Here is a 57,132-nt window from a genome sequence, read left to right on the forward strand (position 1 = left end):
AGAGCGTCTCGGCGGCGATGTCCTCCTCGACCTCCCAGACATCGCCGCCATACCTTCGTGGAGCGGCCGCATCCAGTTTCTCGTCAACAGGCTGCTTGCAGAAGAGCCCATAGCGCACCGCCAAGCCCATTTTGCAGAACGCCAGCAAATTCTCGATCGCCAAGCCTGGGACATCGGACAGATGCTCTTGCGCGGCAAGGAGCCGATTGACCCTCGAATGGGCCGGCGACAGATCGACGACAGCGGCGACAATGTCTTCCTCTGGTACGACGGCAAATTCCATGTGGTCCCCAAAGCGGCAGACCATGCGATGGGCAAGAATTGCAGTCCTCGCGCCGAGACGATCGACGCAACTGCGAAAAGCGAGATGGAGGTGATGTGATGGCCCATCATCGGTCCAAACAGCTGCAAGCGGTTGCCACGGCGCGCGTCGATTTCCCCAACCTCTTCGCCCACAGTGTTGGGCGGGGCGGCAGAGGGGCTCTGTTTCCCGGCATTAGTGCTGATGCTGCCGAGCAACAGGGCCCCAATGTCATCAAGCCTGCATTTGCCGTCTCGCCGAACCCTTCCGACATGAGGGCGCAGGATGAACATGTCCTGGCCACAGACAATCGTCTTGGCTCCCTCCCGGCGCCTCGCTGCCTCCAGCAGATTTGCGACATCGACTTCGTCATCGTCGGATGCGGCGGCCTAGGCTCGCAGATTGCTATCGAGCTTGCGACCCTTGGCGCGCATCGTTTCCTTCTCATGGATGCCGATCGTGTCGATGAGATCAACGTGGGCCATCTCCCGTGGGCGAGCCGGGATGATCTCGGCTGGTTGAAGACGGAAAAGTTGTCGAGCTATCTGGCTGCACGCTTTTCGGCCAATGTCTTGGCGCTGCCGGAATTTGCGCAAGGGACCGCGGCACTCCGGTTGATCGCGGACTACGCGCAGAATCCGTTCATCGTTCTCGCGGGCGACGATCCGCGTCAGGCCGAAGTCCTGACGGCCGCCCTCGCATCAACAGCCGGGCTGCCACCCCATTTGCATGTCGACTGCCCCGACACCCGTTGCAAACCAGGCCCCTCGATCGCTCTGCCAGCGGATGCAGGCCCGGTCTGCGATTGCGACGCCCGTGTCGCAATCGGGCACCGCTCTTTTGCCATGCGGGCAGCGGCCAGTAACACATCCTTCGCTCGCCTTGTCGTCTCGGCGATTGTTCAGGAATGTCTTCCGAAACACGCCCCGCCGCGTGGACGCAGTTGGATATTGGACTTCAAAGGCTCGCAGTGCGAGCTCCGTTCGCTTTCCAGGCGCCTCGCATCCACAAGTCCTTCTTCCACCACGAGAGACACTGATATGGATTATGCCGAACGCTCGAAAGCCGCCCTTCCGGCTGCGACAGGTTCGCAAGCAGCATCGCTCGCGCAGCACTCGGTCATAGGCTACGCCAGCGAGACTGCCGGAAAGGACGAGGAGCTGACAATATCAGAAGTTCTTCGTGATCCGTTGATCGCTGCCGTAATGCGCGCCGATGGCGTGACGTCAGAAGAATTCAGGCGGCTCCTCGAGACGGTGGCTCGCCGGCTGGAAATCAATCTGGCCAACTCTTTCGACACCGATGGGAAGAAACAGGCCGTCAGGACGCCTGCGCCGCCCAATCGAGGGGATCATATGTGACATGTTTGCCGAAACGCCGCCGAAGTTGGTTGACGAGCCTGTGTCGTCAATCCGGTCCCAAACCATGGGCTTGGCAATGGCGTTGGCTTTCCAACGGAGTTCAGGGCAATGAGATGCGATATATCAAGAAGGTTTCCGACGATTGTTCTTGTTTCCGCACAAGGCGAAGATCGTAAAGTGATCCGTACCGCACACGAGGCTGCACAATTGTTGCTGAAGGATTGGCCCATCGACGATGGTGAGGAATTCTTTGCGGCGGTGAGAATTTGTCTGAAGGTGCTGACCGGACACGCCGAACCCGATGCCGTGCATGAGGCGATCATTCGCGCCGCACATGAAGCGGGTATTACAGCGGTCACGACCGATCCACACCTGGGTATCTTCAGGATCTATCCTGGCAGCGAGGCCTGCAGCGCAAGCGCCTATCCCAATCCCGCTGCCATTGATCCGCTTCGCCTATCGCCATCAGCGCGCCGGAGGCGGCAACGAAAATGGTCGGGGCGATCCAGAAAGGCATCAAGCGCGGATGTCGAGAAGGCGTCGGGGTGCTTCAAGTGAGGGCACGCCGTTTGCGCTGAAGGCGAACCAACCTCGACCTGCGTAAGGCCGATCAACCCAATCAGAGGCTGGCGTGTCCATGTAACCGTCAGCGATAGAATAGCTAAGGGACCGTCATGTCGAACAAGGAAGCAGATCGAAGACTGTTCGATCGGATCTGGGCTCTTGGGGCCGAAGCAGTGAGAGACAAGCGCGTTACCGCGCTGACCTATGTCACACTCAGTACGCCTAGCCTGGAAGAGTACCAGAATAGCCGAGGCGCGCGGATGTCGGACTTGATCAAGGTTGTCCAGCTCGGGATACTTCACCTTCGCGAAAAAGGCGAATTTAATCAATCTTGAGCAATGACGATGCCTGCTTTGACAGAGGTCGCGCCTGCGGCCCTCATTCAAGCTGCCTAAATCCCTGACCAGCAGACAGGCAGTGAGTAGCGCGTTTTATAGCGGGCGGCTCTTAGCTTGACACAAATCATAGTGGTGGCTCGGTAGGACGCCGGGAGCATGACACCCGGGCGCTGAATGCGCCACCCTCTCGTGAATTACGTCGACATCTGCCGCACCTGTCTTACAACGGTTGACGTAAGCCTTCACAGAACCCGCCGCTCTTATCCGAGTTGCGCAATCAAGTTCCCCCTCAAAAAGCACAGGCTGGCACGTACGACGGACGTTCGGCACCGATAGTTTCGCTCAATTGTTTCCGAATTGCTCTTGCAAAATTATCGATAAAAATATTTTCTATCCATAATTTGAATCGGAGGGACGGAAAAAGTGGAAAAAAGCGATCAAACTTCTGAATTTTTGATGATTTCTGCATCGCGCCCATCAGGCATCTCGCTGGACGACGCCAAAATAATCTATAATTTGCCGTTTAGCGATCTGCTCTTCCGTGCCCAAACCATTCACCGCGCACATTTCGACCCCAACGCCGTGCAGATGAGCCGTCTTTTGTCGATCAAGACGGGTGGATGCGCTGAGGATTGCGGGTATTGCAGTCAGTCCGCCCACTACCCGACCGGCCTGAAGGCCTCGAAGCTGATGGAAGTCGAGCGCGTTCTCACCGAGGCGCGTAAAGCCAAGGATGCGGGGGCGACCCGCTACTGTATGGGGGCGGCCTGGCGCAGCCCGAAGGACCGCGACATGGACACGCTGGTCGCCATGGTCGAGGGTGTGAAAGCGCTCGGTATGGAAAGCTGCATGACGCTCGGCATGTTGACTGAGCGTCAGGCAGGCGAACTCGCGGAAGCTGGCCTCGACTACTACAACCATAACATCGACACGTCCGAGCGCTTCTATTCGGAGATCATCACCACCCGAAGCTTTGAAGATCGGCTCGATACGCTGGAAACGGTGCGCATGGCCGGCATCAAGGTGTGTGCCGGGGGGATCCTGGGCATGGGCGAGACGGTCGATGACCGGATCTCCATGCTGCTGACGCTGGCAAACCTGCCCGTGCCGCCGGAAAGCGTGCCGATCAACCAGCTCATCCCCATTCCCGGTTCGAAGCTGGCAGACGCGGAACCTGTCGATCCGATCGATTTCGTGCGAACGATCGCACTCGCGCGCATCCTGATGCCAGCCTCGCATCTACGCCTTTCGGCCGGACGCACCGAGATGAGCGACGAGATGCAGGCGCTCTGTTTCTTCGCGGGCGCCAACTCCATCTTTGTTGGCGACACGCTGCTGACCGCAGACAATCCCGGCGACGATCACGACACGGCGCTCTTCCGCCGTCTCGGCCTTTCTCCGATGCCGCTGGAGCCGGCGGTGTGACGGCGATACTTTCGGACTATACCGCCACGCTGGAGGGCCTGCGGCGCAAGGCGCGGCTGCGCAGCCTGGCGCCGCAGCGTGGCATGGACTTTACCTCGAACGATTTTCTTGCACTTGCGGGCGCCCCGCGCCTCAAGGCGGCGATCATGGCGGCGATGGAAAGGGGCGTTCCGCCGGGCGCAGGCGGATCGCGTCTGCTGCGTGGCAACCATTCCGAACACGAGGCGCTGGAAGTGGAAGCCGCCGAGTTTTTCAGCACGGAACGCGTGCTTTATTTCGGCAGCGGCTACGCCGCCAATTCCGCACTTTTCTCGACCTTGCCCCGGCGCGAAGATCTGATTGTGCACGATGCCCTCATTCATGCGAGCGCCCATGAGGGCCTTGCAGCGAGCAAGGCAGCGTCCGTCAGCGCCGAACACAACGATGCAAACACCTTCGATGAGGCGATCCGAAACTGGCGCCGGAAGGGCGGCAGGGGGCGTCCCTGGATTGCGGTCGAGAGCCTCTATTCCATGGACGGCGACAGAGCGCCGCTCGCCGCCCTCGCCGATATTGCCGAACGCCACGAGGGCTTCCTGGTAATCGACGAGGCCCATGCCACCGGCGTTTTCGGCAGAAACGGCAGAGGATTGGCGACGGGGTTGGAAGGCCGAGACAACGTGCTTGCCCTGCATACTTGCGGCAAGGCGCTGGGCGTTTCCGGAGCCCTGCTTGCGGTCCCCCGCGTGCTTGCCGACTATCTCGTCAATCGTGCCCGCGCCTTCATCTATTCCACCGCCCCCTCACCTCTCATGGCGGCGGGCGTGCGCGAGGCCTTGCGCATGCTCGATGACGAACCCGGGCGTCGCGAGGCCCTCGAACGCTTGGTCGCTTTTGTCGGCCATGGATTGAGAAGCCGATTCGGCATGGAACCGAGCGGCTCGCAGATCCAGCCGGTCGTTATCGGCGACAACGCGCGTGCGCTACGAATTGCCGACACTCTTCAGGCTCAGGGGTTCGACATCCGCGCGATCCGTCCGCCAACCGTCCCGGAAGGTACGGCGCGCCTGCGCCTCTCGATTACGCTCAATGTCGGTCAGGAGCAGATTGAGAGCATGCTGGATTGCCTTGCCGACGCCATGGAGAAACACAGGAAATGACCGCCCGTTTCGTGATAACCGGCACGGATACCGGGATCGGCAAAACCGTGTTCGCCGCGGCGCTAGCGGGTGCACTCAACGCCCGATACTGGAAGCCCGTGCAATCCGGACTGGAGGACGAGACGGACAGCGACACCGTCGTCCGGCTGAGCGGCCTGCCGTCCGACCATATCCTGCCGGAGACCTATCGGCTTTCCACCCCGGTCTCGCCGCATCTTTCGGCGCGCCTCGATGGTGTCGAGATAGACGCTGCCAGGCTTGAGCCTCCGGAATGCGACGGTCCGTTGATTATCGAGGGGGCTGGTGGCCTGCTGGTCCCACTCACGAAAGAAACGGTCTTTGCCGATGTCTTCGCCCGCTGGCGCATTCCCGTCATTCTCTGTGCGCGAACGTCGCTCGGCACCATCAATCATACGCTCCTGTCCATCGAGGCGCTGCGCAGCCGTGACATTCCCATTTTTGGTGTCGCTTTCATCGGACCGGAAAATGCCGACAGCCAGGCGACCATCGCCACTATCGGGCAAGTTAAGGCGCTGGGGCGATTGCCGCTGCTGGAAAACTTGACTGCTGAAACACTGCGCCGCGCCTTTCACGAGCACTTCGACATTGCCTCCCTGATGGAGGCACGCGCGTGACCCCCTCGCCCGTCTGGCATCCCTTCACACAGCATGCCCTGGAACCGCCGATGAAGCGCATCGTCGCGACCGAAGGCGCATATCTGTTCGACGAGGACGGCAACCGCATACTCGACGCGATCTCGTCATGGTGGGTGATAACTCATGGCCATCGCCATCCCGCCATCATGGCAGGAATCCGCGAGGCGACAGAAGCCTACGACCAGATCATCTTCGCCGAATTTACCCATGAACCCGCAGAACTTCTCGCTGAACGCCTGCTCGCCTTCGCACCCTCTGGATTGAAACACGTCTTCTATTCGGACAGCGGGTCGACGGCCGTCGAGGTGGCGATCAAGATGGCGCTCGGCACGTTCCACAATCGCGGCATTGCGCGTGATCGCATCGTCGTGATGGAACATGGCTACCATGGCGACACGATCGGCGCGATGTCCGCCGGAGAGCGCGGCGTGTTCAACGCCCCCTTCGAGCCGCTGCTCTTCGGCGTCGACCGCCTCCCCTTTCCCGAACCCGGTCGGGAGCAGAAAACGCTCGATGCGTTCGAAACCATCTGCCGTTCGGGAAAAGTCGCCGCTATCCTGATCGAACCGTTGGTGCTCGGCGCCGGCGGGATGAAATTCTACGGGAGCGCGGTCCTCTCCGCCTTGAAGGAAATCGCCGGCCGGCACGGCTGCCTGTTCATTGCCGATGAGGTCATGACCGGCTGGGGTCGCACCGGAACGCGTTTTGCCTGCGAACAGGCGGGCGTGGCGCCCGATATCCTCTGCACATCGAAGGGTCTGACCGGAGGCACCCTGCCGCTGGCAGCCACCCTTTGCACCGCCGAGATTTTCGAGGCTCATCTGTCTCGCGATCGGCGCAAGACCTTTTTCCATTCGAGCTCCTATACCGCTAACGCAATCGCCTGTGCGGCGGCTGTCGCCAATCTGCAGGTCTGGCACGATGAACCGGTGGAAACCCGGATTACCGAACTTGCTGTGCTGCACGCCAAGCATCTGCAGCGCTTCCAGACCGACGCGAGATTTGTAAACGTCAGGCAATGCGGGACGATCGCCGCCCTTGATCTTGCTGTGCCGTCCGGCGGCTATCTCGCCGAAGTGGGGCCGCGCCTGCGCAGGCTGTTTCGCGAACGAGGGCTGCTTCTGCGCCCGCTCGGAAACGTCATCTATCTGATGCCACCCTATTGCACGAGCGCCGAGGATATCGCTGTCGCCTATGACGCGATCGATGAAGTCGCCTCGCTCGTTCTCGAGGAAACTGTGTCGTGACGCCCCTCTCCTCCCGGCTCGCCGGATTCGGTCACGCAGTTCCATCCCGCATTGTCCACAATGCGGAAATCGAAAGCCGGCTCGGCCTTGAGGAGGGCTGGATCGAAAGGCGCACCGGCATCCGATCCCGCCATTGGGCAACCGATGGGGATACATTGAGCGGCCTTGCCGCCGAAGCCGGGAAAATGGCCCTTGAGGATGCTGCGATTGCGCCGGGCGAGATCGCCATGATCCTGCTCGCCACCTCGACGCCGGACCATCTCTTGCCGCCCTCGGCGCCGCTGCTGGCACACAAGCTCGGTTTAAAAAATTCCGGAGCCATCGATCTTGCCGGAGCCTGCTCCGGCTTTCTCTACGCGCTGACACTGGCAGACGGCTTCGTGCGAGCACATGGCCGAGCAGTGCTGGTCGTGGCCGCCAATATTCTCAGCCGCCGCATCAACCCGGCGGAACGCGCCAGCGCCGTTCTGTTTGCCGATGGCGCCGGCGCGGTCGTGCTTGTCCCATGCAGCAACGGTCAAAGCGGCCTCAAGGCAGCCGTCCTGGCTTCGGATGGGAGTGGCTATGATCTCATCACCATACCGTCCGGCGGCAGTAACAGGCCCTTCTCTTCCGAAACCGCAGCAGACCAGGTGCTGATGACGATGCGCGATGGGCGCGAGGTCTTCTCGCGTGCTGTCGAATTGATGACACGCACCTCGCGCCAGGCGATCAACGAGGCCACCGCAACGATCTCCACCATCGATCGCTTCATTCCGCACCAGGCCAATGCCCGCCTCTGCGACGCGGTTCGCCACAATCTCGAATTGGAAGAAAGCAAGCTTGTGAGCACGATTGCGGAATTCGGCAACTCTTCGGCTGCGACCATTCCGCTCTCCCTTTCAGTTGAGAATCGCCGCAAACCATTCAAACCCGGAGAGCGCCTTCTCATGGCCGCCGCCGGTGCGGGCCTGGCGGGTGGGGCTGTCGTCCTTGCGGTCTGAACCGCGCGGTGAAGATGCACACCTGTATTGAAGCCGATGATCGTTCGAGGAGCGACAGGGCTAGCAGAGGCCCGTCTCACGGGTTGCCCGCTCGAGCCCTTCACGAAAATCGGGGTGGGCCAGGCCAATCAGTGCGCTCGCCCGCTCGGCGACGGACTTACCCTTCAGGTTCGCCCATCCATATTCCGTAACGACGATATGGGTGTCGTTGCGCGATGTCGTCACCGGTCCGGTCAGCGTCGGAACGATACGCGAAAGCGTGCCATTCGCCGCAGTTGAATGACAGGCGATGATCGATCGTCCCCCGCGAGAGGCATAAGCACCGCGCACGAAATCAACCTGGCCGCCGGACGCACTGAATTGCCGTCCGTTCACGAACTCGGAATTGCACGCGCCGTTCAAATCGATCTGTAGCGTCGCGTTGACCGATACGACCCGATCATTCCGTGCGATGACGAAGGGATTGTTCACGTAATCGACCGGATAGGCCTCGACTGACGGATTGTTGTCCAGGAAGTCGTAAAGCGCCTGATCTCCCAGTGCGAAGGTGAATATGGACCGCCCGGCATGTGTCTGCTTGCGACTGTTGTCGACCACGCCCACTTTGACCAGGCTGGCAAGACCCGGCGTCATCATTTCCGTATGGATGCCAAGGTGGCGATGTCGAGAAAGTCCCGAGCATACGGCATCGGGAAGAGCTCCAATGCCCATCTGCAGGCAATCGCCATCGTCCACCAGACCAGCAATGATCGCTCCGATGGCGTCGTCGACCTCGTTGCGAGGGGCGGCGGGCAATATCGGCAGGCTGATGTTGTTTTCAACAAGTGCCGTCGCGCTTGATACGGGGATCATGCAATCGCCGCGCACGTAAGGCATATTGCTATTGACTTCGAGGATCAGGCGAAGTCCGGGTTTTCGCGATATTGTCAGGGCATAATCGGTGCTGGCGCCAAGGCTGAAATTGCCATCTTCATCCATCCGAGAAACGGTTGCAATCAACGTATCCACGCCGACATGCTCGATCATGGAGCGTGGCACCTGACTGAAATGACACGGCACCAGATCGACGGCGGGCAACGCCTCCGCCAATCTCCTCTTGTCGAGCGCACGCTCGACGCCCGAATGAAAGTAACTCATCGGGACGATCAGGTCACGCAATTCGAAATCGAATACGCTTTTGCCGGCGACGCCGGCGCAAAGCAGATAGTAGAGGCGCACATCCTCGACTGCTCGTGCACGAGCGCGCTCGGCAAGTGCTGCCAGGAGTGCGGGTGGCTGACCGGCGGCGAGCGGCATCGCGACCTTCGCCCCGGACGGGATCATCGTGACCGCCGTCTCCGCAGATGTCAGCAGCGTGCGATATTGCCTCTCATGGATCGTGGTCATTGGGCCCTCCTCCCAGTCCACGCAGCGCGCACGGTTTGAACGCGCACCTCCGCCAAGCCACTATGCGCATTCTACGTCACCAAGGCGAGAGCCTTCATCGCATGGTAATGCCGATTTACATGGTCCAAGCTGTGCGAAGCACCACATGAAACTGACACAAGCCAAAGCCGAACGATAGTGGCGACGTGCGGCTCCTCATTGTTTTAGGCCTACCAATTTCGGGAGCGGCGCGTTCGCACGACAGTCTTGACTAGGACTCCAGCGCCACCGCTTCGGAGAGCTTTTCAGATCCTTTTGATCTTGCGCTGCAATTGGCCTCGCTCGACGATGTCGCGCTCGGCCTGTGGGGCAATTCTGAAGATGACACCTTCATAAACTGCCCCATTGGGAACGACCGAACGCGTCAGGATGCCATCGCATAATGCCGATTTTCTGAGGCGCGAGCGCTGCTTGTCCGGAACCGGTACAGCAATTCCGCGAGGTTCTCCGTTTCCTGTGTCAGGCTCTGAGCTGCGGCCGTGGTTTGTTCCACCATCGCCGCATTTTGCTGTGTCACCTTATCCATCTGGTCGCCGGCGGCCGAGACCTCGCGCAGGCTTGTGGCCTGCTCGCGGGCAGCCGCCGCGATCTCCGCAACCGTCGCATTCATCGCAGTCACCTGCTCGACGATCTGTTCGAGCGAGACACCGGATTCGCCGACCAGTTCGACGCCGGTCTTGACCTGCGTCGAGGAGGTGGAGATCAGTTCCTTGATCTCCCTTGCCGCGTTGGCCGAGCGCTGGGCGAGCTCGCGCACTTCCTGGGCGACGACAGCAAAGCCCTTGCCGGCTTCACCGGCGCGCGCGGCTTCAACGCCAGCATTCAGCGCCAGGAGGTTGGTCTGGAAGGCGATCTCGTCGATGACGCCAATAATGTTGCCGATCTTCGACGAGGAGTTCTGGATTTCCGTCATTGCCGCGATGGCGCGAGAGACGATCTGACCACCCTTTTCCGCGTTGGTGCGGGCGGTTGCCACGACAGACTGGGCGCGGCTGGCGCCTTCCGCCGTTCCGTTGAGGCCGCGGGTGACGTCGCCGAGCGCCGCAACCGTCTCCTCCAGCGAAGCGGCCTGCTGCTCGGTGCGGCGGGCGAGGTCGTTGGAGGCGGTGGAGATTTCCGCAAGGCCCGACCGGATGGTCGTGACCGCGCGAATAACGGCGTCGATTGCTTCTTCCAGGCTTGCGACCGAGTTGTTGAAGTGATCGCGGATCCCGACATAGCGGTGGTCGACTTCGCCAACACGGACGGAGAGATCGCCCTTCGAGAGCGCATCCAGGCCGACCGAAATCTGACGGAAGGCATGCTCCATCACATGGGCATCGCTGAGGCGCTCCGCTTCCTGGCGTAGCCTCTCTTCTTCGGCTGCTAGGCGCGCGCGCTCGGCATTGGCTTCGGCGATCAGCTTGGCGCGACCGGTCTCCTGGAAGACCTTCAGCGAGCGCGCCATGGCACCGAGCTCGTGACGATGCTCGACGCCCTTGATCACGATGGTCTCGTCGCCGCGGGCAAGCCGCTCCATGGACTGCGCCATGCCGCGAACGGCAGAGGAAACCAGGCGGCCGACGAAATAGGAGAGCAGGAGGCCGATGACGATCAACAACCCGCTGATGACCAGCGTCGTGCTGGTCGCGGCAGCGACCGTTGCTTCGACCGAACCGTCCAGGTTCTTCTGCGCGCCGGTCACGGTTACCTGCAGATCCTTGAACGCGCTCGAAATCTTCGGTGCGAGTACGCTGAGCTGCGTCTGACGGATATTGCCGGATGCCTGCAATACTTCCTTCATATCGCCGAGACGGGCTGTGTAATTCTGCATGAGCTGGCCGGCGCCCATCAGGCGTTTCTTCTGCAGCTCGTTCTTGGCAGCCTTGGCTGCGGCATCATTGAGCGCCACCGCTTCGGCGAGCGCTGCCTGCGCCGCATCATAGGCGGCAAAGTCGTTCGAATGCACGAAGCGTTCAGAGAAATAGAGGCTGCGGTTCAAGGCTTCCAGCGTCGCCGCCGTCATGTGCAGCAGAGCCACGTCGTTCTGGCGCCAGGCGCTGCGCATCACATCGTTGAGCGCGATGCTGGTCCAGGGACCGAACTCGGTGACCTTGGAGATCAGCAAATCGCGGCGCGCCTGAAGGGACACGATCTGTTCGAACGCCTTGCCGTAGGCCGTAATGTCCTGACGGATTGCCGCAAGGCCGGATTGCAGGTCCTTGTTGCCGGCAAACCGTGGGTCGTCCGCCTCGAACGCTTTGACGCCGGCGCGGAAGCTGTCGACGACGGCCTGCGTCGGCGTGGAGCGGAAGGCCTCGGCCGACATCTGGATCTCGTGCAGTTGGTCGCTGTAGTCCGAGATCGCCAGGCTCTGACCAGCTGTGGCGCGATAGGAAGCGAAGATGCCGGCAAGACCGCTCATGCCGGAGATGGCGCTGACGGTGAGAAGGCTCATCAGCAGGATCAGCGGCACGAAGCCCGAGGTGATCTGCGCGCGAATGCCGAATTTATTCCAGAAATGCAACATGATAGGCCTCTTATGCTCACTGGCTCTTCGGCAGATATTTGGCGATGTTTTCAGGTGTCACGAGCTCGAAGGGAACGTTGTTTTCCCGGGGCACCTTCTCCTTGTTGGCGAGCTTGACCGCAGCGTCGACCGCAGTAGCCCCCTGCCCGATGGCGCTCTGGAGAATGGTGACGTCAAGATCGCCGGCCTCCATCGCCGCGAGCGCATCGTCCGTCGCGTCGACGCCGGCGACGACGACGTCCTTCATCGGCATGCCAGCCTTCTTCATCGCGTGGATCGCGCCAAGCGCCATCTCGTCGTTGTTGGCGATAACGGCGTCGAACTTGACGCCGGCGGCCAGCCATTCCTGCATCTGCTGGTCCGCATAATCGTGCGACCAATAGGCCGCCTGCCGCTCGACGATTTCGAGGCCCTTGCATTCCGGCGTGGCGATGACGTCAGATATGTCCTGGGTGCGGGCGCGAGCCGCCGCATGGAAGGGTTCGCCCATCAGCACGACGACGCGGCCCTTGCCCTCGAGGAGGGCGCAAACCTGCTTCGTCTCCAGCGTTCCCGACTCCTTCTCGTTGGAAGCGACCACTACCTGATTTTCCGGCAGATCGAGCAGGTTGGAGGGAACATTGTTGATGTAAACAAGCGGAATGCCGGCATCCGCCGCCATCTTCGTCATCTGCGGACCGAGGTCGCCATCGGAGACCGCAAGGATGATCGCGTCGACTTTGTCGGCAATGAGCTTCTGGACCTGCTTCTTCTGCAGCTCATTGTCGCCCTTGGCGTTTTCGGTAACGAGCTTCAGTCCTGATATCGTCTGCCCGTGGCTAACGACGCCGTTCAGCAGCAGCGTTCTGAATTTGTCGAGGTCAGACATCGAGATGCCGATTGTCTGGGCGCTGGCGGCGGAGATCGACATCGCCAAGGTTATGGATGCGAGCGTGGCAGTCTTCACTAAATTCCCTCCGCGATTTGAATTGAGCCGGATCGTTACAAATCTTGGTAAATTTTACCTTTCATTCGCAGAGGGTTGGCCAAGGAATTTAACGGTTAAGATGATTGGCTTCAGGTTCGCAAACAGGGCCATATACGCAAACAGGACAGACCGAGCCGCGTTTGCCGGAAGCTCCGCCTCTGAGAAGCAGGCCGGCCGTCATGTCACGACACAGATCGCCGAAAACCTGAACGATGCGGCTTCTACGCTTTCGCGTTCGCGGGGAACTTCGCATCCAGCCGCCGTGTACTGGGGACAGCGTGGCTCAATACTGCGTGAAATCACCTGATTCTGACTGAAGCAGCGTCAGAGGATAGCGCGCAGGATGATGGACCAGCGCTGTCAGGTTGACCGGGCGGTTGCGATCGTCGAAAGCGATCTGGTCCACGGTGAGAACCGCGGCTGGCGGCGGCAGCTCGAGCATCACAGCCTCCTGATCCGTTGCAAGGCGCGCGCTCAGCGTTGTCTGCCCGCGCTTCGGATGAATCCCATAGCGCTCGCGAAGCTCGGCATAGAGCGACCGGTTGGCAACGGCCCAGTCGAGATCGAGCAGGCCCGGAACGCGTGAAGCCGGTATCCAATCGGTCTGGACGACGGCAGGTATGTTGTCGAGAAGACGAAGCCTCGACAAGAGAACCACTTCGGCGCCAGGCGCCAGGAACAGCGGACGGCTTACCTCAAGCGGCGCATGCACGATGCTCGCCTCGATCAGCTGATGGCCAGGACTTCGCCCGTTCGCTATCGCGATGCTGGTGAAGCTTTTCAGAACCTGCAGTTCGAAGCCGCCGCCACGCTCGGCGACGTAGAGTCCTTTTCCAGGCTGGCTGTGTATCACGCCCTGCTGAATCAATTCGCGGACGGCATGGCGCACCGTGATCCGGCTGACATTGTAGAGATCGACAAGTTCCCGTTCTGACGGCAGCTTGCCGCGCAGCGGCAGTTTGCCATCGCGGATGGACGCCAGAAGTGCTTCGTAGACCTGCCTGTGCAAGGGGCGAGGATCGTTGCGGTCGATGCCGCCCTGTGGCGCGATGAATGATGCCGGCGCTTGCTGCATCTTTGAATCCGATCCTGTGCTGTGTGGAGCACTCTTGCCGTTTTGTATCTTCGACGCAACCGCCGGCAGAGTCCATGTTGACATGACTGGTCATAACCAGTCCTATTGGAAGCAAGGAGACAAAGAGCTCCGCATAATGCCGAAGCGTTATCAACGAAGGGAACAATCGATGCTGAAGAAAAGCCTTGCCGCATTCGCGATATCTGCAGCCCTCTGGGGTAGCAGCGCACATGCCGAAACCATTTCCGTGTTTTGCTCGCCGACGGAATTCGAGCTCTGCACGAACGTTGCCAATGCCTGGAAGGAAAAGACGGGCAATGAGGCCAAGATCAACAAGATGCCCGCGCTTCTCGACGACGCGATCCCAATCTATCAGCAGCTGCTCGCCGCCAAATCCAAGGACGTCGACGTTCTTTTCCTCGATGTGATCTGGCTCGGCATGTTCAAGAGCAACCTGCTCGACCTCAAGACAATGATCCCGCAGGCAGACCAGGATAAGCATTTCGCCTCGACACTCAACGCGGCCAAACTCGACGGCAATCTCATTGCTATGCCGGCCTATATGGACGTCGGGCTCATGTTCTACCGCAAAGACCTGCTCGAAAAATACGGCAAGGCGGCGCCGAAGACCTGGGACGAGCTGGCTGCCACCGCCAAGGAAATTCAGGACAAGGAGAGGGCTGCGGGTTCGGCCGACATGTGGGGCTATGCCTGGCAGGCCAAGAGCTATGAGGGCCTGACCTGCGACGCAATCGAACTTGTTGCTTCCAACGGCGGCGGCACTATCATTTCCGACGATGGAAAGGTGACCATCGACAACCCGCAGGCTGCCGCAGCGCTCGAAAAGGCGAAGGGCTGGATCGGCTCGATCAGCCCCGAGGGTGTCCTCAACTATGATGAGGAGCAGTCGCGCGCCGTCTTCGAATCCGGCAACGCGGTCTTCCACCGCAATTGGCCTTATGTCTGGGGCACCTCACATGAAAAGGGGAGCAATGTTGTCGACAAGGTCGGCGTGATGCCCCTCCCGGTCGGCAAGGAAGGCGAAAAGTCGAGCGGATGCCTTGGCCCGATGTACTACGGCGTCAACAAATACAGCGCCAAGCCCGAGGTCGCGGCCGACTTTGTGAACTTCATCACCGGCCCGGACATGCAGAAGATGCGTGCGCTGAAGGCGGCGCTCAATCCGTCGATCCAGGCGCTTTATAGCGATCCGGAAGTCCTCGAGAAGATACCCTTCCTCAAGGATAACCAGCAGGCTTTTGCCGATAGCGCCGTGCGCCCGTCCGGCTACACCGGTACCAGCTACAACCGCGTGTCGCAGGCTTTCTACCGCTCGGTTCACGACATGCTTTCCGGCGGTGCCGAGGTCAAGTCCAGCCTGACGTCGCTGGCCGGTCGACTTGAGAAACTCAAGGAAAGCCGCTGACGCTCTTCGGATCTCCGGCGGCGGGAATGACCCGCTGCCGGAACGCGTCGCTGCCTCGCCATCGAATAGGGTGGCGAGCCCTCTGCCGTCTCATACCCCCAGGTGAACAATGGCATCGGTTTCGCTCGAATCCGTTTCGAAGAATTTTGGTACGCATACTGTTATCCAGAATGTCGACCTGCAGATCATCGACGGCGAGTTTGTCGTTTTCGTCGGTCCCTCCGGTTGCGGCAAGTCAACGCTTCTTCGCATCGTCGCCGGCCTGATTTCCGCGTCGAATGGCGTGGTGAGGATCGGTGGCGACGACGTGACTGATGTGCCCGCCTCCCAGAGAGGCGTAGCGTTCGTCTTCCAGTCTTACGCGCTCTATCCGCATATGAATGTTGCGCGGAATATCGGCTTCGCGCTTGAGACCCTCGGCATGAACAGGGCCGCGATCAGCGAGAAAGTGCGGTCGGTCGCACGGATGCTGAAGGTCGATCATCTGCTCGAACGCCGGCCCCGCGAGTTGTCTGGCGGGCAGCGCCAGCGCGTTGCGATCGGCCGAGCCTTGGTGCGCCAGCCCGAAATCTTCCTCTTCGATGAGCCGCTGTCCAATCTCGATTCGGATCTGCGTATGGAGATGCGCATGGAGATCGCCAAGCTCCACGACGATCTGAAGACGACGATGATCTATGTCACCCATGACCAATCGGAAGCAATGACGCTTGCCGACCGGATCGTCGTTCTCAATCACGGACGTATTGAGCAGGTCGGCACGCCGAAGGAACTCTACCACAGCCCCGACAACCGGTTTGTCGCAGGCTTCATCGGCAGCCCCCGGATGAACTTCCTGCCCGTTCAGATAGCTTCAGCCAAGGTGACCGGCCCGGGCGGCCTCGTTATCGATGCAGGCCCCGAGGGCCAAACTATCGCCGAAATCGGCATACGGTCGGAGGCGATCCAGCTAGTGAACGCTGGAGACGGACGAATGACCTGCGTGCTCGAACGTATCGAGGATCTTGGCCATGAGCATTTTGCCTATTGCCGCATCAACGGCGACGTCATCTGGGTCATCCGCGTCAATGTCGAGCCGCCGAGGGAACTGATCGGCACGGAGGTCGGCCTGAATTTCCGGGATACTGCGATCTTTGCCTTCGCTGCCGATGGAAAACGCCTCATTCTCAACCGCCAGGCCGGCGTGATCGAAGGAGCACGGCAATGAGTGCCCGGCTTGCCCGCCGCGACCATCGTGCGGCCTGGCTGTTTCTGCTGCCGGTTATCATCGTCATGCTGGTCGTCGCACTCTGGCCGCTCGGCCGCACCTTCTTCTTCGCCTTCACCGATGCCTATCTTGACGACCCCTCCGTCTATTCAATGACGGGAATCGATAACTTCCTTGAGGTCATCAACGACCGCAGCTGGTGGATTGCCGTCAAGAACACGCTGATCTTCACGGTGATCTCGGTCGCGATCGAGACTGTTCTCGGCATGGCGATCGCGCTCCTCGTCAATGAAGCCATTCCCGGCCGCGGGCTGGCGCGCGCCGCCATCCTCGTGCCCTGGGCGATCCCGGTCGTCGTCTCGACGAAGATCTGGGAATGGATGCTCAACGACCAGTTCGGCGTTATCAACAAGCTCCTCATCGGGCTTGGCCTCATCGATCATGGCATTCCCTGGACGGCGAGCGGATCGCTCCTTATGGGCGTCGTGATCTTTGTCGACGTGTGGATGACGACCCCGTTCATGGTTCTGCTCATCCTTGCAGGCCTGCAGCTGATATCATCAGAGATATTCGAGGCAGCGGAGGTCGATGGCATTCCGGCATGGAAGCGTTTCTGGTCGATCACCCTGCCGATGCTGCGCCCGGCAATCGGCGTAGCGGTCCTCTTCCGCGCCCTCGATGCGCTCAGGATGTTCGACCTTGCCTATGTGATGGCGGCGAGCAACGAGAGCGTCATGACCGTCTCCATCTACGCGCGCGACCGGCTGATCAGCTTCCAGGAGCTCGGCATCGGCTCAGCGGCATCGACCTGGGTCTTCCTGCTCGTCGCGCTTGTCGCCATCATCATCATCGGGGTCCTTCGCCTCGACAGAGCCGCGGGGACCTGAGCGACATGGCCGATGCAATCATCCCGAAGACCGTCCGCAGGCCTGCCTCCTACTTCCGGATGCGGCGCCGTGTCGTGCGAAGCCTGCAGATCCTGGCCCTCCTGCTCGTCCTGTTCTACACGTTGTTTCCCTATTACTGGGCCTTCGTTTCCTCGACGAAGCAGGGTTCGGCACTCTATCAATCGGCGCTGATGCCGGCGTTCGACTTCACCTACTATCGCCAGTTGCTCGACAATCCCGTTTTCATGGGCTCGCTGCTGAACTCGGCCTATGTCGCGGTTTCAACCACGTTCCTGTCGCTCGTCATCGGGCTCAGCGCCGCTTATGCGCTGGGGCGCATCGACTTTCCGCAACGGCGCACCATACTGATGATCGTGCTGATGATCTCGATCTTCCCGCAGGTCGTCGTTCTCTCCGGCATGTTCGAGCTGATCAACTGGATGGGCCTGTTCAACCGGCCAAGCGCGCTCGTCCTCACCTACCTCCTGTCGACCGTGCCCTTCACGACCTGGATCCTGACCACGTTCATCCGCGAGTTTCCGCGGGAACTCGAAGAGGCCGCGATCATCGACGGCTGCTCACATTTCAGAATTCTGATGAAGATCCTGTTGCCGCTCATGGGACCTTCGCTTGCCAGCACCGGCATTCTTGCCTTCATTCTGGCTTGGAACGAGTTCCTCTTCGCGTTGACCTTCACCCTGACGGACGAGAACCGGACCGTGCCGGTTGCGATCGGCCTGATCGCCGGCAATAGCCGGTACGAATATCCGTTCGGTCAGATCATGGCCGCGTCCGTTACCGTAACGCTGCCGCTGATCATCGTCGTATTGATCTTCCAGAGACGTATCGTTGCCGGCCTGACGGCAGGCGCCATCAAGGGCTGACAAAGGACTAAACCATGGACATGCTGGTAAAACTCTACGAGCTGAAGGCCGATCCTGCGCTCGATAAACGCATCGCCGAACAGGGTATCACCATCCGGCGTGTCCTTGCGCCGGAATTGAGCGCTCTGACGGCTTGGATCGAGCCGCGCTTCGGATCCGGCTGGGTCGCGGAAGCGACGGTTGCGACCATGCGCCAGCCGCCCACTTGCTTCATCGCAATCCAGAACGACGAACTCATCGGCTTTGCCTGCCACGACGCAACCGCCAAGGGCTTTTTCGGGCCGACCGGCGTCGATACGGCCGCCCGCGGCAAAGGTGTCGGCCACATTCTGCTGCTGACCACGCTTCTCGATATGTACGCGCACGGCTACGCCTACGGGGTAATCGGGGGCGCTGGCCCGATGGAGTTCTACCGTCGAAGCGTCGGGGCAATCCCGATCGAAGGCTCGGACCCCGGCATCTATCGCGGCATGCTGCCGCTTGCCCAGCCGAGAGGCATTTCGGAATCGGGCCACTAAGTCTGATCGTGACAGATGTAAAAGCTCACGGAGACGTGTCGCTCGATCATCGTCTCCAGTGCTGTGGTCACGGCACCTGAGACGATGCTCACTTCAATTGAGAGACGCCTTGGCAACCGAAATAGGCATGCCGGCGGCTTTCAACCCAGCAAGGAAACGCTCCTGGTCTTCGGTCCGGGCGAGCCGCTTGGCGACTTCGCGCCCGACATTCGGGATAAGTGCGGGTGACCGGAGCTGGATCCAATCGAGTTGCTCCTTTGCCTCAGCCGTTTTCCCAAGGGTCCCGAGGATGGAGAGCAAGACGAGGCGATGCATCGGGTTGTAGTTCAGATCCGACATGCGCGACCAAAGTTCCGCGGCTTGCGTGTCACCCCGCATGAACGCACAGAGCGCCATCCCGACTTCGTAATAGCCACGTGGCCCGGCGTTCCTGTTGATGGCCTCGGAAATCAATTCACAGCCTCTGCTCCATTCTCCCGACATCGACAGACGCAAGCCATATTCCCCCGCCACTTCCGTGTCGTTCGGATTGCTGGCATAGGCCGCTTCGCCGGCGCGCAGGGCCGCAACCATGTCATTGCTGAAAAAGTCGGCGAGCATCAACGCCTGAAGGGCGCGCGCATTCTTCTGGTCGAGTTGTACGGCGCGTTCGGCAAGCTCCTTTGCAAGATTGAGTGTGGCGGCGGTCGGATTGGTGTTCAACTGGTACGGAAAGCGGAACTCGTCGAGATGGACCAGCGAGAGGAAGGCGGCAACATTGGAATCATCGGGCGTCTTCTCGATGGCCCGCTGCAGGCAAGACTTCGCAACATCATGGGTCTTCACGGTCATCTCGCTGCGATAGCTATAGTAGGAGAGAATGCAGGAAAAGGCGTCCGAGCCCCCAGCGATGCTGGCAGTGTCTGTCGTAAATATGACGCCGAACGGCCGTGCCACCGCCGTCGCGATATGTTCCGCAAGACTCGCCTGGGTTTTCAGGATGCCCTGCACTTTCATGTCGGCATCGTAATTGTTGGCCCAGATGACCACTCCATCCACCCGTCGCACGAGCCTGGCAGTTGAGCGCAGGGTGCTGCCTTCCAACCGCACGCTTCCCTGGAGAGCATAGAGCGGCTGCGGTGACGCCTGGCCTTCTCGATTGCGTGGCGGCGGAGCGACCACGACAATATCGTTGAAGGGGACGAGTTTTTCGATGATGTCGTCGGTGATGCCACGAGAGATATCGGATGCATGTCCGTCATCAGAGGCACTTTCAAAATGCTCGACAACGATGGTTGGTCGATTGGTTACCCCCCTCGCCGCTTTGGTGTTCGTGTCGAACGGGCTGACATGTTCGAGCATCACAGCCACAGAGGCGAGGACGATCCCGACACCCCCCGCAATCAGCCAATATCGGGAGCGCGACAGATGCCTGCTCGCTGCGGCCGGGCTGGTCGTGTTCCTGATGACGTTGACTCGCCCGGCGTCATCTCCTCCCGATAAAGGCTGAGGTTCTTGTCCGAAGCTTGAGACATCCGCATCCTCGATATCCTGTCTCACATCGAAGACCGGTACGTAGCCCCCACGGGGAACCGTGATGACGATCCGGTCAGCGCTGCCGGCGGTCAGATAATAATGCTCCAGTTCCCGCCTCAGCCGCCCGGCTTCGATGCGGACACATGGATCCTGCTGGGCATCGAAGTTCGCATCCCTGCCGAAAACCGCCTGGGCGATGGTAAAGGCCTTCAGATAATCGCGACGGCCCGCAAGTGTCTCGTTTACGACAAATTCAAGGAATCGCCCCGCCCGCTCGGGAAGTCGAAACTCCGGACTGGATAGGATGCGCTCAAGTTGCTGCAGCACCTCCTCCTGAGACGGTGCGCTGCCGCAAGCCCTGTCAATGCCTGCATTTGTCATCGGCGCCCTCGAATCCGATTGATCACAACCTGCAGTATGCTGCCACCGACGATAATCCCATGTCGTCACCGCGGCAACGTGATTTAATAGAAAAGGCTAATTTAACGGAAGGATTTCAAGAATCGACCGTATGACGTCAAGGTTACTGCAGGCGGTCATCGGTCGGCGTAAGATACCGTATCCTACCGCAATGGACGTGTATTTTACTGCCCTCGTCCCCGCGCGCGCTCTATCATCATCCTCATTCTGGAGGAGGCGGCGATGACATCACCTGAGACGTCCACATCCCAATCTATGACAAGCGCAGAGGACCTGCGCAAACGTGCTCTGGAACTCCAGCTTCTGGAAATGGAGCGCAACGAAAAGATCAAATCACGTGAAGCAAAGAAACATGCCGATTTCGTAGAGGATTTCTTCCGCAAACAGATCGGAGAAACGGAACGCGCCGTCATTAAACGGCTGGTGATGAAAGCGGCGGCGGACGGCAAGTACGAGGCGCTGATATACAGTTTTCCATCGACATTCTGCAGTGATAGCGGCCGCGCCATTAATAACAACCTGCCCGGCTGGCAGAAGACGCTGCAGGGTAAAGCAAAAGAACTTCTCGAACTGTTCGAGGAGGTCGCCAAGCCGCAGGGTTATGGCCTCAAGGCGATGATCATCAATTTTCCCGACGGCATGCCCGGAGATGTGGGTTTCTTTCTCACTTGGGAACCGCCTCTCGACTGACCCGTAACAGCAGGCATGAGCGAAGGAATATCGGATTGAAAGCGACCGAGATCGAGCGAAAGTTCCTGGTCCGCAACGATAGCTGGCGCGCTTGCGCCGGCGCCCCGCATCTGCTGCAGCAGGCCTACCTTTGCCGGCGCGATCAAAACCCTGTCCGTGTCCGCCTGATCGATGGCTGCTCTGCACGTCTAACGATCAAATTTCGAACGCCGGGCCTTGCCCGAGAGGAATATGAGTATGAGATTCCGGTCGATGAGGCCCGGGATCTCCTGCTCCATGCGGGAGGCCGCGTCATCGAAAAGACCCGCTACCGTGTTCTCCATGATGGCAAGAGCTGGGATGTGGATGTCTTTGCCGGCGCCTATGAGGGACTGACGCTCGCCGAGATCGAAATGGCGAGCGAGGATGAGCAACCGAACCTGCCGCAATGGCTGGGTCGCGAGGTCACGGGCAGGAAGCGATACTCCAACCGCGCCATGGCAGCTGCCTTGCGCTTTTCGCCGGCAGCGTCGAACGCCGCCGGCTGAACTTCTATTCGCTTACCACGGTCCAGCTTGCGTCCGGGTTGAAATCCTTGATCGCTGCTGCGCGCTCTTCCGTTTTGGGGCCCAGATCACGCTGGTAGATGATGTTGGCGCCATTGATCACGAATGTCTGCACGCCCGTGACCCTGTATTTGACCGGCCAGGCAATCAGTGCAAAGCCGCCGGTCATATAACCGTTGATGATGTAGCTTTGCTTGCCCCCGAGCACGTTGTCACCCTGAGACGTCAGAATGCGGTAGCGATAGCCGAAATAGCCCTCCCCGCGCTTGGCGGCACCGAAAGCGGCGGTCTCGACGAGCGCGCTTGCCGGACTTTCCTCGGGATAGACGTTCGGATCCCAGTACAGGCCGTCAAGCTTGCCGGGACTGCTGATCAATTTCTTCGCGAATTCATAAATGCCATCGCCATCGCGGTCCTCGGATGCATATTGGTATTGGGCCGCGACATATTCGTGCATCGTGTCGATGGTGGCGAGTTCGTTTTCACCGATACGACGATTGGTAATCTCTTCGAGGCCGCGTTCGGTGTCAAAGGACCATTTGCCGTCCTTGTCTTCGGTCACCGGAAACGGCAGCGGCCAGAGCCGATCGCCGATCGCAACAATCTTTTTGCCGTCGAAATCCCGCAGGATCGCCTGCCGTTCCGCGCCCTCGCGGATCAATCCGTAAGCGATCACCGCCTCGTTGCTGGAACGCAGCTTGTCCGCCTTTAGGCCAAGCAGAGCTGCGAGATCTTCGATATTGCCGGAACCGAGCACCGATTTCAGTTTGTCGAGCGCAAGCTCCGGCGTGTCGAATTTCGGTGAGGGGGTTGCCGCCACATATCCGGCGAGATCTGTCTGTACTTGCGAAAGCGCCGGCGCAGCCGGCATTGCGCAAAGCGCCGCCGCGAACATGAGCGGAATTACGGTCGATTGGCGTCTCATGATGTAACTCCCTGAGCTGAAAAAAGGTCTCACCGCCGTCTGCCGCCACCACCACCGCCACGCCCGCCGCCGCCCTGCGGGCGAGGCCGATGCTGTGCGGGGCGAGCGGACTGACGATGGGCGCCCATGCTCTGCGATCCTCGTTTCGAGGCGACAGCTTCGCGCCGGCCGGACTGGACATTCCCAAGTGCGCTCGGTTGACGCCCCCGATTGTCGGGCCTGGCGGCCATCTGCGGTTTATTGGGCCTGTTGGCGGATCTCTGCGCGGGTTTGGACGGGCGATTGGCCGCCTTCTGAGGACGTGCCTCCGGCCGGCCAGCTGCAGGCCGATTTCCTGCGGTTGGTCGATTTCCTGCTGATGGGCGATCCCCTGCCGATGGCCGGTTTCCTGCCGCTGGGCGATCCTTCAGGCCCTGTGCCGTGCTCTTGCGGATATCGTCCGCACGCACTGAATTGGCGCGATTACCGGGCCTCTGGGCAGCCTGAATATCGTTTGCCCTGTTGCGCAGCTGGTTGCGATTGTCAGCCTGCAGGCCGGACTTGATCGCCGAACGGTCCAGCTTCGAAAGCTGGTCCTTGCCGATGCTCAATTTGCTGCGGTCGACGTTGCTCCAGTCGACATCATTCCACTTGAGCTTTCCATTGAAGTTGCGGTCGTTCAGGCAGTTGTTACAGTCGATATCGATATCGCCACCCCAGCGGCCGCCCCAGACACCCCAGTCATCCCAGTTGACGACAGCCGCCCAGGCGAGGCCGGTCACGGCGCCAGCAAAGAACGCGGCCCCAGGGTAATAATAGTTGTCGTAATAATTGGGATAATAGGAGATCGGCGCCGAGGTATAACCCGGTTCGTAGAGCATTTCCGGCGGATATTGCGGGATATAGATCTTTTCCGGATCCGTCGGCCGGATGATGATATTGTCGTTTTCGGTTACGACCGTCACCTTGTCATCCGTCTTGATGATGTTCTTTTCAACCGCCTCATCGCGAAGCTGCTGGATGGCAATCAGGACGTCCTTCTGCTGATTGGTGAGCGCATCGGCGAGCGATTGGGTCCAGTCGAGATCCTCGCTCATCATCTTGACGACGTCAGGGTAATTGAGCAGGGAAACGACGCTGCCGTCCCAATCACTCTTGGGCTTGAGATCGGAATTCTTCTTTTTTGCTTCCAGGAAGCGCTGCGCCTCGATGATCTGGAGAGGAAAGAGTGAGGCGGCGGAAATTGCTGCGACCAGTTCATCCGGATAGAGAGCGATCCGCGCCACAAGCACTTCGAGCTCGTCCTCCGACAGAAGCGTAGCCGCCGGTTGCTCGGGAGCAGCCTGCGCAGGCGCCGCCGCAGCAGGGGCCGGGGCTTGCGTCTGGGCTCGTGCCGGTAACGTCGGCTGCAGCGCAATGATTGCCAACGCCGATAACCCACCAAGCAGTTTGTGGGACAATGCTTTCATCACGCACGTACCTCCCTTGGACAATTGAATGACAGATACGCTTACGGAAATTTCGGGCCGGTCTGCGGGGACCGCCTGAGCATTACGATTTTCGATTGGGCGATCGCCTCCCCCATCTCTTTCAACAGGGCATCGACGAGACCCGCATATTCCAGTCGCCGCGCCTCCCGAACAGCCTCCGGTAGCCTCTCGACATGCGCTAGAGCCTGCGCCGCAGCGGTGAGATCCTCACACATGCTGTGAAATGGCTCATTGATATAGAAAAGTCGCTGCACCAGCCGCTTCTGGTCGGGAAAATAAGTCTCAGCCGTCTCGAGGGCGGACAAATATGTCGAACCTTGTTCTCCCGACACCATCCCCGCCCCCGCCATCAAACTGCGCTAAGCAGATGAGGAAACTATATAACAGGGCGATCGGCAGCAGACGTAAAATACACGATCCTACGTTAGCCGGCTTTTGAAAAACCGCGGCAGTCCCGAGTGGCAATGCCGGCATGACCGCTGTTGCTCTGATCCCGCCCTTTTGCTCTCACGTGGAGATGGTCCCCACAAACGGCAGAGTTTCCAACGCTTCAATAGAGCTTACGCGATGCTACGGGCCTCAGCATGAAAACAGGCCTAATATTCTGCCCTCGACAGCGATCAAACGGCTCGGCAAGGCCAGCCCGAAGGGAGCGACCGTGTTTCTCGACTATTTTGCCTTGGGCGTCCTTGTCTTTGTCTTCGTCACCCTTTTCTACGCGGTGATCGCAATCCACGACATTCCTCACCTCATGGCCAAAGCGCGCAATCATCCGCATCAGGACGCCATCCATGTTGCCGGATGGGTCAGCCTCTTCACCCTCCATGCAATCTGGCCGTTCCTGTTCATCTGGGCCACCCTCTACCGCGAGGATCGCGGTTGGGGCATTCGCACGGATGGAAAGCTGTCGGCGGAAGCAGAAGCGAATGCAGAAATTGCCCGTCTTCATGCCCGGATTGCCGACCTCGAAGCGCATACGCCGGAGAGGGAGACCGCCTGATGGAACTACTCCTCATCCTGACTTATGCCGCGATCTGCTGGACGATCTTCAAGCTATTCAGGATCCCGGTAAATCAGTGGTCACTCGCAACCGCCGTCCTTGGCGGGATATTCATCATCTCGGGCCTTGTGCTTCTGATGAGCTACAATCATCCCTATTCGAGCGATGGGCGCATCTATTTCACGTCGGCTCCGGTCATCCCCGTCGTCGGAGGCCAGGTCGTCGACGTTCCGGTCACTGCGAACGCGCCGCTAAAGAAAGGCGACATCCTTTTCCGCATCGACCCCCGGCCATATCAGTTTGCAGTCGACCAAAAGACGGCAGCGCTTGCTGAAGCCAAGCAATCCGTCCTGCAACTGAAAGCCGCTCTCGACGCCGCCAATGCGGCAGTCACGGGGGCCGAAGCCTCGCGGGACAGATCCTTGCAGGCCTTTGAAAAGTTCCAGGCGTCGAACGAGAATTCGAAATCGAGTGGCCGAGGCGCCGTCTATTCTGAACTCGAGGTCGAGAACCGGCGCGGCATCTATCTTACCGCGGAGGCAGCGGTCGATACGGCACGTGCGCAAGCGACACAAGCAAAGCTTGCTTATGAATCCGAGATCAACGGCACGAACCCGACGGTCGCGAGGCTGCAGGCCGAGCTGAACAACGCCGAATACGAACTCGACCAGACGACCGTACGGGCGCCGTCTGACGGGTATGTTACGCAGGTCTTCCTGCGCCCAGGCATGATGGCCAATCCCCTGCCCCTACGCCCGGTCATGGTCTTTATCAACAGTGAGGACCGCATGCTGGCGGCAGCCTTCATCCAGAACTCGCTGCAACGTGTCCGCGTCGGTGATGATGCCGAGGTCTCCTTCAAGGCTGTGCCCGGCAAAATATTCAAGGCACGGGTGGCGGAGGTCATCGATGTGATGGCCCAGGGCCAATTGCAACCGAGCGGTGCGCTGATCGACCCGCAATCGCCCGAACGAACATCGCCCGGTCAGACCTTGGCCCGCATCGAGCTGCTCGAGAACACCGATCAGTATCAACTGCCCGGCGGCGTTGTCGCTGAGGTCGCGGTCTACACACATTATTGGCATCACGTCGCCCTCCTCCGCAAGGTGCTGCTGCGCATGAGCAGCTGGATGAACTACGTGTTCCTCGAACATTGAAGCAAAGGGTGGCGCCGACCCGGCGGTGCAAGCAAAAGCAAGGCACCGCGGGAGTAACGGCGACAGGATAAGGAGCCGGAATTGATAGGCAGTCTTCCTATGTTGCGGGGCCTGGCCGGTTTCAACAAGGCCTGGTTCCGGAGTGATATCCCGGCCGGGCTGTCGATCGCCGCCGTCGGTCTGCCGAGCGCTATCGCCTATCCCGCCATCGCGGGATTGCCGCCGGAGACAGGCATCTATGCCAGTATTGTCGCGCCGGTCGCCTATGCGATTTTCGGGCCTTCCCGGCTCCTGATCGTCGGGCCCGATGCTGCGACGATGACCGTGCTGGCAGCGGCGATGGGCACCATCATTGCTGCCGCACCGGCGGGAGGCGATGTCGATCGGGTTGCGGTCGCTTCGGCGCTTGCGCTGGGGGTCGGCATTTGCTGCTTAGCAGCAAAATTGCTGCGGCTCGGCGTTCTCGCGAGCTTTCTGTCCCGCCCCATCCTGGTCGGGTTCTTTGCCGGCGTCTCTCTCTCCATCCTGATCGGACAGATCGGTCGGTTTACAGGCGTAAAAATCGAATCCGACGGGTTGGTCTCGCCGCTTGTCGAGATCTTTGCCAAGAGCAGTCTGATTCACTGGCCTTCGCTTATCCTCGGCACTGCCATGTTCGCGTTGCTCTGGACCGTCCGTGGCTTCAATCTGAAAATCCCCGGTCCCGTCCTGGTCGTCGTTATCTCAGTTATCCTTTCGGCGCTCTTCGATTTTCGTGGTCGGGGTATTGCCGTCGTTGGCGACCTGCCAAGCGGGTTGCCGAGTTTTTCCCTGCCGGCTTTCTATCAGATGCCTCTCGACAAACTCATGATCGGCTCGGTCACGATCTTCCTCGTCAGCTTCGGCGCCGGTATCGTGACGGCACGCAGCTTTGGATCGCGGACCGGCGAAGAGGTCGATGCCAATCAGGAGCTGATCGGGCTTGGTGCTGCCAATATCGCCCCGGGCCTTTTCGGCTCGTTTCCGATCAGCGCATCGGATTCCCGTACCGCCATAAACCTGTCGACGGGCGGCGTTTCGCAGCTCGCCGGGCTCGTTTCGGCGGCGACGCTGGTCGCCGCACTGGTTTTCCTGCATGGCGCGTTGCGGATTCTCCCGATCCCTGCACTTGCGGCCATTCTCGTGGCGGCGGCCATCAGCCTGATCGATATTCGCGAGCTCAAGAAAATCTGGCGCATCAGCCGCATGGAGTTCGTCTTTGCGCTGATCGCCATGTGGGGAGCCATCAGTTTCGGCGTCCTCAACGGCGTGATCGTCGCCGTCGGCGCGACCTTCGTCTATCTGCTGCGCCAGACCATGTTTCCGCGCGACGGCCTGCTTGGCCGCATCGAAGGTCGGCATGGCTTCTTTGACCTTCAGCGCTACCCGGAGGCACGCCCCGTTCCGGGCGCCGCCGTCTTCGCAGTTCAGGGCAGTATCCTGTTTTACAACGCCGACTATGTGCGCATCCGGCTGATGTCGGTCGCAAAGGAACTTCCCGCCGACACCAAATGCCTGGTGCTCGATGCCAGCGCCATCACGCAAATCGACAGCACCGGCGCCACCGCACTCGAGGCCGTGGCGGAATTGCTTGTGAAGCGAAACATCATCTTTGCGTTCGCCGATCTCAGCGATGAAAGCCGCGCCATTCTCGAGCGGGCCGGGATCATCAAGACAGTCGGCGCCGAGAATATTTTCAATGGCAGAGAAGAGGCGCTGCGAACGCTGATCGGCGATATCGACCAGATCGGCAATGCCGCAACGGCAAGCGCTGCCCCGTGATGACAGAAGGAGGGAGAGACATGGACGAGAATTACGAGCCGCAACTCGCCGATGGCGAGGAGCCCCGCACCGGCAAGGGCAAGAAGAAAAAGAAGTCATGGGATTACGAGAAGGAGATCAGCCGCCTGCAGGTGGAATTGGCCCATCTGCAAGCCTGGGTCAAAAAATCCGGCGCACGGATCGTCATCGTCTTCGAAGGACGTGATGCTGCCGGCAAGGGCGGGATGATCAAGCGCATAACGGAAAGGGTCAGCCCGCGCGTCTTCCGGGTGATCGCCCTGCCCGCGCCGACCGACCGCGAGAAATCGCAGATCTACATGCAGCGCTACATCGCCCATCTGCCGGCCGCCGGCGAAATCGTGATCTTCGATCGCAGCTGGTATAACCGTGCCGGAGTCGATCGGGTCATGGGCTTCGCCAGCGACAAGAAGGCACAGCGCTTCCTTGAGCTCGCACCGCGGTTCGAGGCCGCCATCGTCGAAAGCGGCGTCATCCTGCTCAAATATTTCCTGACGGTCAGCGAAGAAGAGCAGGAACGGCGTTTCAGACGCCGGATCGACGATCCTCTGCGGCAATGGAAACTTAGCCCAATGGATGTCGAATCCTACCAACGCTGGTGGGACTATACGCGCGTCTATGACGAGATGCTGCGGATGACCGACAGCAATCACGCGCCGTGGTGGATCGTGCCTTCGGATGACAAGAAGCGGGCGCGGGTCAACTGCATCTCGCACATTCTGCAATCGATCCCTTATGAGCGTGTGAAATTCGAGGCGCCGGATCTTGGGAAGCGCCAAAAGCGCCCGTCGGCCTATGTCGAGGATCGCGCAATCCGGCATGTAGTGCCCGACACAACGTCATGACGATGGGTCCGGCTCTACATGCCGGGGATGGATGCAGCCATGGAGCAGGTCAATGATACGGCCCCGCAACCGAGCGGTGCGGGGCAATTTTCGATCGAGGCGCGCGTCAGCGATCTCGTTCGCTTGGGCATTATAGGGCTTTTTGCCTATTGGACACTGGAGCTTATCGCTCCCTTCGCGCTGATCGTCATCTGGTCGGCTATCCTTGCGGTGGCGCTGTTTCCGATGTTCGATGCTCTCTCGCGGCTGATCGGCAACAGGCCGGTAATCGCGTCGATCGTCATCGTCGTCAGTTGCCTCGTCCTGATCATTGCCCCGCTTGCCCTCGTCGCCGTCAATTTCGCCGACACTGTGCAGGCGTTGATCGGCAAGTTGCGGACTGAAGACTTCACCTTGCCTGCCGCCCCGGCTGCCATCAAGGAATGGCCCGTCATCGGCGAGCGCATCTATAATACATGGAACCAGATTGCCGGCGACCTGGCTTCTACCGTCATCAAGTTTCAAGCACCTATCCGCGAAGTGATGGGCGTCATCGTGGCAAAGCTCGCTTCGGTCGGCGGCGGTGTCTTGAGTTTCGTTGCCTCGATCCTGCTTTCCGGCCTGTTTCTGACGCGGGCCACGCCACTTGCTGCGGCAGTGCAGCTGCTGGCAAACCGGATCGGCGGCGAAAAAGGCGTCGGCTTTGCCCGGCTTGCCGGAAGTACGGTGCGGAATGTTTCGCGCGGCGTCATTGGCGTCGCCTTCCTGCAGACGCTGCTTTGCGGTTTGTGCTTTGCCTTTTTCGACATCCCCGCACGCGGTGCGCTGACCTTTGCCGTCTTCATGCTCTGCGTGATGCAATTGGGTCCTGGGCTGGTGCTTCTGCCCATGATCGTTTGGGCCTGGTTTTCCTGGTCCTATGGCACCGCACTTATCTTTACCTGCCTGGCGATACCGATCACGGTGGTCGACAATGTCCTGAAGCCCATATTGATGTCGCGCGGTCTCTCGACCCCGATGCTCGTGATCCTGATCGGGGTCATCGGCGGTACGCTATCACACGGGCTTCTCGGGTTGTTCCTGGGGCCCGTAGTTCTCAGCGTCTTTTACGAATTGCTGCGAGCCTGGGCCTGGCCAGCGGCAGCGTCAACCGGATCCGAGCATGAACTCGCTGCCGGCTTCGACGGGCAGGTTCAGCGGTCGGTGCAGTAGACGAGAACCTCCTGCTCTATTTCAAGGCAGAGCTGCTCATATTCCGTAATCAGCCTGTCTTCACGCGGGCGCTGATTGCGGAACCGATCCAGTGCATCGACGGCAAGATCGTAGGCTTCAAACATTTCACCAAGTGTCTCGCTGGCGATGCCAGAAAGACGATGACGAATATCAGGCAGTCGGAGCATCAATTTCCTTCGTCCACGCTCTCGGCTCATAAGGCAGCTCCGTATATTTGCGCACCCCCGCAAATCGTACGAACTCAGGGGAACGCCGGCCGTTCCCGATTGGTTACCGAAAATTTATTCGTAAGAATGGTTCCGTTGGATCACATTACAAGAGAACGAATTGCGCTCTGCACAGTGCGGCGTAAACGAAGAGGGCATCAGGGCTCCCAATCGTCAGCGTTCAAGGCCTTTACAGTGACTGCGGCGACAATGCCGGTCAGCACAATTCCTGCGAAGCCGATGACCAACGACAATATCCGCGCCGAAACATGTTTGGGAGTAAAATCGCCGTAGCCGATGGTCAGGCCCGTCACGAACGTGAAATAGAGAGCCTCATCGAGGCGCCAGTCTTCGATGCGCCAGATTGCAAGCCCGCATCCGATCATCACAAGGACCACCCCTGATACGATTGGCCAGATCACGCGAAGCTGCCTTACCAGTGTGGTGAAGAACAGACGCCGCATTTGTCGATGGGTCAATTCACGACCAGGTTTCATTGGCATATTTGCCTCCGCCGGCCCGCATCACGATGTCTGATCGGGCAGAACATAAAGCGTCATGGCAAAGATCATGTAGACCATCAGCACCAGCATGCCGATGAACCATGCCGAACGCCCGCTATTGGTGACGAACATTGCCGTGATCGTGGCCAAGAAAACCATGACCACGACGCCGGGCGCAAATTGCAGATCCATCGGTGTCGGACCGATCAAATAGCTCAAGAGGACCAGCACGGGCGCGACGAAGAGCGCGATCTGCGACGCGCTTCCAAGTGCAATGCCCACACTCAGGTCGAGCCGATTCTTGCGCGCACCGGAAAAGGCCGAAGCCATTTCGGCAGCACCGCCGACCAGCGCAACGACGATGAAGCCGACAAAGGCTTGCGTCATCCCGAAAACCTTGGCGGCCTCTTGCACCGACTCGACGAAGATCTCGCTGACGAGCGCGACCAGCACTGTGACACCAGCAAGCGTGGCCAGGGCCATGCCGATCGGCCACGGCGGCTCTTCGGCGTCATGGGCTTGCTCGGCTGCGGCGAAAGCGTCGCGATGTGTTTTGAGCGTGAACAGCAGGCCCAGCGCGTATCCGACAATAAGCAGGATCGCCAGGCCGAAGCTGAGCTTGTGGATGACGGCCGTCGCTGATGCAGAATCCATGGAAGCAACTGCCGATGGCATCAGCAGACCGATCGTGGCGAGGAAGAGCAAGCCCGCCTGGAGGCGGGCATTGGCGCGGTTGAACTCCTGCGTGTGATGTTTGAGGCCACCGAGCAGAAACGACGCTCCCAGCATGAATAGGGTGTTCGTGACGATCGCACCGGCGACGGATGATTTTACGAGCGTGTATTGCCCGGCGCGAAGGGCAGTCAGCGCTATGACGAGCTCCGTCAGGTTTCCAAGCGTCGCGTTGAGCAACCCGCCGGCAGCATCGCCCGTCTTTGCCGCTACGGATTCAGTCGCGTGACTGAGGAGACCCGCGAGCGGTATCACCGCAAACACAGAGAGGATGAACAGCAGCGTGTGCGCCTCGGGGGCAACGCTCGCAGCGACAAAGACGACCGGCACTGCGACGAGCAGCCACAGCATCGGGTTGTGACGAATTTCTTTCCAAAGGAGGCTCACCCCACCACTCCCATCCGTTTCGCTGCATCCATATTTCTTGCTGCGGCATGCAGACGGGTTGCAGGTCGACGGACCTGCTCCGGAGCGTGCCGCCTTCATTTTCGACGGCCGTATTTCCCACCGATCGCGGTGTTATTCTGGCAGCGCCGTCTGCTGGAAGAATGTCACCGTTGCTTCATCCGGTGGCCCGAACCAGGTGGTGAAGAAGGTTCGGAAATCCTGCGCCGCATAGGTCTGGCTCAAGGCACGATCGACAGCGAGACGGAAGTCCTCGTCGCCGCGTGCCAGTTCGAGACCGAGCGGCTCGTAGGTGAAATGGCGCTGCAGGACGATGAGATTGCCGGAATTGTCGCTGCGGGCGGCAGCATCCATGAGGACCGGCATATCACCGAAGAGCACCGCCGAACTGCCGTCCAGCACACGTTCGATACCCTGCTGATAGTTGTTGACGGGCGTTGCGGTCGCCGCGAGCTGGAAGGTCTTGATCCTGTCGGTCAACCAGCTTTCACTCGTCGTGCCGGCGATCGAAGAGAATGTCTTGTGTTCCAGGATCGTGCGGGCCGGCGAACCGCGCCAGACGGGTCGGCTTGTCGGTTCGCCATATTGCAACACCTCCCGGAGCGCCAGCGGAGAACTGGTGCTGAGCAATGCGCCGGTGCCGCTCGGGAAGATCGGGATCGAGAACGAGACAAGTTTGCGGCGCGTCAAGGTCACCGGCTCCGCACCGCAGACAAGATCGGCTGCACCGCTCTCGATCGCCGTGGTCTTGGCATCGCCGGACAGGGGAACCCATTCGACATCGAGCTTCGACAGGTTCAGCTGTGCTCTTAGACTGTCGGCAATCTTGTTGCAAAGAGCGACGGCATAACCATCCGGCCTGCCCTGCTCCGAATTGAAGGAAAAGGGCCTGGCATCCGGATCGTAGCCGAGCTTGAGCGCGGTGCTCGTCTTGACGCGATCGAGCGTCTGGGCTTGCGCGGGCGCGATGAGCGCCGATGCCGCCATTGTAGCGAGGACGGAGGCGGCGATCACCGCCCGGCGACCATTTCTCTTTGACATGATTGGTCCTCCCTCTGTTATTCGGCCGGAGCCCGGTTCACGCCGCCGGAAAAGCGCGGGGCGATCAGGCCGTAGATGATGAAACCGATGCCTGTGACGATCATGCCGCCGAGCACTGCATCCTTGCCGGAGGCGTAGATGGCGAAGACGCTATAGGCCATGCCGATAAGCGCGATCGTGGCATTCAGCTTGTATTTCGCCGGCGGCACGCGGGCGGCCTTCATCATGACGAACAGCGCAGACAGCGAGATGATGTAAGGCAGCACATTGGTGACGACAGCGAGATTGACCAGTGCGGAGAACTGTTCGCTCAGCGTCGGCGATATGGTCATCAGGGCAAGGCAGGTCTGCACGATGCCGAGAATGATCATCCCCCGCACCGGTGCACCCATCTCGTTGACCCGCGAGAAAATGGACGGGAACATCCGCTCGTCGGCGGCGGTCTTCGCCGTCTGGGCAATCGTGAACTGCCAGCCGAGCAGCGAACCGAGGCAGGCGAGCACCGCAAGCGCCATGATGATCGAACCAACAGTCGGGTTGAACATGGTGGCATAGGCGAGCGCGAACGGCCCGGTGGAGGTCGCGAGATCCGCATTCGGCACGATGCCCTGAATGACCGTCGTCGACAGGATGTAGATGACGGCTGCACCGAGCGTCCCGAACATGCAGGCGAGCGGCACATCGCGCTTGGGATTTTCGACGGCATCGGAATTCTGTGCGGCTGATTCCATGCCGAGGAAGGCCCAGAGGGTCAACGAGATGCTCGATCCCATCCCTTGCGCAAGCGATAGTCCTTTCGGGTTCCAGGCGGCCGCGAACGTGCTGGAGCCGAACCACAGCCAGCCGATGATCGACAGCAATCCGACGGGAAGGATGACGCCCCAGACCGTGATCGACCCGATGCGGCCGGTGATGCGCGGTCCGCCGAAATTGGCGGCCGTGGTCAGCCACAGAAGGACGATCAGCGCCAGGCAGGTCATGATGGGGGTCGAGGTCAGAGCCGGAAAGAAGCCGGCGAGATAACCAACAGCCGAAATGCCGATCGCCACGTTGCCGACGGCAAGCGACAGGAAATACAGGAAGAACACCATGAAATAGCCGTCCTTCCCATAGGCATCTTCCGCATAGGCGGACATGCCGCCGGGGCGCTGGTTGAACAGCCCGGCCTGGGCAAAGCCATAGGCGATCGCCATCGAGCCGACGGCGGTCACGAGCCAGGATAGCAGCGAGATCGCACCGACCTGGGCCATGTTGGCGGGAAGCATGATGATGCCCGAGCCCATCATGTTGACGGCGACGATGAAGGTGAGCTGCACAAGGTTCATCTTCTTCTTGGCCGTGGTCTCGGCCGCGAGATGCATCGTGTTATCGGTCATGACGAAATCCTCCCTACCCGCTACTCGCGCACGACATATGTGTGGAATTTGATCCGCCCATCGATCCGCTCCTGGAACACGCCCTGGACCTCGTAGTTGAAGCCCGGGAAGCGATTGAAGGATTCCTCGAAGGCCAGGAAATAGTCGCGCATCGGCCGCGCCCGATCGTCCCAGCGCTCGCCGGGCACGATCACGCCGATACCGGGCGGATAGATCAGCGCCAGCGTCGCGGAGATCCGGCCGGCGGCTTCCGTCAGCGGTACGTAATCGACATTGTTGGCGACCAGCGCTTCATAGGCTTGCTTGGGCGCAATTGCGGGCTCCGGGAAGCTCTCGGAACGGAAGCACAGACGCTGCAGTTCCTTGACGCCGGCCTCGCGGTAGAAGGAATGCATCTCCCGGCAAACCTGGCGAACGGTATAGCCGGCATAGCGCTCGCGATTGGCCGCGTACACGGTCGGCAGCACCTCCTGCAGCGGCGCGTCGCGGTCCCAGAGGTTCTTGAACTTGACGAGCTTGGCGACCAGCGTGTTCAGCTTGCTTTCGTCTTCGGCAGGCGTCAGCAGGAAGAGCAGGCTGTTCAGATCGCATTTTTCCGGCACCACCCTCTGCTCGCGCAGATAATTGGCAACGACAGTCGCCGGGATGCCGAATTCGCGATATTCGCCGGTCTTCCGGTCAATACCAGGCGTGAGTATTGCGAGCTTGTTCGGATCGACCATGGTATAGCCCGGCGCATAGCCCGAATAACCATGCCACTTCGCCTGCGGATCGAACCGCCAGCATTGCTGCTCGCGTTTGAGCACATCGGTCGGGATATCTTCCCATCTGGTATCGGCGATGTCGCCGGTGTGCTTCGAGCCTGAAACCGAGACCTTGTCCGGGACGAAAGGATCGAAAAACCATTGTTCTTCGGGGCTTGCCGCCTTGCTCTCGTAGTGGTTGACGAAGCCGCGCAGCTTCTTGCGCACCTCGATGCCGAGTTCGATGCAGCGGTCCCACAGCATCTCGCCGGCCTTGCCCTCATGGACCTTGGCGTTGACATCGAGCGAGGCGAAAAGCGGATAGAAGGGTGAGGTCGAAACATGCATCAGCAGCGATTCATTGAAGCGCTTGTGTTCGACGAAGCGGCGCTGGCCGCTGATATGTTCGTCCCGCTTGTGGATCTGTGACGCCTGCGAGAAGCCTGCGCCCTGCTTGTGGACGGACTGGGTGGAAAACAGACCCGGCATGTCGGCACCGAGGTCCTTGAGGCGCATCGGGCTATGGCCATCAAAGAGCGGATGAAAGGCGTTATAGCCAATCCAGGCTTCGTCCCAGAGCACGTAATCGCAGAGATGGCCGATCTTCTCCATGACCTGCTGCACATTGTAGATCGTGCCGTCATAGGTCGCGAGCTGGATACAGGCGAGACGGAAAGGCCTCTCACCCTTCGCCCGGCTCTTGTCGGTGACCAGCGGGTGCTCCTCGATCTTCTGCCGCAGCCAGCCCTCGTCCCAGGCCGCCCAATCGACAGCACCGATCATGCCGAAGGAATTGCGGGCGGTCGGCAGATAGATCGGAATAGCGCCGGCTTGCACGAGAGCGCCCTGATGCAGGGACTTGTGATTGTTGCGGTCGAAGAGCACAAGATCGCCGCTGCGCAATACGGCATTGGCCACCACCTTGTTGGAGGTGCTCGTGCCGTTGAGGATGAAGTAGGTGCGATCCGCGCCGAAGATGCGCGCTGCCTGTTTCTGGGCTTCGACGGCGGGGCCTTCATGGATCAGCAGGTCGCCGAGATCGACATCGGCGTTGCAGAGGTCGTTTCGAAAAATGCTCTCGCCGAAATATTTGAAGAAAAGCTGCCCAGCCGGCGATTTCCGATAGAACTGGCCGCCCTGATGCCCCGGGCAATCGAAGGCGATATTGGCCTCGCCGTCATAGGCCATCATGCCGCCGAAGAAGGGCGGCAGCAGCGACTTGCCGTAATTGACCGCGCTGGAGACGATCTGCTTGGCATAGAAGGTCGGTGTCTGCTGGCCGAGATAGACGAAACCATCCACCTCACCGGCCATTTCCACGACATCCATGTCGGCAATCGTCAGCGTATCGGCCATAGCCCAGATCGGCGTGCGAAAACCGATCTCCCTGACGGAACGAAGGAAGCTGCGCGCCGCCGGCAGCTTGCCGCCCTCGACCGAGCCGATATAGGCGCCGACATCAGCATCCTCGGAGACATCGGCGGAATAATCGTCGCGCAACTCCACCTCGAATCCGTCAGCGGTGATCTGCGATACCAGCGCCTGTGCCTGAAAATTGTCGCGGTCGATGATCGCCACGATCTTCAGCATCTTGTGGAAGGGTATGGCGACCGTCGGAGACTTCACATCACGCGGGATCATTCCTGGCCCTCCCCTGCAATGCAATCGACAAGGTAGCGACGTCCGCCATCACCGGGCGCGAAGCGAAGGCCGTGAATATCGGTTTCGAAACCTGGGAACTTGCTGTCGAAGTCACGGGCGTAAAGCAGGTAATCCTGGATCGACTTGGTCGACTGGGTGATCCGCTCGCCCGGCATTATCAAGGGAATTCCCGGTGGATAGGGAACGATCATCACCGCGAGGATGCGGTTCATGAGATTGTCGATCTCGACGCTCTCGATCTTGCCCTTGACCAGCCGGTCGTAGGCATCGGCGGGCCGCAGGGCCATTTCCGGCAGGACCGTGTACATCTCGCGCTGCGCCTTCGGCACATCGTCCTTGCGATAGATTGCGTGGATCTGCTCGCAGAGATCTTTCAGTCCCATGCCGGCATAGGCTTCCGGATGGGCTGCGGCGAGCGCCGGCAGCGCCCGGGTCAGCGGCGCATTGGCGTCATAGAGATCCTTGAAATTGAGGAGTTCGGTGACGAGCGTGCTCCATTTGCCGCGGGTGATGCCCATCGAGAAAAGTACGAGGAAAGAATAGAGACCGGTCTTTTCGATCTCGATGCGCCGCGACGACAGGAACTTGGTGATGACGGCCGCCGGGATCCCGTGCTCGTCCATCACGCCGCTTGCCGAGAGGCCCGGCGACAGGATGGTGACCTTGATCGGATCGACCATGACATGATTTTCGGCAAGGCCGGTAAAACCATGCCAGGCATCATCGGGCTTCAGGACCCAGTCGGCATGGGTGTCACTCGGCGTCTGTTCGGCAACCGTCGGCTCCCAGACATCGAACCACCAGCTTCCGTCCGTCTGTTTCCTGACGGCATTCATCGCCCGGCGGAAGCTGATCGCCTCGTCGATCGTCTCCTGCACCAGCGCGCGGCCAGCCGGCTGCTCCATCATCGCGGCGGCGACATCGCAGGAGGCGATGATGCCATATTGCGGCGAGGTCGATGTGTGCATCATGAAGGCTTCGTTGAAGCGGGTGATGTCGAGACGCTTGTTCTCGGCATGCTGGATGTGGATCATCGATGCCTGCGACAGGGCGGCCAGCAGCTTGTGCGTCGAGTGCGTGGCGAAGGTGATGGCGTTCTGCGATCGGGCGGGCTGGTTCGACGAGATGCCGTGGAAGCCATCGTAGAATTCGTGGAAATTCGCATAGGCATACCAGGCTTCGTCGAAATGCAGCACTTCGACCGCATCCCCCAGCGACGCCTTGATGGCATCGACATTGTAGCAGAGCCCGTCATAGGTCGAATTAGTGATGACCATCAGCCGGACCTTGCCGCTGGTTTGCCCGGCAAAGGGACTGGCAGCAATCTTGCCGGCGATCGATTCAGGGGTGAACTGGTCCTTCGAGATCGGACCGATAATGCCGAGCCCATTGCGGGACGGCGTCAGATAGATGGGTGTCGCGCCCGTCATGATGAGCGAGTGCAGGATCGACTTGTGGCAGTTTCGGTCGCAGAGCACGAGATCGCCGCGCCCGACCATGCCGTGCCAGACGATCTTGTTGGCGGTCGACGTGCCGCCGACGACGAAAAGGGTCTCATCCGTGCCGAAGATGCGCGCCGCATTGCGCTCGCCCTCGGCGATCGGCCCGACATGATCGAGAAGCGAACCGACGCTGCCGACCGATACCGAAATATCCGATCGCAGCGTGTTTTCGCCGAAGAACGTATAGAAGAGCTGACCGACGGGGCTCTTGCGGAAGGCGACGCCGCCGCCATGGCCCGGTGTGTGCCAGGAATAGGCACCCTCCAGCGTATAATCCATCAGCGCCTTGAACATCGGCGGCGGCAGCCGGTCCAGATAGTTGCGGGCGGCCTGCGCGATGGCGCGGGCCATGAATTCCGCTGAATCTTCGAACAGCCGGAAGAAGGCATTGGCGTGCCGCAACACTGCGGCAGGTACATCTTCCGCGGTCGTGTCGTCGCCAAAGAGGAAGATCGGCAGACGGTCGTTTCTCTGCCGTTTGGCTGCCAGAACCTCGCCCAGCACCTGCCAGCGTGTCGCCTTGTCCTCGGTGCCATCAACGGAGACCAGCCAGCAGGATTCGGTGTTGAAGACATGGACCAGACGACGGGCGTCTTCATAGGACACGCCGGAGACGATCCGGAATCCTTCCTTCTCGATGGCGGCCGCCAGATCGCGCATACCGCGTCCGGCAGCACTCTTGCCATCAAAATCCTCGTCGATAACAGCGATAGGAAATGCCGTCTGGAATTCCATGCGTTCCTCCAGAAACCGAGGGGTCAAACGCTGCGGCCGCCATGCAGCCGTCTGCATCTCAGGTTGAAGGATGGTACATGACGGGTAGTGCAGCGTCGTTGATTGCAATCAACGTGACGGGAAGCATTTCACGGCGAAGGGGGAAGCCTCGTGCCGGGGCTATTCCGCCCATTCGTGATCGGCGGTGAAGGCAATGGTCAGCCAGCGATTGGCGCTTTCATCACCGATCGCATTGCCGATCTCGTCGCGCAGCGCGTCCCACTCCTCGATAGTTTTCGCGGGAAGCCCTTCGGGCACGATGAAGTAGAGTTCGATCTGCTTGGCGCGGCCGACCTGGGCGACATAGGCGCGGTGCGAGACGAAGCCGAGGCGGCGTACCGTGTCGGATGCGATGCGGTCCACGTGCTCTTGCAGATCGACAGGCGCGATCAGCAGGATTTCGGTCAGCGCTTTCCAGATCGTGCCGATCGGGAGTGGGATCATGACAAGACAGACGAGGATCAGGACCGCAGGGTCCATATAGCTGGCGACCCAGGCAACAGGTGTCGCCTGGACGGCCATGCCGATGAGAAATGCGATAAGCAGTGCAAGCGCGATGCCGCCCGACATGATCCAGGCCTTGATATCGAGCGAGATGAAATCGGATTTGATGCGGCGGTTGAACCGGATGCCGAGGACAGCCATGATGGCGCAGACGAGCACGGTTGCCGCGGAATAGGCGATCGCCATGCCAAAACGTAGTTCATGGCCGCCGTTCAGAATGCTGATGATCGCGCTGATCAATGCATAGACACCGACCGTCATCAGCAGGCAGCCATTGAGCATCAATACGATCGGCTCTAGATGCCAGAACCCCATGGTGAAGCGGTTTCGGATCCTGCCAGACTGGGCATCGCTCTGCGTCGACTTGATGATCAGGGTAGAAACCCAGAGTGCAAGCCCGGTCATCGCCGCATCGGCCAGCGAATAGACGCCGTCGAAGGCGATGGAGAATGAGCCGGACAGAATGCCGAAGACAACTCCGAGCACCGCGACCACAACGGTGGCTGCAATCGAGATCCTGAGAAACCCCTGCTCGCCCAACATCAACGTCACCTCCAGCACTGTGAGTAGCTGCTTTACCCTGATGTTGAAGGCTAAACCAGACCGACAGACTACGCATTGATCCGGATTGCGGGAGCCCGTTTTTGCAACGACAATCGCGGCTCGAAGGCGGTCCGAAGAGCCATCGGCTTCCGGAGGCCGGCTCACGGGAGGGATTTCATGACAACCTCGTCGAATGGCAAGAGCCTTGGACTTGGCGCCTGCACAGCCATCGTTGTTGGAAACATGGTTGGGTCCGGATTTTACCTTTCGCCGGCCGCGGTTGCACCCTACGGCAACCTTGCGATCATCGTCTGGATCCTCATGGGTGCCGGTGCGATCTGCCTCGGCCTCACCTTCGCGCGCCTGGCGAGGCTCGTGCCCGCCGTTGGTGGTCCCTATGCCTATACGCGGCTCGGTTACGGCGATTTCGCAGGCTTCCTCATCGCCTGGGGCTATTGGATTTCCATCTGGACATCGCTGCCCGTAATCGCGATTGCCTTTACCGGCGTGATGGTCGATCTCTTCCCTGCCCTCAGTAACCGCTTCACCGCGACTGTGCTGACGCTCGGCGTTATCTGGGCGATCGTGCTCGTCAATCTTCGCGGCGTCCACGCCGCTGGCCTCTTCGCGCAGGTCACGACCTATGCCAAGCTGCTCCCCTTCGGCGCCGTTGCCATTATCGGCCTTCTATATATCGACACATCGCATTTCGCCGAATTCAACCCGAGCGGCCAGCCGCTGCTGCAGTCATTTGCAACGCTGGCGCCTCTCACCATGTTCGCCTATCTGGGCTTGGAATCGGCGACAGTTCCTGCCGGCGACGTCGAAAATGCGGAGCGGACCATTCCGCGATCGACTGTACTTGGGATATCGATCGCCGCCGCGCTTTACGTGCTTGGCACTGTCGTGGTGATGGGCCTCTTGCCCCGCGAACAGCTCATCCATTCGGTCGCGCCCTTTTCCCAGGCGGCGGGGGTTATGTGGGGCCGGCCGGGCGAGCTGGCAATCTCGATCGCCGTGCTTGTGTCCTCGATCGGTGCGCTCAATGGCTGGACCCTTCTCATGGGGCAGGTTCCGATGGCGGCGGCCCGCGACGGTCTATTTCCGCCGCTTTTTGCCCGGCTCTCCTCGCGTGGCGTGCCTGCATGGGGCATGGTTATTTCAGCTCTTTTCGCAACGATCCTGGTGCTCGTTCAGGCACTTGGCTCAGAAGGCTTTGCCGCCGTCTATCGATTGATGGTGGGGCTGAGCACAATGGCCGCCGTCGTTCCCTATGCCTTCTGTTCGCTTGCCGGAACTCTTGTTGCCGGCGCGACGCTCGGGCGAATGCCAAGAGTAAGCGCGATCGAACTTATCGCCTTTGTCTTTGCGATCTTCACCCTCTACGGCTCCGGAGCAGAACCGGTGCTCTATGGCCTCGTGTTGCTGATGCTTGGTATTCCTGTCTATGTCTGGCAAAGACGAAACGCGGCCGAAGCGACAGACAAGGAGACGGCAGCAGCTGCAGCATCGCGCCCGGCCGTCTCGGGATAGTGTTTGTGTAGAGAGATTAGTGCCAGCTCAAGCCGTCAAAGCCGGTATTAATGAGTGTCCCGCGCTCGCCCCGGACCATTCCGCCGATGTCGGCAAGGGAACCGATTGCGGCTGTCTTGCCGTTTGCCCGTGCGAAATGGCAGGCGGCGTCCACTTTCGGCCCCATCGAGCCGGCGGGGAAGGAGAACTGGTTGAGATCATCAGGACGGGCGCGATGGATTGCCTTCTGAGACGGCTTGCCCCAGTCGATGCAGACGGCGTCGGCATCCGTTGCCATGATCAGCATGTCGGCGTTGAGATCCCGCGCCAGGAGCTCCGAGCAGAGATCCTTGTCGATGACGGCTTCGACACCGATCAGCTTCCTGTCGGCGCCTTTTTCATACATGGTCGGTATGCCGCCGCCACCTGCACAGATGACGATCGTCCGCTCTTCGAGTAGCCAGCGAACCGGACGGATCTCGAAGATGCGCTTCGGTATCGGCGAGGCCACGACGCGACGCCATTTCTCGCCATCCTGTTTGAATACCCATCCCTTTTCCGTGCGGATCCGATCCGCCTCGCCCTTGTCATAGACTGGTCCGACGAACTTGGTGGGGTTCTGGAAGCCGGGATCGGCGGCATCGACCTCCACCATGGTCAGAAGCGTCGCCAGGGGTTGCTCGAATGGCAGGAGATTGCCGAGTTCCTGCTCCAGCATGTAACCGATCATGCCTTCTGTCTCGGCACCGAGAACATCAAGCGGATAGGCCTCCTCGGGTTTATAGGCCGCTCCCTGGAGTGCCAGCAGCCCAACCTGTGGTCCATTGCCATGGGTTATGACAAGTTCATGTTCAGCCGCCAGGGGCGCGATCGCCTGGGCCGCGAGGCGCGCATTTCGCCTCTGGGTATCGGCAGTCATAGGCTCCCCGCGCCGGAGAAGCGCATTGCCGCCGAGTGCAATGACCACACGCATTCTAATCTCCCAAAGTAGCGACGAGCAGGGCCTTGATCGTGTGCAGGCGATTTTCCGCCTGCTCGAAGGCGACATTGGCCTCGGATTCGAAGACGTCATTGGTCACTTCGAGGCCGTTCTCCATGCCGTAATCTTCGGCGATCTGCTTGCCGAGCGTGGTTTCGGTGTCATGGAATGCGGGCAGGCAATGCATGAACTTGGTCTGCGGATTGCCGGTCGCTTTCATCAGCTCCTTGTTCACCTGGTAGGGAGTGAGCAGCTTGATGCGTTCGCGCCAGACATCCTTCGGCTCGCCCATCGAAACCCAGACATCGGTGTGGATGAAATCGACGTCCTTGACGGCCTCCTTGGGATCTTCGGTAACCAGCAGGCGCGCGCCCGAGGCCTGCTGCAGATCCTTGGCGATCTTCATATATTCTTCCGAAGGCCACAGTGATCTTGGGCCGCAGATGCGCACATCCATGCCGAGCAGGCAGCCGACGATCAAAAGCGAATGCCCCATATTCGAGCGTGTGTCACCGACATAAGCATATTTGATGGCAGCGATCGGCTTGTCGCTGTGTTCACGCATGGTCATGACGTCGGCAATCATCTGCGTCGGATGATATTCATCCGTCAGGCCGTTATAGACCGGCACTCCGGCATATTTTGCCAACGTCTCCACGCCCTTCTGCGCGGAACCGCGATACTCGATCGCATCATACATGCGCCCCAGCACCCGTGCCGTGTCCTTGAAAGATTCCTTGTGCCCGATCTGCGAGCCCGACGGATCGAGATAGGTGACATTGGCGCCCTGGTCCGAGCAGGCGACTTCGAAAGCGCATCTTGTCCGGGTCGAGGTCTTCTCGAAGATAAGGCAGATTTCCTTGCCCTTCAGGTGCTCCTGCTCGGTGCGGGCATATTTGGCCCGCTTCAGATCTCGGGCGAGATCAAGGAGATAGCGGAATTCCCGCGGCGTATAATCCTGCACGGTTAGAAGCGAGCGATTTCGCAGATTGAAGCTCATGGTCTTGCTCCGTCGGTCAGTTTTGTGAGTGAAAACGTCAATAAGCCGGATCGCGCCAGATGGGGCACGTCATGCAATGCCCGCCACCGCGGCCGCGGCCGAGTTCGGAACCTCGAATGGTGATGACCTCGACACCCGCCTTGCGCAGTAGCGTGTTGGTATAGGTATTCCGGTCGTAGGCGACGACGACACCGGGTTCGAGCGCGACGACGTTATTGCCATCGTCCCATTGCTCGCGTTCCGCCTGATAGGAATTGCCGCCTGTTTCGACCGTGCGTAATAGCGGCAGATCGAGCGCTTCGGCCACAACATCGAGCATCGGCTGGCTTTCGGGATGAATCTCGAATGTGCCGTCGTCGTCTACCGGATACATGCTGTAGCAGCGGATCTGGTCGACGACTTCCGCAAACAGCGTGACGATATCGCGATCGCAGAAGCTGAAGACCGTATCGAGATGCATTGCCGCGCGGCTCTTCGGCATCAGACAGCCGATCACCCGCTTTGCCGCCTTGTTCCTGAAGAGGGCCTGCGCCACCTGGCCGACGGCCTGATAGGTGGTGCGTTCGCCCATGCCGATCAGAACTGTGCCATTGCCGATCGGCATCACGTCACCACCCTCCATCGAGGCATTGGCGAACTGATTGTCGGAATCGCCCCACCAGATCCGGAAGTCGCCGCCGTGGAATATCGGGTGAAATTTATAGATCGCGCGTTGGATCAGCGTCTCGGCGCGTCTTGCCGGCCAGAACATCGGATTGCACGTTACCCCGCCATAAATCCAGCAGGAAGGGTCGCGCTGGAACAGGGTGTTGGGGATGGGCGGGATGACGAAATCGGTTTCCGGCAGGGCACTCAGCATCAGCGACTTCGCCCTGACATCAGGCAGATCGGAAATTGAAATGCCGCCGATCATGAAGGCGGCTAGCTGTGGGGCCGGCATCTCGTCGAGCCATGGCCGCATCGCCTCGGCGATCTGCGAGCCGAGCACGTTCGGGGTGACGCGTCGATCCAGCACGAAATCGCGTGCCTGCTTGTTGGAGAGCGCCTGGCCGAGCAGGTCATGGAGCTCGAGAACTTCGACCCCTCTTTCCTGCATCTTCAGGACAAAATCATAGTGATCCTTCTGGGCCTCATGCACCCACAAGACATCGTCGAAAAGAAGGTCATGGCAGTTTGCAGGCGTCAGGCGCTGATGGGCCAGAGATGGCTTGCAGACCATGACGGTTCTCAGTTTTCCGACCTCAGAATGAACACCGAAACCACGCATGCGGTCCTCCTTCCAGCCTTAGGATGGCGGCTGCGCCGCCGACCATTAAACACGTTCAGCCTGCTGGCAGCCTATTTGGGCAGGCAGGGGCATGTCATTGATTGCAGACAAGGTGCATTGCAGCATTTGCAACTCCCTGGCCTAGCCTCCAGAGAATGCAGTTCCATTCAATGAAGGTCGGACGTATCGCAACGCTGTATCGGCCACGAACGCCAATGGGTTGGATGAACGTCCAGCAACTCGCCGGTGAGCGCGTTAGCCCATCCGCCGGGCAGACGAAGGCAGGGAAAAACAAGGGCATGGACGCCTTCGTCGTCTATGACGGCGAGTTCTATATCCTCTTCGAACGGAGCTTCGACGACCAACCGCCACATCACCGAACCCTCCCCGACGATGAACGAGCGTCGACCAACAAGAGGCCCTGTTTCGGAATGCCGGTCACTCGGCCGGCGTGATTTTTCCTGCCAGCGCGCGGATGCCGCAACGACCTCCGCTATGTCCTGCCTTTTGATGGATTCGCGATCGCGCGGCTTCCTTCGCGGGAACCCTGCATGCTCGCTCATTCGATGTAGAACGTCAGGTTGCCGTTGCGGGCGCGCGTCACCCATTCGATCTGATTGGGTGTCAGTTTCTTGGCCTTCAGTTGCTGAACGAGCCATGAGTTGGAACGGATCGCCGTCCGGATTTCCTTGACGTGTTCAGCGCTGCCCGGCCTCGGCATTGCGCCGACTTCAACTGCGGTTCGAAAACTGACGATGGAAAACCGCTTGTCGTGATAGGTTCTGATGTGCTCCGGCAGGTTTTCGGCCCAATTCATGCGCCGGAATTCCTTGCGGCTCTGCTGCGCGCCAACAGGTGTCACCAACGACGCAGCGGTTGCAATAGCAATAGCAAGAGCAAACTTTCTCATCTTCCAGCTCCCTCAAATGGCTGTAAACCCATCGCGTCGCAGAGTAGCGGAACAGCGAGCCAGAGGCATTGAGCCGGATCAATGGAGATGAGGCCGCGCCAAAGCGCCGGCTCGCCGGTCCTTCAGCAGGTCCGGTTGCAGAAAAAGACCAATAGAGTCTACGCGATACTACACTGATCCCCCATCCAAAGATGGTAAACTCACGTCATTGTTGAGAAGGGAAGGCCGTCGAGGCCCTGGATTGCTTCTCAAAGGGCGGAGGAGACCATCATGTCCACCAAGATGGAGGCGCCGCAAGTTGCCGGATATCGTTCCTTTGTCCCGGGCGGGATGGGACGAACCTCGTTCAGCGGATCGCGATTAGCACGCCCTGACTCAGCGCCAAACCTGTCGGGGGAGGACGGACAACAGGCGATCTGGATCCGGCAACTCTACGAACTCATGCCCGACGCGGTGTTTTTCATGACCGCCAGCAATAGAATTTCGGCCTGTAACAGGGCTGCGGTGACTTTGTTCGGTTATGAGGAAGATGAATTGCTCGACCGCAAGATCGACTTCGTCTGGTCTTCAATGCCGGATATTCAGATCAAGGGACGCTGGGCGGACCAAGGCGTAGTGCGTGCGGGCCTGGCAACCACCAAGAGCGGCGTTCAGTTTCCAACTGCCCTGACCATCATCCGAGAAAAAGGCGAAAAAGAAACCTTCGCGGCTGCGATCTTTGAGGATTTCCGGACTGAACGCGGGACATTGCATCAGATTCAGGAGCTTCAATGTGAGCTGGCACGTCTCGCCAGGATAGTCGCCCTCGGAGAGATGACGGCAACGCTGGCACATGAACTCTCCCAGCCGCTGTCCTCGATCGCCGCCTACTCCGAGGGGTGTACGCGCCTTGTGACGAACGATGGCCGCCGGCACGGCGAGGAGCTTCGTGAAGCTCTGTCAGAGATTACACAGCACGCCTCGTGGGCAGGAACGATCGTCAAGAACATCCGGGACGCTGCAAAGCGCGGCGCCGGTGAGAAGCGGCCGGAGGCGATGCACGCGCTGATCCGCGAAGCGACAGCGCTTGGGCTCGCCGGATCAGCCCGGAAAGGCCTTCTAACCGATATACGGCTCGACGCGGAGCGGGATATCGTCGTCGCGGACCGCGTCCAGATCGTCCAGGTGCTGATGAATCTTCTTCACAATGCCGTCGAGGCGACCGATGGCATTGAGCAGCCAACCATCGCAATCCGAACCAGAACCGAGGACTTCTCGCTGGTCGTCGAGGTGTCCGATAATGGCTGCGGAATTGCCGCCGAGATCGAAGCGGCGCTGTTTCGTCCCTTTGTGACCAGTAAACCGCGCGGACTTGGCATGGGGCTGGCATTATCGAAACGTATCATCGAAGCGCATGGAGGCCGCATAGGCGCGCGCAAGGGAATACAGGGAGGCTCGGTCCTTTCGCTTTCGCTTCCGCTGGCGGAGACCACGATCAATGGCGAATGACCTTACGATCCATCTCGTCGACGACGAGGAGTCGCTCCGGCGCTCTCTGACGTTTTTACTGGTGTCGGCAGGCTTTGCCGTTCGTGCACATAGTTCTGCGAAGGCGTTCCTGGAACTTCTGCCGCTGTCCGGCCGAAGCTGTCTTGTCACTGATCTATGCATGCCTGACAGCAGCGGCATCGAATTGCTCCATCGCCTGCGACGCCTCGGCATAGACGTGCCGGCAATCGTCATTACCGGCCACGGCGATATTGCCGCGGCTGTACAGGCGATGAAGGCCGGGGCATTCGATTTCCTGGAAAAACCGTTGAAGGAAGACATGCTTGTTGCGGCCATCAACGGAGCGATGGACCAGAGGCGGACCAGCAGGATTCTACCTGATTCTGGCAGCGTCGCCACACGGCTCCGCCAGCTGACCGAGCGCGAATATCAGGTTCTGATCGGCGTCCTCGATGGGGCGCAGAACAAGATGATTGCGTATCAACTCGGCATCAGCTCGCGCACGGTGGAGGTCCACCGTGCCAATGTGATGGCAAAAATGGGGGCGCGCAATCTGGCAGAACTCATGCGTATGGCCATAACCATTGATGCTGCATCTCAACCACCTGAAACCGCGAAAGCTTTGCCCTTCAGCAGCTGGTCAACTTATACTCGGCAATCCTAAAGCAATTCTTGCAACCTCAGGCTTGTGCGGTATGATGCGTTAGAACTGACTTATATAGCTGCGTGTGATCTTTGTCGTAGGGGCGATCATGAGAAGCGCAAGGGTCAATGATTTCAGCAGTATTGAGCCGACAGCTGACGAGATTTGCCGACAGGTCGAACGAATCCTTACCAGTGAGGAATTTCACGCGCCGAAGCGTGGACGAAATTTCCTGGAATTCGTCGTCAACGAGACGCTTGCCGGTCGATCGGACTTCCTGAAGGCGTTTACAATAGCAAATGTAGTTTTTGGCCGGGAAGCTTCATTCGACCCGCAGAACGATCCAGTTGTCCGGATCGAGGCCGGCCGAATACGCAAGGCACTCGAGCGTTATTATCTCGTCGCAGGCCAGAGGGACAACGTCGTCATTACGGTGCCCAAAGGCGGATATGTGCCGCATTTCGAATATGCGCGGGCTGCGCAGGCTCCGGCTGAACCGGTCGAGATCTCGAAAGATCCCCGAAATGTAGAGCACGAAGATCAAGGACATTCGCTTGAGGAATCACGTCCTAGGGGATGGATAGCCCGCCTTGGTCTCGGAACTGTGGTGGCTGTCGTCCTTGCCCTTCTTCTCCTGGCCCTCACCTTCGCACTGTCTTGGCGTGATGTGCCAATCGCGGCATTGCCGACGGCACATCTGGAGCCAAGGGTGGTTGTCGATTTTTTTGCGGATGGCAACCCGGCTGACGACGGCTCCGATATCGCGCGTGGTCTGCGGGACGACATTATCGGGCAGCTCGCCCAGTTCGATGACATCATTGTCGTCGCAGATCCGCTCCGTGATGAGCATGTCGCAGCTGCCGCCTACCTGTTGCAGGGCAATGTCCAGATCGATGGAAGCAGGCTGCGAGCTGCCGCCAGGCTGGTGCGCCAAGCGGATGGAGCCGTCATCTGGGCCAATAATTTCGATGGGGATCTTCGAGATCAGAACAAGCTTGTGATTCAAGGCGATGTCGCGCGAAAAATCGCCGATGCAATTGCACAACCCTATGGCGTCATCTTTCAGACCGACAAGGATATGATAGCGCCCCCGGCACAGACGGAAGACCGGAGGGCCCACGAATGCACGCTTGCCTATTCCAGCTATCGTCAGACCATGACCGCGCAAAGCCACAGCGCGACACGCGAATGCTTGCAGCGAGCAACCCAGCGGTTCCCTGACAATGCGGTTTCCTGGGCGCTGCTGTCCATGATCTATCTCGACGAAATCAGGTACCGCCACAGGCTCGGCACGTCATCGTCATCGCAGCCTCTTGCGCTGGCGAGCGCTGCGGTGGAGCGAGCAGTATCACTCGCGCCGGGCAATCCCCATGTGCTGCAAGCGCAGATGCTGGTGAGCTTCTTCAGGGGAGATATCGACGACGCCCTGAAGGCGGGTACGGCAGCCTATGCTGCCGATCCCGATGACGTGGAAGTCGCGGGCGAGTATGGCCTTCGATTGGCGTTGTCGGGAAAATGGCAGTCGGGCTGCGAATTGTTGTCGATCGCCCTCAACAAGGGTGTCGGCACCAGAGGTTATTATGAAAACGGTCTGGCTCTGTGCGCGTTGATGAAGGGAGATATCGAAGAGGCGGAAAAGTGGTCGCGGAGGTCCGATGTCGATCACAATGTTCTGCATCGCCTTCTGCTGCTATCCATACTCGGAGCGGCCGGAAAGACGGACGAGGCCATTCTCGAACGGGATTGGCTCAATATCCACGCGCCAGCGTTGATGACGAATATCCGCCAGGAGGTCGCACTCCGTCTGCAACGACCGGAGGACCAGGAGCGCTTCCTGAACGGACTGCGCGCCTCGGGATTAGTCATCCCCCCTCTGCCCGCACAGTAGGGCCTAAGGATCGGCGCTTACGCCGCTCAGCCTGTGACTATTCGAAATCGCCATGGCGATTTGAGCGGCGATCTCGTCCTCGACGTCGAGAATAGTCTGGCCGCGCAGGTCTCGATCATATTGATTGGCCCAAATGACCGCGCCGTCGGAGGCGTTTATCAGGCGGACATGAAGATGAAGGATCGTGCCCTCGACGAGGGCGCTTCCTTGCAGGTTTAAATGCGAGCCTGTCACTTCTGGCCCGGAGCGGCTGGGGGCAAGCACGATTAGGCTTTCCACCCTCATAAACTTTGCGATCAACTGATCGGCCAATCCCTTTACGAAATCAGAGGCCTGCGTGCTGCCGCCGAGTGCGATAAAAGGTTCGATCGCGATCCTGACCTTGTTCTCCGACGTTGACGCGGCAGGCACCGGCAGCGCCTTTGGTGGGGAGAGATAGGCTTCAAGCGGACGAACAAGGGCGAGTACGGCCATTACCCCGAACAGTGCGGGGACCCCGATCGGCAACAGGAGATCACGATAGCTGACCGGCTGCCCCTGCCTCGGGGGCCGCCGTATGTTCTCGCGGTTTTGCGGAGCGGAAATTTCTCCTCCGTTCGAACGGTTTTCCTCGCTCGAAAAATGGGGCGCATACCCTCCTTTGGGCACGGTAATCCGGATTGGGTCATTGCTTCCGCTGACGAGATAATAGCGTTCGAGCGCGCGACGAATTCGTCCGGCCTCGATGCGGACGACGGGATCATTCTGTGCATCGAAGGAGGCATCGCGCCCAAAAACCGCTTGTGCAATCGTATAGGCCTTGAGCTGTTCGCTACGCCCTTCAAGTGTCTCTTCAACGATATATTGCAGGAATCGGCGTCCGCGCTCAGGGGCAAGGAATTCCGGACTGGCGAGTATAAGGTCAAGTTGCATACGCACGCTTGCAGGCTCATGAACTGCGCGGTTTTCCCCTCCCTCTTCCGACACCATTGAGACCTCCTGCGATACCGTCGTATCACTCTCATCAAGGGGGAATTGCGTTATACACCGGTTGGTAGCCCGGGGCTTCCGTAGCAATACGTAAGGGATACCTCGAATATCGGGGCGGGCAACGATTGCTTATGCTGCGATGTGGATGGGGGCGACGCAGATGCTTCAAAACCAAACGATCGTAAAGCACACGACAGTTTCGGGCCACCGCCATGGCGGACCAGCCGGAGCAATCAGGGATCAATCCATCCGGCTCAAGGCCGACGAGACGATCTATAGCGAGGGTGAACACGCGCTTGCGATCTACCAGGTCGAAGCAGGCGCGGTGCGGATTTACCGCCTCACGGCAAGCGGTCAGCGGTACATTCTATCCTTTTGCGGCAAGGGCGAATGGTTCGGGCTCGAGACGGGCAATGTACGAACCGATTTTGCAGAAGCCGTTTGCGAAACCTCTATCAAGCCCTTTCGCGCCAATCAGGACGCAGTCGTCCCCATAGACCTTCTTCACATTGCTTTGACGAACCTTGCAAAGGCACAGCACAAGCAACTCGTCATCACCGAGCAAAGTGCACTGAAGCGCGTCGCCGCCTTTGTTTACGAAACGGCCGATCGTCATCAGGGAGATTGCGAATTCGATATGATGATGTCGCGTAGCGATATCGCCGACTATCTCGGGCTGACGGTCGAGACAGTGGCCCGCTGCTTTACGAAATTACGCGAAAAACGCATTCTTTGCCTCAACGGAAAATTGCAACGCATTGTCCGAGTCCTCGATCGTGATGCGCTCGTCGCGCTGACGATCTAGATGCTGCGGATTTCGAAGATCGATCTTGAAAAAAGGGGTTGAACAATGACGCACGCATCCGATCGAGGATTGAACGCACCGGCCAAAGTGGTCCTCGCAAGCCTGATGGCACTAACTGCCCTTCCCCTCGCGACTGCTGAGGCGCAAACCCCATCTTTTGAACAATTTCCAATACTTATCCAATGCAAATACAAGGAAACCTACCACGCTTTCTACATATCGCGTATTTCAGAGGACGGTACCGCAACCTATGTGGCATCCGAACGCATGGGCGGTACGATCACCCTGGATGGTAAAGCGAAGGCAACCGGCGGCGCAGGCGGCGGTAGCTGCGTCGGCAAGACTTTGGCGGAGCTTCGCGCATCTCACCAAGCATATGATTTGAAACCCTGAAGCCGCCTTGAGTTCTCTCCGTCGCCAGAACGCTTCGGAGTGAGCCGGCTATGCCTGCAAGCTCACGTGGACATCAGACAAAGGGATCATGAAACGGCTCGGGAAACCGGGCCGTTTCCAGTTCGGGCGGTCCCGATCCTAACCGTGAAAAGTAAAATCGATTAGCAAGACCTTGGGATAGTTGACCTGGTGAGATCCGACTGATTTGGGAGAAGTGTACTTCGATCGAACGGATTTTTCGCTAGGGCGTCGTCTTGGCCATTTTGACCCTTAATACGGTGAGATTGTACGATGTCGGATTTCAACGCTGAGCTCCATGCCAGGCCTTCCATCTATTTTACCGGCCCGGCTTTCGTTGAGCATATAGCGCTCATGCCGTCTGCCCTCGTTGCCCTCCACGGAAGCCGCTATCTGCCCGAAGGCGATGATAGCGGCGATCCGCGAACACAGGTGGAGCACCACACCGAATTCGTCACCATCACGCGTGTCACCCAATTGAGCGCAGATACGGACACGTGGCCGCGATCCAGTCTTTTGGAAGACGACATTCCGGCTCTTGTAGACATGGACGCGCCGGCGCTCATATCTCGGGTCGGCATCCTGGTGCTCGGGCCTGCGCCGGCGGAGCTTGGGCTAACTCTCTCGAAATTCGGATTTCGCGATACCGCCGCGTCTTCAATTGGCGGAGGGGCGGCGCAGGTATGCTCCGATTTTCGTGTTCAGGATGACAAGACGAGCCGGATCCTTCTCTTCAACAAGGACTTGAATGCCTACCGCCTTGGCAGGATGGTGCGCAGAATCTACGAAATCGAAACATATCGCGCCATGGCGCTGCTTAGTCTCCCCGAGGCCCGACGGCTGGCTCCCTTGCTTGGGGATTATGACAAGAAGCTCGTCCAACTGACGAACCGAAATCAGACCACCCCGGCGACCGAACACAAGAAACTGCTTGACGAAATCTCCAGCCTATCCGCGCAGATTATCTCGGCGGCAGCAGAAACACGCAATCGTTTCGGCGCCACCGCCGCCTATGCAAAAATTGTCGAGGAGCGGATCGGCGAGCTACGCGAATCTCATGTTCCGGGTTTCCAGCGGTTTGGAGTTTTTGTTGCAAGGCGCTTCCGACCGGCCGTCCGAACCTGCGAAGCGACTGCTTTGCGTCTGGAGCAACTCTCCCACGCGACCATGCACCTGATCGACCTCCTGCAAACACGCATTCAGGTTGAAATCGAATACCAGAATGCCACCCAGATCCAGGCGATGGCTGATCGCGCCGCAACCCAGGTCAAGATCCAGCGGGCGGTAGAGGGCTTCTCCATCATCGCTATCAGCTATTATCTGCTAAGCCTGTTTAAGGTCGTTTTGGAAACCGTCGATCACGCAGGCTATCACGTCAGTCCGTTGGTGATGCTTGTGTCGATCCCGCTCGTTATCGGAGCTGTTGCCGTCGCCATCCTGCGCGTCAAACATGCGCTCTCGACAGAATGAGCCCCCGCTAAAAAGAAAGCGTCTTGTTAGAGTGGTTGTTCACCATTCGCCGAGAAGTCAAAGCCGGCTGGCGCACCGTCGGATGATTTATTGAGCAATTTCAGATAATGGCGGAAGCATCGATAATGAAATTGCCTCGGAGTAACATCGTGAAGTCTCGATTGTCGTCCAAGCTTATACTTTCAGCATTTGCGCTGCTCGCCAGCTCAACGCTGGCCCCTGCCGACGGCTGGCAAACCGACACGCAAGGCACGTCCAATTGGCATGTGTCGCCACCGGTCGGGCAGTGCAATGTCAGTCGGGCCAGGAACAGAGCAATACGCGCGGGTATTTACCGAAGCGAGATCGTCTATCGCGATGAGAACGTGCTGACCTTCAGGGGGCTGACGCTTGGCGGATACCGCAGGGAGATCACCTTCGGAAACGAGCCAAGCTGCCCGGAACTGGAGTCGAGGGACATTCCATAGGTCACCGGTAAGGCCATACAGTTAGATCCGGGCGCAACGAGAACAGGAAGAGCGTGGCGGCGCGTTAAATTTTATGCATCACCGCAGGATACTTTCGCATTTCGATCAATAATTAGGCATGAGTATGCACTTTTGCAGCTTTAAAGTAAGCGGCACATCGACCAGTCCTTACAAATCAAACACATAGATAATCTGGCATAGCGCTTGCTTCGATATGAGCAGAGTTGGTGGCTAGGGTTCCGGCGCTTTCGAAGGGCGTGACTGGTCCGAGAGCCACCACCGGCGGGGGAGAAATTCCGCCGGGTGCACGGCGGGACAAAAGCCCGGGAGACCTCGTAAGCCAAGGGATTGGCGGCACGATGGTCATTGCCGATCCCTTTTGAAGAAAAGCAAAAGGGGAATTTCAATGCAGACTTTTTCGAAGATCCTTTCCATCACCGCGCTTTCCGCTTCGCTGGCAATGGGCTTCAGCTCCTTCGCCAAGGCCGAACAGAAGACCGAATTCAAGGTCGCCTGGTCCATCTATGTCGGTTGGATGCCCTGGGGCTATGCGGCTGACCACGGCATCGTCAAGAAATGGGCCGACAAATACGGCATCAAGATCGATGTCACCCAGTTCAACGACTATGTGGAGTCGATGAACCAGTACACGGCAGGCGCCTTCGATGCCGTTACGCTGACCAACATGGATGGCTTGTCGATCCCGGCTGCCGGCGGCGTCGACACGACGGCTGTGATCGTGGGCGACTTCTCGAACGGCAATGACGCTGTCATCCTGAAGGACAAGGCGAGCCTGGCCGATATCAAGGGCCAGAACGTCAATCTCGTCGAATTCTCCGTCTCGCACTATCTGCTCGCCCGCGCACTCGAAAGCATCAAACTGACCGAGCGGGACGTGAAGGTAGTCAACACCTCCGACGCAGATATGGTCGCTGCCTATAAGACCGCCGATGTCTCCGCCGTCGTCACCTGGAACCCGCTGGTTTCCACCATCCTGGAAGATCCCACGGCCAAGAAAGTTTTCGACAGTTCGCAGGTGCCGGGCGAAATCATCGACCTGATGGTCGCCAATAGCGGCGTGCTCAAGGATAATCCGAACTTCGGCAAGGCGCTGGCCGGCATCTGGTACGAGACAGCCGCTCTTCTGCGTGCCGATACTGCCGAGGGCAAGGCAGCCCGTGAAGCAATGGGGTCTGCTTCGGGCACCGATCTCGCCGGTTTTGAAGCCCAGCTTGCCGCCACCAAGCTCTTCGACAAGCCCGCCGATGCAGTTGCCTTCACCGCTTCGCCGAACCTGCCGAAGACGATGGATCTGGTCCGTAACTTCCTCTTCGAGAAGGGCCTGCTCGGCAATGGTGCACCGTCTGCCGATGTCATCGGTATCGAAATGCCTGATGGCAAGGTGCTGGGCGATACCGGCAATGTGAAGCTGCGTTTCACCGAGACCTACATGAAGGCAGCCGCCGACAGTTCGCTCTGATCGCAACGGAGGCGCGGCTTAATCGCGTCTCCCCTTCTTCACCAGCGGAGCATTTCCCATGCGTTGGATCAACACGAGGCCAAGCCGGGGCGCACAGTTTGCCTTGATGCTGCTGCCCTTCGTGCTGCTCGCCCTTGCCTATGCCTTCGGCTCGGCTGCGCGACTGGCGGAGAACGCCAATGATAAGCTTCTGCCGAGCCTTGCGGGATTTGCCGATGCGATTAACCGTCTAGCCTTCGTCGCTGACCCGCGCACCGGCGAGTATCTGCTTTGGTCGGATACCGGTGCGAGCCTGATCCGCCTGCTATCCGGCCTCGGCATCTCCACGGCGATCGCGCTTGTCGTGGGCATGCTGATCGGCATGCTGCCCTATCTGAGGGCGTTGCTTGCCCCCTTCATCGCCGTGATCTCCATGGTGCCGCCGCTGGCGCTGCTGCCGATTCTCTTCATCGTCATGGGGCTCGGAGAAACCTCGAAGATCGCCCTCATCGTCATCGGCGTCGCGCCGACGATGGTCCGCGATCTGGCGCTGAAGGCGCTGGAACTGCCGCGCGAACAGATCGTCAAGGCCGAAACGCTTGGCGGCTCCTCGTGGCAGATCGGCCTACGGGTCGTGCTGCCGCAGATCCTGCCGCGTTTGATCACCTGCCTCAGACTGCAACTCGGCCCGGCCTGGCTGTTCCTCATCGCGGCCGAAGCGATCTCGTCGGATTCCGGTCTCGGCTACCGCATCTTCCTCGTCCGCCGCTATCTCTCGATGGATATCATCTTCCCCTATGTCGTCTGGATCACACTGCTTGCCGTGGTCATGAATGCACTGCTCGATCGCCTGCGCATCGCCGTCTTCCCCTGGTCGGAACTGGAGAAGCAGGCATGAGCGAATTGAAGATCGAAAAGGTCTGGAAGGAATATGGCGACCAGATCGTGCTGGAGGACGTGTCGCTGACCGTCGCCTCCCGTGCCTTTGTCGCCCTCGTCGGCCCGTCGGGTTGCGGCAAGACCACCTTTCTGCGCATGCTGCTCGGCCAGGAGCAGCCGACGAAAGGCAAGATCCTGCTCGACGGCGAGCCGCTGCCGCCGGAACCGGGACCGGATCGCGGCGTCGTTTTCCAACGCTATTCCGTCTTTCCGCATCTGACAGTGCTCGGCAATGTGCTGCTCGGCAAGGAATTGTCAGCCGCGCGCTACAAGGCCAAGCTCTTCGGCGCGACACGCCGCAACGCCATCGAGGAAGCGCGCCAGCTGATTTCAGAGGTCGGGCTCGCCGGTTCGGAAAGCAAATATCCAGCACAGCTTTCCGGCGGCATGCAGCAGCGCCTGGCGCTCGCCCAGGCGCTCATCATGAAG

General features: G+C 59.5%; 54 protein-coding genes and 1 riboswitch (2 of these 55 only partly in view). Of the genes, 33 read left to right on the forward strand and 21 right to left on the reverse strand.

Translation table 11 applies throughout. The features are described 5' to 3' along the window. The 9 genes from FHT93_RS26665 to FHT93_RS26710 all read left to right on the forward strand — a co-directional run. Positions 1-382, forward strand: partial view of an HEXXH motif-containing putative peptide modification protein gene (locus FHT93_RS26665; protein ID WP_183850278.1) — the 3' portion only. The gene continues 1,064 nt to the left of window position 1, outside the view; the window shows 382 of its 1,446 coding nt (coding positions 1,065-1,446); its start codon lies off the left edge, out of view; it ends in the stop codon at positions 380-382. Further along, a complete protein-coding gene (locus FHT93_RS26670) occupies positions 382-1,662 on the forward strand; it encodes a ThiF family adenylyltransferase (RefSeq protein ID WP_246781742.1) in 1,281 nt (426 codons plus the stop codon). Before FHT93_RS26665 ends, FHT93_RS26670 begins: the two co-directional genes overlap by 1 nt. A gap of 108 nt (positions 1,663-1,770) precedes the next feature. Then, positions 1,771-2,220 (forward strand): DUF982 domain-containing protein, encoded by a 450-nt coding sequence (locus tag FHT93_RS26680; protein WP_113210298.1) that lies wholly within the window; start codon positions 1,771-1,773, stop codon positions 2,218-2,220. A gap of 116 nt (positions 2,221-2,336) precedes the next feature. Beyond that, entirely contained in the window at positions 2,337-2,561 is a 225-nt protein-coding gene (locus FHT93_RS26685) for a hypothetical protein (RefSeq protein ID WP_112545395.1), read from the forward strand. A 459-nt stretch (positions 2,562-3,020) separates the two neighbouring features. Next, positions 3,021-3,989: a biotin synthase BioB gene (bioB, locus tag FHT93_RS26690; RefSeq protein WP_183850280.1), complete on the forward strand. Its 969-nt coding sequence runs from the start codon at positions 3,021-3,023 to the stop codon at positions 3,987-3,989. Next, positions 3,986-5,128 (forward strand): 8-amino-7-oxononanoate synthase, encoded by a 1,143-nt coding sequence (locus tag FHT93_RS26695; RefSeq protein WP_348649809.1) that lies wholly within the window; start codon positions 3,986-3,988, stop codon positions 5,126-5,128. Before bioB ends, FHT93_RS26695 begins: the two co-directional genes overlap by 4 nt. Then, positions 5,125-5,763: a dethiobiotin synthase gene (gene bioD, locus FHT93_RS26700; protein WP_112545392.1), complete on the forward strand. Its 639-nt coding sequence runs from the start codon at positions 5,125-5,127 to the stop codon at positions 5,761-5,763. Before FHT93_RS26695 ends, bioD begins: the two co-directional genes overlap by 4 nt. Beyond that, complete coding sequence (locus FHT93_RS26705; protein WP_183850282.1) at positions 5,760-7,031, forward strand: adenosylmethionine--8-amino-7-oxononanoate transaminase; 1,272 nt, start codon at positions 5,760-5,762, stop codon at positions 7,029-7,031. The genes bioD and FHT93_RS26705 overlap by 4 nt, the downstream gene beginning before the upstream one ends. Beyond that, the gene (locus FHT93_RS26710; protein ID WP_183850284.1) at positions 7,028-8,014 is read left to right on the forward strand and encodes a beta-ketoacyl-ACP synthase III; all 987 of its coding nucleotides are present in this window, start codon (positions 7,028-7,030) and stop codon (positions 8,012-8,014) included. The genes FHT93_RS26705 and FHT93_RS26710 overlap by 4 nt, the downstream gene beginning before the upstream one ends. A 60-nt stretch (positions 8,015-8,074) precedes the next feature. Here FHT93_RS26710 and FHT93_RS26715 read toward each other — a convergent pair whose 3' ends face one another. The 4 genes from FHT93_RS26715 to FHT93_RS26730 form a co-directional block, all read right to left on the reverse strand. Beyond that, on the reverse strand, positions 8,075-9,400 hold the full coding sequence (locus FHT93_RS26715) for an acetyl-CoA hydrolase/transferase family protein (RefSeq protein ID WP_183850286.1): 1,326 nt from the start codon (positions 9,398-9,400) through the stop codon (positions 8,075-8,077). A 403-nt stretch (positions 9,401-9,803) separates the two neighbouring features. Then, the gene (locus FHT93_RS26720) at positions 9,804-11,948 is read right to left on the reverse strand and encodes a methyl-accepting chemotaxis protein (RefSeq protein ID WP_183850288.1); all 2,145 of its coding nucleotides are present in this window, start codon (positions 11,946-11,948) and stop codon (positions 9,804-9,806) included. A 16-nt stretch (positions 11,949-11,964) separates the two neighbouring features. Further along, positions 11,965-12,894, reverse strand: coding sequence for a substrate-binding domain-containing protein (locus FHT93_RS26725; RefSeq protein ID WP_183850290.1), 930 nt, complete (start codon positions 12,892-12,894; stop codon positions 11,965-11,967). A gap of 304 nt (positions 12,895-13,198) precedes the next feature. Next, entirely contained in the window at positions 13,199-13,990 is a 792-nt protein-coding gene (locus FHT93_RS26730; protein ID WP_112970434.1) for a GntR family transcriptional regulator, read from the reverse strand. Positions 13,991-14,159: 169 nt separating this feature from the next. Here FHT93_RS26730 and FHT93_RS26735 point away from each other — a divergent pair, with 169 nt between their 5' ends. The 5 genes from FHT93_RS26735 to FHT93_RS26755 all read left to right on the forward strand — a co-directional run bounded on the left by FHT93_RS26735 (position 14,160) and on the right by FHT93_RS26755 (position 18,909). After that, the gene (locus FHT93_RS26735) at positions 14,160-15,416 is read left to right on the forward strand and encodes an ABC transporter substrate-binding protein (protein ID WP_183850292.1); all 1,257 of its coding nucleotides are present in this window, start codon (positions 14,160-14,162) and stop codon (positions 15,414-15,416) included. A 109-nt stretch (positions 15,417-15,525) separates the two neighbouring features. Continuing rightward, positions 15,526-16,620: an ABC transporter ATP-binding protein gene (locus FHT93_RS26740; RefSeq protein ID WP_183850294.1), complete on the forward strand. Its 1,095-nt coding sequence runs from the start codon at positions 15,526-15,528 to the stop codon at positions 16,618-16,620. Beyond that, positions 16,617-17,507, forward strand: a complete 891-nt coding sequence (locus FHT93_RS26745) for a sugar ABC transporter permease (protein WP_183850296.1) — start codon at positions 16,617-16,619, stop codon at positions 17,505-17,507. The genes FHT93_RS26740 and FHT93_RS26745 overlap by 4 nt, the downstream gene beginning before the upstream one ends. Before the next feature lie 5 nt (positions 17,508-17,512). Beyond that, positions 17,513-18,391 carry a carbohydrate ABC transporter permease gene (locus FHT93_RS26750; protein ID WP_112545382.1) on the forward strand — a complete coding sequence of 293 codons (879 nt, stop codon included), beginning with the start codon at positions 17,513-17,515 and terminating at the stop codon, positions 18,389-18,391. A 14-nt stretch (positions 18,392-18,405) separates the two neighbouring features. Further along, positions 18,406-18,909 (forward strand): GNAT family N-acetyltransferase, encoded by a 504-nt coding sequence (locus FHT93_RS26755; RefSeq protein WP_183850298.1) that lies wholly within the window; start codon positions 18,406-18,408, stop codon positions 18,907-18,909. Positions 18,910-19,002: 93 nt separating this feature from the next. Here the strand turns inward: FHT93_RS26755 and FHT93_RS26760 are convergent, their stop codons facing one another. Further along, positions 19,003-20,805 carry a hypothetical protein gene (locus FHT93_RS26760; protein ID WP_183850300.1) on the reverse strand — a complete coding sequence of 601 codons (1,803 nt, stop codon included), beginning with the start codon at positions 20,803-20,805 and terminating at the stop codon, positions 19,003-19,005. Between the two features lie 261 nt (positions 20,806-21,066). On the opposite strand from FHT93_RS26760, the gene FHT93_RS26765 reads away from it, so the two are divergent. Together FHT93_RS26765 and FHT93_RS26770 are read left to right on the forward strand one after the other, a co-directional pair. After that, the gene (locus tag FHT93_RS26765; protein WP_112545379.1) at positions 21,067-21,534 is read left to right on the forward strand and encodes a hypothetical protein; all 468 of its coding nucleotides are present in this window, start codon (positions 21,067-21,069) and stop codon (positions 21,532-21,534) included. A gap of 35 nt (positions 21,535-21,569) precedes the next feature. After that, the gene (locus FHT93_RS26770) at positions 21,570-22,061 is read left to right on the forward strand and encodes a CYTH domain-containing protein (protein WP_112545378.1); all 492 of its coding nucleotides are present in this window, start codon (positions 21,570-21,572) and stop codon (positions 22,059-22,061) included. A 4-nt stretch (positions 22,062-22,065) separates the two neighbouring features. Here FHT93_RS26770 and FHT93_RS26775 read toward each other — a convergent pair whose 3' ends face one another. From FHT93_RS26775 to FHT93_RS26785, 3 genes are read right to left on the reverse strand one after another with little or no spacing between them, the layout of a single operon-like run. Next, on the reverse strand, positions 22,066-23,004 hold the full coding sequence (locus tag FHT93_RS26775) for a DUF2950 family protein (protein ID WP_112545377.1): 939 nt from the start codon (positions 23,002-23,004) through the stop codon (positions 22,066-22,068). Positions 23,005-23,033: 29 nt separating this feature from the next. Further along, positions 23,034-24,452 (reverse strand): DUF3300 domain-containing protein, encoded by a 1,419-nt coding sequence (locus FHT93_RS26780; protein ID WP_183850555.1) that lies wholly within the window; start codon positions 24,450-24,452, stop codon positions 23,034-23,036. Positions 24,453-24,493: 41 nt separating this feature from the next. Then, on the reverse strand, positions 24,494-24,808 hold the full coding sequence (locus tag FHT93_RS26785; RefSeq protein ID WP_112545494.1) for a hypothetical protein: 315 nt from the start codon (positions 24,806-24,808) through the stop codon (positions 24,494-24,496). Positions 24,809-25,131: 323 nt separating this feature from the next. On the opposite strand from FHT93_RS26785, the gene FHT93_RS26790 reads away from it, so the two are divergent. The 5 genes from FHT93_RS26790 (at position 25,132) to FHT93_RS26810 (ending at position 30,484) form a co-directional block, all read left to right on the forward strand. Then, positions 25,132-25,473, forward strand: a complete 342-nt coding sequence (locus tag FHT93_RS26790) for a DUF3302 domain-containing protein (protein ID WP_113014237.1) — start codon at positions 25,132-25,134, stop codon at positions 25,471-25,473. Further along, on the forward strand, positions 25,473-26,630 hold the full coding sequence (locus FHT93_RS26795) for an HlyD family secretion protein (RefSeq protein ID WP_112545375.1): 1,158 nt from the start codon (positions 25,473-25,475) through the stop codon (positions 26,628-26,630). The genes FHT93_RS26790 and FHT93_RS26795 overlap by 1 nt, the downstream gene beginning before the upstream one ends. 99 nt (positions 26,631-26,729) lie before the next feature. Continuing rightward, positions 26,730-28,430: a SulP family inorganic anion transporter gene (locus FHT93_RS26800; protein ID WP_183850302.1), complete on the forward strand. Its 1,701-nt coding sequence runs from the start codon at positions 26,730-26,732 to the stop codon at positions 28,428-28,430. A gap of 20 nt (positions 28,431-28,450) precedes the next feature. Further along, entirely contained in the window at positions 28,451-29,293 is an 843-nt protein-coding gene (gene ppk2, locus FHT93_RS26805; protein WP_112545373.1) for a polyphosphate kinase 2, read from the forward strand. A 39-nt stretch (positions 29,294-29,332) separates the two neighbouring features. After that, on the forward strand, positions 29,333-30,484 hold the full coding sequence (locus tag FHT93_RS26810; RefSeq protein WP_183850304.1) for an AI-2E family transporter: 1,152 nt from the start codon (positions 29,333-29,335) through the stop codon (positions 30,482-30,484). On the opposite strand, the gene FHT93_RS26815 is transcribed toward FHT93_RS26810, so the two are convergent. From FHT93_RS26815 to FHT93_RS26850, 8 genes are all read right to left on the reverse strand, one after another. Next, positions 30,466-30,702 (reverse strand): hypothetical protein, encoded by a 237-nt coding sequence (locus FHT93_RS26815; protein WP_112545371.1) that lies wholly within the window; start codon positions 30,700-30,702, stop codon positions 30,466-30,468. The two genes, FHT93_RS26810 and FHT93_RS26815, sit on opposite strands and share 19 nt — an antisense overlap. Positions 30,703-30,869: 167 nt before the next feature. Next, positions 30,870-31,214: a potassium channel family protein gene (locus FHT93_RS26820; protein WP_112545370.1), complete on the reverse strand. Its 345-nt coding sequence runs from the start codon at positions 31,212-31,214 to the stop codon at positions 30,870-30,872. A 21-nt stretch (positions 31,215-31,235) separates the two neighbouring features. After that, positions 31,236-32,333 carry a calcium/proton exchanger gene (gene cax, locus FHT93_RS26825; protein ID WP_113014242.1) on the reverse strand — a complete coding sequence of 366 codons (1,098 nt, stop codon included), beginning with the start codon at positions 32,331-32,333 and terminating at the stop codon, positions 31,236-31,238. Between the two features lie 132 nt (positions 32,334-32,465). Continuing rightward, positions 32,466-33,338: an amino acid ABC transporter substrate-binding protein gene (locus tag FHT93_RS26830; protein WP_246781749.1), complete on the reverse strand. Its 873-nt coding sequence runs from the start codon at positions 33,336-33,338 to the stop codon at positions 32,466-32,468. Between the two features lie 71 nt (positions 33,339-33,409). Then, complete coding sequence (potE, locus tag FHT93_RS26835; protein ID WP_183850306.1) at positions 33,410-34,768, reverse strand: putrescine-ornithine antiporter; 1,359 nt, start codon at positions 34,766-34,768, stop codon at positions 33,410-33,412. A 20-nt stretch (positions 34,769-34,788) separates the two neighbouring features. Then, positions 34,789-37,152, reverse strand: coding sequence for an ornithine decarboxylase (gene speC, locus FHT93_RS26840; protein ID WP_183850308.1), 2,364 nt, complete (start codon positions 37,150-37,152; stop codon positions 34,789-34,791). Then, positions 37,149-39,410: an arginine/lysine/ornithine decarboxylase gene (locus FHT93_RS26845; protein WP_183850310.1), complete on the reverse strand. Its 2,262-nt coding sequence runs from the start codon at positions 39,408-39,410 to the stop codon at positions 37,149-37,151. Before FHT93_RS26845 ends, speC begins: the two co-directional genes overlap by 4 nt. A 159-nt stretch (positions 39,411-39,569) precedes the next feature. After that, positions 39,570-40,496, reverse strand: coding sequence for a cation transporter (locus FHT93_RS26850; RefSeq protein WP_113116999.1), 927 nt, complete (start codon positions 40,494-40,496; stop codon positions 39,570-39,572). 177 nt (positions 40,497-40,673) lie between these two features. Here FHT93_RS26850 and FHT93_RS26855 point away from each other — a divergent pair, with 177 nt between their 5' ends. Beyond that, on the forward strand, positions 40,674-42,029 hold the full coding sequence (locus FHT93_RS26855) for an amino acid permease (RefSeq protein WP_112545363.1): 1,356 nt from the start codon (positions 40,674-40,676) through the stop codon (positions 42,027-42,029). Positions 42,030-42,045: 16 nt separating this feature from the next. Here FHT93_RS26855 and arcC read toward each other — a convergent pair whose 3' ends face one another. Genes arcC through arcA form a run of 3 tightly spaced genes read right to left on the reverse strand, consistent with a single transcriptional unit; the run spans position 42,046 to position 45,254 of the window. Then, a complete protein-coding gene (gene arcC / locus FHT93_RS26860) occupies positions 42,046-42,981 on the reverse strand; it encodes a carbamate kinase (protein ID WP_113146425.1) in 936 nt (311 codons plus the stop codon). Position 42,982: 1 nt separating this feature from the next. Then, positions 42,983-43,987: an ornithine carbamoyltransferase gene (locus FHT93_RS26865; protein WP_113138751.1), complete on the reverse strand. Its 1,005-nt coding sequence runs from the start codon at positions 43,985-43,987 to the stop codon at positions 42,983-42,985. Positions 43,988-44,024: 37 nt separating this feature from the next. Continuing rightward, positions 44,025-45,254 (reverse strand): arginine deiminase, encoded by a 1,230-nt coding sequence (arcA, locus tag FHT93_RS26870; protein WP_183850311.1) that lies wholly within the window; start codon positions 45,252-45,254, stop codon positions 44,025-44,027. A gap of 215 nt (positions 45,255-45,469) precedes the next feature. Here arcA and FHT93_RS36050 point away from each other — a divergent pair, with 215 nt between their 5' ends. Beyond that, a complete protein-coding gene (locus tag FHT93_RS36050) occupies positions 45,470-45,709 on the forward strand; it encodes a hypothetical protein (RefSeq protein ID WP_162710120.1) in 240 nt (79 codons plus the stop codon). A 104-nt stretch (positions 45,710-45,813) separates the two neighbouring features. Here the strand turns inward: FHT93_RS36050 and FHT93_RS26880 are convergent, their stop codons facing one another. After that, positions 45,814-46,164, reverse strand: coding sequence for a hypothetical protein (locus FHT93_RS26880; RefSeq protein WP_112545359.1), 351 nt, complete (start codon positions 46,162-46,164; stop codon positions 45,814-45,816). 270 nt (positions 46,165-46,434) lie between these two features. Here FHT93_RS26880 and FHT93_RS26885 point away from each other — a divergent pair, with 270 nt between their 5' ends. The 3 genes from FHT93_RS26885 to FHT93_RS26895 all read left to right on the forward strand — a co-directional run bounded on the left by FHT93_RS26885 (position 46,435) and on the right by FHT93_RS26895 (position 50,183). Further along, the gene (locus tag FHT93_RS26885; RefSeq protein WP_183850313.1) at positions 46,435-47,652 is read left to right on the forward strand and encodes an ATP-binding protein; all 1,218 of its coding nucleotides are present in this window, start codon (positions 46,435-46,437) and stop codon (positions 47,650-47,652) included. After that, positions 47,642-48,316: a response regulator gene (locus FHT93_RS26890; RefSeq protein ID WP_183850315.1), complete on the forward strand. Its 675-nt coding sequence runs from the start codon at positions 47,642-47,644 to the stop codon at positions 48,314-48,316. Before FHT93_RS26885 ends, FHT93_RS26890 begins: the two co-directional genes overlap by 11 nt. Before the next feature lie 88 nt (positions 48,317-48,404). Then, positions 48,405-50,183: a hypothetical protein gene (locus FHT93_RS26895; protein ID WP_183850317.1), complete on the forward strand. Its 1,779-nt coding sequence runs from the start codon at positions 48,405-48,407 to the stop codon at positions 50,181-50,183. Positions 50,184-50,186: 3 nt separating this feature from the next. Here the strand turns inward: FHT93_RS26895 and FHT93_RS26900 are convergent, their stop codons facing one another. After that, the gene (locus FHT93_RS26900) at positions 50,187-51,152 is read right to left on the reverse strand and encodes a hypothetical protein (protein WP_112545356.1); all 966 of its coding nucleotides are present in this window, start codon (positions 51,150-51,152) and stop codon (positions 50,187-50,189) included. Between the two features lie 160 nt (positions 51,153-51,312). Here FHT93_RS26900 and FHT93_RS26905 point away from each other — a divergent pair, with 160 nt between their 5' ends. From FHT93_RS26905 to FHT93_RS26930, 7 genes are all read left to right on the forward strand, one after another. After that, positions 51,313-51,957: a helix-turn-helix domain-containing protein gene (locus tag FHT93_RS26905; RefSeq protein ID WP_183850318.1), complete on the forward strand. Its 645-nt coding sequence runs from the start codon at positions 51,313-51,315 to the stop codon at positions 51,955-51,957. Positions 51,958-52,002: 45 nt separating this feature from the next. Beyond that, a complete protein-coding gene (locus FHT93_RS26910; protein ID WP_183850320.1) occupies positions 52,003-52,350 on the forward strand; it encodes a hypothetical protein in 348 nt (115 codons plus the stop codon). Positions 52,351-52,641: 291 nt separating this feature from the next. After that, entirely contained in the window at positions 52,642-53,838 is a 1,197-nt protein-coding gene (locus tag FHT93_RS26915) for a DUF3422 domain-containing protein (protein ID WP_183850322.1), read from the forward strand. Between the two features lie 149 nt (positions 53,839-53,987). Then, positions 53,988-54,305: a hypothetical protein gene (locus FHT93_RS35715; RefSeq protein WP_112545488.1), complete on the forward strand. Its 318-nt coding sequence runs from the start codon at positions 53,988-53,990 to the stop codon at positions 54,303-54,305. Between the two features lie 220 nt (positions 54,306-54,525). Continuing rightward, positions 54,526-54,637: riboswitch (guanidine-I (ykkC/yxkD leader) on the forward strand. A 74-nt stretch (positions 54,638-54,711) separates the two neighbouring features. Further along, positions 54,712-55,785, forward strand: a complete 1,074-nt coding sequence (locus FHT93_RS26920; protein WP_183850324.1) for a putative urea ABC transporter substrate-binding protein — start codon at positions 54,712-54,714, stop codon at positions 55,783-55,785. A 58-nt stretch (positions 55,786-55,843) separates the two neighbouring features. Continuing rightward, positions 55,844-56,662 (forward strand): ABC transporter permease subunit, encoded by an 819-nt coding sequence (locus tag FHT93_RS26925; protein WP_112545353.1) that lies wholly within the window; start codon positions 55,844-55,846, stop codon positions 56,660-56,662. Continuing rightward, positions 56,659-57,132 carry the 5' portion of an ABC transporter ATP-binding protein gene (locus FHT93_RS26930; protein WP_183850325.1) on the forward strand. The gene runs 351 nt beyond the window's last position, so 474 of the gene's 825 nt are visible here — the first part of the coding sequence; it begins with the start codon at positions 56,659-56,661; its stop codon lies off the right edge, out of view. The genes FHT93_RS26925 and FHT93_RS26930 overlap by 4 nt, the downstream gene beginning before the upstream one ends.

Source organism: Rhizobium sp. BK379 (assembly GCF_014193955.1).
In the GTDB taxonomy this organism is placed as follows: Bacteria; Pseudomonadota; Alphaproteobacteria; order Rhizobiales; family Rhizobiaceae; genus Rhizobium.

Bases quoted from the DNA above. Each gene is read 5' to 3' on its own strand.
- FHT93_RS26785 (WP_112545494.1), bottom strand. From the start codon at position 24,808: ATGGTGTCGGGAGAACAAGGTTCGACATATTTGTCCGCCCTCGAGACG.
- FHT93_RS26865 (WP_113138751.1), bottom strand. From the start codon at position 43,987: ATGAGCTTCAATCTGCGAAATCGCTCGCTTCTAACCGTGCAGGATTAT.
- ppk2 (WP_112545373.1), top strand. From the start codon at position 28,451: ATGGACGAGAATTACGAGCCGCAACTCGCCGATGGCGAGGAGCCCCGC.
- FHT93_RS36050 (WP_162710120.1), top strand. From the start codon at position 45,470: ATGGGTTGGATGAACGTCCAGCAACTCGCCGGTGAGCGCGTTAGCCCA.
- speC (WP_183850308.1), bottom strand. From the start codon at position 37,152: ATGATCCCGCGTGATGTGAAGTCTCCGACGGTCGCCATACCCTTCCAC.
- FHT93_RS26885 (WP_183850313.1), top strand. From the start codon at position 46,435: ATGTCCACCAAGATGGAGGCGCCGCAAGTTGCCGGATATCGTTCCTTT.
- FHT93_RS26900 (WP_112545356.1), bottom strand. From the start codon at position 51,152: ATGGTGTCGGAAGAGGGAGGGGAAAACCGCGCAGTTCATGAGCCTGCA.
- FHT93_RS26915 (WP_183850322.1), top strand. From the start codon at position 52,642: ATGTCGGATTTCAACGCTGAGCTCCATGCCAGGCCTTCCATCTATTTT.
- FHT93_RS26880 (WP_112545359.1), bottom strand. From the start codon at position 46,164: ATGAGAAAGTTTGCTCTTGCTATTGCTATTGCAACCGCTGCGTCGTTG.
- arcA (WP_183850311.1), bottom strand. From the start codon at position 45,254: ATGCGTGGTTTCGGTGTTCATTCTGAGGTCGGAAAACTGAGAACCGTC.
- FHT93_RS26680 (WP_113210298.1), top strand. From the start codon at position 1,771: ATGAGATGCGATATATCAAGAAGGTTTCCGACGATTGTTCTTGTTTCC.
- FHT93_RS26735 (WP_183850292.1), top strand. From the start codon at position 14,160: ATGCTGAAGAAAAGCCTTGCCGCATTCGCGATATCTGCAGCCCTCTGG.
- FHT93_RS26760 (WP_183850300.1), bottom strand. From the start codon at position 20,805: ATGACAAATGCAGGCATTGACAGGGCTTGCGGCAGCGCACCGTCTCAG.
- FHT93_RS26850 (WP_113116999.1), bottom strand. From the start codon at position 40,496: ATGTTGGGCGAGCAGGGGTTTCTCAGGATCTCGATTGCAGCCACCGTT.
- arcC (WP_113146425.1), bottom strand. From the start codon at position 42,981: ATGCGTGTGGTCATTGCACTCGGCGGCAATGCGCTTCTCCGGCGCGGG.
- FHT93_RS26715 (WP_183850286.1), bottom strand. From the start codon at position 9,400: ATGACCACGATCCATGAGAGGCAATATCGCACGCTGCTGACATCTGCG.
- FHT93_RS26750 (WP_112545382.1), top strand. From the start codon at position 17,513: ATGGCCGATGCAATCATCCCGAAGACCGTCCGCAGGCCTGCCTCCTAC.
- bioD (WP_112545392.1), top strand. From the start codon at position 5,125: ATGACCGCCCGTTTCGTGATAACCGGCACGGATACCGGGATCGGCAAA.
- FHT93_RS26845 (WP_183850310.1), bottom strand. From the start codon at position 39,410: ATGGAATTCCAGACGGCATTTCCTATCGCTGTTATCGACGAGGATTTT.
- FHT93_RS26795 (WP_112545375.1), top strand. From the start codon at position 25,473: ATGGAACTACTCCTCATCCTGACTTATGCCGCGATCTGCTGGACGATC.
- FHT93_RS26755 (WP_183850298.1), top strand. From the start codon at position 18,406: ATGGACATGCTGGTAAAACTCTACGAGCTGAAGGCCGATCCTGCGCTC.
- FHT93_RS26905 (WP_183850318.1), top strand. From the start codon at position 51,313: ATGCTTCAAAACCAAACGATCGTAAAGCACACGACAGTTTCGGGCCAC.
- FHT93_RS26765 (WP_112545379.1), top strand. From the start codon at position 21,067: ATGACATCACCTGAGACGTCCACATCCCAATCTATGACAAGCGCAGAG.
- potE (WP_183850306.1), bottom strand. From the start codon at position 34,768: ATGACCGATAACACGATGCATCTCGCGGCCGAGACCACGGCCAAGAAG.
- FHT93_RS26745 (WP_183850296.1), top strand. From the start codon at position 16,617: ATGAGTGCCCGGCTTGCCCGCCGCGACCATCGTGCGGCCTGGCTGTTT.
- FHT93_RS26830 (WP_246781749.1), bottom strand. From the start codon at position 33,338: ATGGCGGCATCGGCGCTCATCGCGCCCGCGCAAGCCCAGACGCTCGAT.
- bioB (WP_183850280.1), top strand. From the start codon at position 3,021: ATGATTTCTGCATCGCGCCCATCAGGCATCTCGCTGGACGACGCCAAA.
- FHT93_RS26720 (WP_183850288.1), bottom strand. From the start codon at position 11,948: ATGTTGCATTTCTGGAATAAATTCGGCATTCGCGCGCAGATCACCTCG.
- FHT93_RS26685 (WP_112545395.1), top strand. From the start codon at position 2,337: ATGTCGAACAAGGAAGCAGATCGAAGACTGTTCGATCGGATCTGGGCT.
- FHT93_RS26670 (WP_246781742.1), top strand. From the start codon at position 382: ATGGCCCATCATCGGTCCAAACAGCTGCAAGCGGTTGCCACGGCGCGC.
- FHT93_RS26925 (WP_112545353.1), top strand. From the start codon at position 55,844: ATGCGTTGGATCAACACGAGGCCAAGCCGGGGCGCACAGTTTGCCTTG.
- FHT93_RS26895 (WP_183850317.1), top strand. From the start codon at position 48,405: ATGAGAAGCGCAAGGGTCAATGATTTCAGCAGTATTGAGCCGACAGCT.
- FHT93_RS26810 (WP_183850304.1), top strand. From the start codon at position 29,333: ATGGAGCAGGTCAATGATACGGCCCCGCAACCGAGCGGTGCGGGGCAA.
- FHT93_RS26910 (WP_183850320.1), top strand. From the start codon at position 52,003: ATGACGCACGCATCCGATCGAGGATTGAACGCACCGGCCAAAGTGGTC.
- FHT93_RS26800 (WP_183850302.1), top strand. From the start codon at position 26,730: ATGTTGCGGGGCCTGGCCGGTTTCAACAAGGCCTGGTTCCGGAGTGAT.
- FHT93_RS26815 (WP_112545371.1), bottom strand. From the start codon at position 30,702: ATGAGCCGAGAGCGTGGACGAAGGAAATTGATGCTCCGACTGCCTGAT.
- FHT93_RS26920 (WP_183850324.1), top strand. From the start codon at position 54,712: ATGCAGACTTTTTCGAAGATCCTTTCCATCACCGCGCTTTCCGCTTCG.
- FHT93_RS26730 (WP_112970434.1), bottom strand. From the start codon at position 13,990: ATGCAGCAAGCGCCGGCATCATTCATCGCGCCACAGGGCGGCATCGAC.
- FHT93_RS26890 (WP_183850315.1), top strand. From the start codon at position 47,642: ATGGCGAATGACCTTACGATCCATCTCGTCGACGACGAGGAGTCGCTC.
- FHT93_RS26775 (WP_112545377.1), bottom strand. From the start codon at position 23,004: ATGAGACGCCAATCGACCGTAATTCCGCTCATGTTCGCGGCGGCGCTT.
- FHT93_RS26820 (WP_112545370.1), bottom strand. From the start codon at position 31,214: ATGCCAATGAAACCTGGTCGTGAATTGACCCATCGACAAATGCGGCGT.
- FHT93_RS26780 (WP_183850555.1), bottom strand. From the start codon at position 24,452: ATGAAAGCATTGTCCCACAAACTGCTTGGTGGGTTATCGGCGTTGGCA.
- FHT93_RS26855 (WP_112545363.1), top strand. From the start codon at position 40,674: ATGACAACCTCGTCGAATGGCAAGAGCCTTGGACTTGGCGCCTGCACA.
- FHT93_RS26740 (WP_183850294.1), top strand. From the start codon at position 15,526: ATGGCATCGGTTTCGCTCGAATCCGTTTCGAAGAATTTTGGTACGCAT.